The organism is Streptococcus sciuri, from assembly GCF_024814375.1.
In the GTDB taxonomy this organism is placed as follows: Bacteria; Bacillota; Bacilli; order Lactobacillales; family Streptococcaceae; genus Streptococcus; species Streptococcus sciuri.
The window spans coordinates 1-57671 of sequence record NZ_JANUXX010000009.1 but is presented as its reverse complement, the minus strand read 5'-3'; the positions used below and the strand labels follow the sequence as shown (position 1 = coordinate 57671).

The following is a 57671-nucleotide window of genomic DNA, read 5'->3' as shown; positions in this document are numbered from 1 at the left end:
AAAGGGCGCTTGATACTGTCAAGCTTTTTAATAGTCGTTTTTTTGTCATTTATTTTCTCCCAAATAGTGTGATATAAAAGATTTATCAATAGTATTTTACCCCCCCCGATTTTGTCAAGTGATTTTAAGCTTTTTTTATCTTTTTATGGCAAAAGAATAGGATAAGATAAGTAGTCTGAACGTGGTATTGCTATTTGAAAATGTTAGTTGAGATTATACCTCAAGAAGACTAGGACGCAACTCTATATTAACCACCCAACCATATTATCTTGAATTGAAGTCAGAAAAACACCTGCAAGCCGACTTTCGTAAACGGTCTGCCAACAACTTTTTATTCTATTATCAAACTTAAAAAGGAAGGGGATAATTCCACCTCCTTTTTTTGTATTTTCGCAAGCTGAGATTTATAATTGTTACTTTAGATTTTTTAAGTAAACCTCTTCGCTAAAACCGCGATTTTTCAAGCCTTCTTCAGCCATTTGAATCAAGTGAGCGCTTGCCACTTCTAGTTCTTTTTTATCCTCCTTAGAAATGGTCGTTCCCGCAAAAAGACGGCGCATCTTTCTATAGTCATGATTATATTTTTGATATAAAGAAAAGTTATCAAGGTAATCTCCTAATTTTTCGAGATTATTAAATAAACCGACATGAAATGCAACGGGAACAAAGTTTTTATCTAGAGATTGAGTACAAGTGCTTCTAAATTCAACCGTCCCCCTTGTTGTCAGGTCTTCGTAGTTATAGCTACGATGGTAATAAAAATCCTCCTCTCTAGGTGTTATGTTGATTTTATCACCTTGTAAATCGTAAGCTTCGATAATACTTTTTGAGAAATAATCTTTAGCTCTAATAGGAGAAAAATAGACCATTTTACCATCCCGCATGGTCGTGAAAAGACTAGTCCGATCCAGATAATTAATGAAATCATCAATTCCTGTGAAACGGCGAGTATAAAGCCCTGTATTTTCCATATGTTTGCCATGCATGGACTCTTCCCAAAAAATATCACGCGAGAGACGAGTATTCCAACCACTACCCCAAAATGTAGAATTAGCAAATAGATAAGCTTTGATAGGTTCTAGTTGATTAAAACGGTTGAGCGTTGGGATAAGCGTTTGCTTTGAAATATCAAGTTGCACTTGATTGCCACAGATAAAAGCACCGTAGTTTGGATAAGAATGAAACACACCTGTTTGTTCCTTATCTGATAAAGCGAGATAGGAAAGCAACATTTGGTAGCGAGGTAGGGCAACTGGACGATTATCATTGATAGCCCAATGCGGATGAACGCCCCAACCTTGCAATTCATGAGAATGATGATGAAGGTAAGGCTGGATGATTGTAAGGTAATTTTTAAAGCGTTTATCAACTTCTTGGATCGTCAAAGATTTTTTAAAGGCAAACTCTAAGATATTATAGGACACCTCAAAGAGGATAGAATCTCCAGAAATGGGCTCCATAATCTGCACATGCGCACCGTCTTCATCTTTCTTCACAGACTGAAAGCCATGTTGCTCTACCAAATAAGCGAGCAGTTCTTTTGAGACGGTAATGTCTGTGGCATTTCCCAACGTGTTGACAATAGGAAACTCGAACTCAACTCCTATATAAGCTTTAGGAGCAGTCTTAATCGGCTTAATGTAGCGATTGTATAACAATTCCTTAGAACGCATCTTGGCAACCTTTCACTTTTTCTTTTCTAAGTATTATACCATACTTCTCTTTATTATCAGAATATTTCGATGGCAAAAAAGCGCCGTAGCGCTTGTGTTTTAATCTAAGCCGACACGCTTAAAAACTTCATCAACACGTCTTGCGTAATAATTTGGATTGAAGAGTTCATCAATTTCATCTTGAGTGAGACGACTAGTAACCTTTTCATCTGCTTCCAAAAGAGGTTTGAAAGGTACTTGATTATCCCAAGAATAAGCGGTTTTCGGCTGTACCAAATCATAAGCTTCTTCACGAGTCATTCCTTTTTCAATCAAAGTCAACATAACACGCTGACTGTAAATCAAACCAAAGGTAGACTGCATATTGCGTAGCATATTTTCAGGGAAAACCGTAAGATTTTTTACAATATTGCCAAAGCGATTAAGCATGTAATCAATGAGAATCGTAGTATCCGGTGCAATGATGCGCTCAGCAGATGAATGAGAGATGTCGCGTTCATGCCAAAGAGCAACATTTTCATAGGCAGTTACCGCATGCCCACGAATAACACGCGCCAGACCAGTCATATTTTCAGAGCCGATAGGATTGCGCTTGTGAGGCATAGCTGAACTCCCTTTTTGTCCTTTAGCAAAAAATTCCTCTACTTCGCGTTGTTCAGACTTTTGCAGACCCCTAATTTCTGTCGCCATACGTTCAATAGAAGTTGCAATCAAGGCGAGTGTTGAAAAATACTCAGCATGAAGGTCACGTGGCAAGACTTGTGTTGAGATTTCTTGGGCACGGATACCAAGTTTATCACAGACATACTGCTCAACAAAAGGCGGAATATTGGCGAAATTACCCACAGCGCCTGAGATTTTACCAGCTTCGATACCTTCTGCTGCACGCTCAAAACGCTCTATATTGCGTTTCATTTCACTGTACCAAGTTGCAAGCTTGAGCCCAAAAGTTGTTGGCTCTGCATGTACACCATGAGTGCGCCCCATCATAATAGTGTACTTATGCTCACGCGCCTTATCTGCGACAATCTCTGTAAAACGTATCAAATCTTTGCGGATAATATTGTTAGCTTGCTTATAGAGATAACCATAGGCCGTATCTACCACATCAGTCGAGGTCAAGCCATAATGCACCCACTTACGCTCTTGACCTAGACTCTCAGAGACTGCACGAGTAAAAGCCACCACATCATGGCGAGTTTCTTGTTCTATTTCTAAGATGCGTTTTATATCAAAAGTAGCTTTCTCACGAATCCGAACGACATCTTCCTTTGGAATTTCTCCCAATTCAGCCCATGCTTCATCCGCTAAAATTTCTACCTCCAACCAAGCACGGTACTTGTTTTCTTCACTCCAAATGTTTGCCATTTCAGGACGTGAATAACGATTAATCATATTATTTATGCTCCTTCATTTAATTATTGTATGCCACTCAATTATTAATCCACAATTCATATCTGTATCATCTGAAAAAAATCAATTTCTCAGAAATCAATGCCTTTACCAAACTCTACCACTTCATCAGGGGCGTCACTAAACAAGGTCACATGTCCCATTTTGCGGTTATGCTTAGTTTCTGTCTTTCCATAAAGATGAAGATGAGCAGATGGGTGTGAACGAACAAATTCCTGAGCTTTCTGTATGTGCTGTCCAAGGACATTAAGCATAACAGCCGATGCATGCAGATGAACAGTGGGAAGTTCCTGTCCCAAAATACCTAAAATATGAGTATCAAACTGAGAAAAGTCGCAGGCTTCAATGCTATAATGTCCAGAATTATGTGGTCGCGGAGCAATTTCATTGACAAGAATATCATCTGCTGTCGCAAACATCTCAACACAAAGGCTACCCGAAAGTTGCAACCGCTCAGCAATTTTAATAGCCATTCGCTTAGCTTTTTCTGCTAATTTTTGTGAAATGCGGGCAGGCACGATAGTTTTAGAGAGAATATTATTCCGATGGATATTTTCTTGCACAGGAAATACAGTCACATCACGCCCATTTCCAGAGATGATGACTGAAATTTCAAGCTCAAAATGAATAAACTCTTCCAAAACACACTCAGATTGAGAAGCCAAGTCTCTAGCAGAAGCCAAATCTTTCTTACCACGAATAACGACTTGACCATGTCCATCATAGCCACCAGTTGCTGTTTTGAGAACATAGTTTTTAGAAAAATCAAGTTCATCTAGGTCTTCTGGAGACTTAATGACCTTGTAAGGAGCAACTCGTACTCCTACTCGATTAGAGAGGAAGTCCTTCTCAAAAATACGATTCTGAGAAATACGCAAAAGTTCTGTGCCTTGTGGCAACTGATCTGGTTTTATAACCTGATCCAAGCCATCAGCATCAACATTTTCAAACTCATAAGTCAGCACATCGCAACGCTCCGCTAGCTCACGTAAAGCTTTTACGTCGTTATAAGGTGCAACAATCATTTCACTAACACGAGATGCAGGACAATCTATTGTAGGATCAAGAGTCACAACCTTATGTCCCATGTAAATAGCAGCAATCGCCATCATCTGTCCTAGTTGACCACCTCCGATAATGCCAATAGTCTTAGATGAGTTCATCAGTTGACACCTCCGCAATTTTTCTTTGTTCTTCTGCAAAATTTGCTAGTTTCTGAGCAAGAGCTACATCTTCGATAGCTAAAATCCGCAAAGCAGTCAGCGCCGCATTGGTTGCACCTGCTTCTCCAATTGCCATCGTTGCGACAGGGACACCACCAGGCATCTGCACAATGGAGTAAAGCGAATCAAGCCCATTTAGAGCACGAGACTTGACCGGTACACCAATGACAGGCAAAGTCGTCTTAGCTGCAACCATACCTGGCAGATGTGCTGCCCCACCTGCACCTGCAATAATCACTTTTATGCCTCGATGGCGTGCCTCCTCAGCATAACGAAACATAAGATCTGGAGTACGATGAGCAGAGACCACCTTTTTTTCATAAGCAACACCGAATTTCTCCAACACTTGAGCTGTTTTCTGCATGGTTGCCCAGTCTGACTTGCTCCCCATAATGATAGAAATGATTGCTGTCATAGTGCTTTACTCCCAATATCTAATCTATAAAATAGTCCTGTTGTTTCTTGCTCTTTTAACTTTTTATATATAATCTCTTGTGCAGTCGCAACATCATCTGCTGTCGTGACTAGCATATAGACACGCCCACCATCTGATAGCAATCTCTTGCTATCTTCTGCAAATTTAGCGCCTGCGTAATAAGTTGTAATGTCTCCTGTTGTCTTTTGAGGTAATTGCACACCTTTTTCATACTGCAACGGATAACCCTCGCTAGCTACGACTACACCGAGAGTCACTCCTTTTTCTGCCCACTTGATGTCTGGAGTTACTCCATCTAAAATATCTGTAATATTCTGCGCAAAATCGCTGGTCAAGCGTGGTAAAATAACCTGAGTCTCAGGATCCCCAAATCGAGAGTTAAACTCAATAACCTTAGGACCATCCGCTGTCAGAATTAGACCTGCATAAAGAACACCTAAGTAGGGACGTCCTTCTGAAATCATCCCTTCAAGCACAGGTTTGATAATCGTGTCAATCGCAGTTTCAACGACAGATGGCGACAAGTGAGTAACAGGTGCATATGCCCCCATACCACCCGTATTTGGTCCTTTATCACCATCAAAAGCACGCTTGTGATCCTGTGCAGTAGGCATAATATAAAATTGTTCACCGTTGACAAAAGCAAATAGCGAAAACTCTTCGCCGTCCAAGAACTCCTCAATAACGACACGCGCACCACTATCACCAAATTTATTGTCCAAAAGCATATCGTGAGCAGCAGTAATTGCTTCGTCTACCGTCATAGCAACTACAACACCCTTGCCAAGCGCCAATCCATCTGCTTTAACAACAATTGGTGCACCTTCTTTTATGATATAAGCTTTAGCTGCCTCAAAGTCTGAGAAAGTTTCATAACGTGCGGTGGGCACACTGTATTTGGTCATAATAGACTTGGCAAAGTCTTTAGACCACTCCAGCTCTGCAGCAACTTTTTTCGGGCCAAAAGCTTTTAAACCAGCCGCCTCAAAATCATCTACAATCCCTGATGCTAAAGCATCATCTGGACCAATAAATGTCCAAGCAATATCTTGCTCCTTGGCAAAATCAATCAGCGCTGAATGTTCGGAAATACCGATATCCACTACATCCAATCCATCCAAAGTCATCCCATCGTTTCCCGGCGCAACAAAAACCTGACTCACTCCTTTTGAATCCAACAGTTTTTTCGCAATAGCGTGCTCACGTCCTCCTGAACCAACAACTAAAAGTTTCACAGTCTCACCAAAACACTTACCTAAAAAGAACTCATAAATGGGTATTATCCTCTTTTTAGGATTATCCTTTCAAATAACGAATTTTACGAGTTTATTATAACACATTTGTTCGTCTAAATCTATTGTAAACCAAAAGACCGAGGATAAATTCTCAGCCTTTAGTCTTTTTTAAAATGGTAATTCCTCCTCTTCCAAAACCAAGTCGACCAAATCAGCACCTGCATTATTTTCACGCATAGCACGCTGGGCACGACTCTCTAAAAGCTGGAAAGATGAAGCGAGTACTTCTGTAATGTAGTGTTTTTTACCATCTTTTTCGTATTTTCGTGTTCTCAGCTCGCCCTCCACCGTTATGAGACTGCCCTTACTTCCATAACTCGCCAAAGTTTCAGCTAAACGTCCCCAGACAACAACATTGATAAAATCCGCCTCACGTTCGCCATCTTGGCGTTTGAAACGACGGTTAACCGCCAGAGTCACACGTGTGACCGATTTATCATTAGATGTTTTGATCATTTCTGGTGTTGCTGTTAAACGTCCGATTAAAATGACTTTATTATACATATTTTTTCCTCCTACCTATCTATTCGGGAAAAATATTCTTATCAGACTTTTATTGCTTTTGAACTACAATTTCCCAAGAGGCGTCGCCAACCTGCTCAAAGCGAGTAACAGGATAACCATTTTCAGCCGCCCAGTTGGGGATACTTTCCGTCGCCTGAGTACAATCAAATCGAATTAAGAGTTCATCACCGATTTCCAACTCTGCCATTTTATTTTTCGCATCAATAAGCGGAAAAGGGCAAACCAAACCACCTGTTTCTAATCTTACTAAAGCCATAATCTCCTCCTATTTTCTACTTGGTTTGACAAAGATAAAGTGAGAAGCTGTCCAAACACCTAAAATGGTGAGCAAAAGAGCAATCCAACCCTTGCTGGAAATAACTGCCGTTGCCGTTAGACCATTTCCGATAGTACAACCGCCTGCCCAAGAGGCTCCAATTCCCATCAGAATACCACCAATAGCACTTCTTTGGACTGTCTTAACATCGGGCAACCGCCAGCGAAATTCCCCCGCCCCCTTAGCTGCCAAGTACGAACCAAGAAGGATTCCCAAGACCAGAAAGACACCCCAGTTGAGCATTTTACTATTCCCTGTTACCAGATAATTGATAATGTGAGCGGATGGCGTCGTGATACCCAGACCTCCGACACGACCGGTTATTTCACTAGCTGGCCAAGCAATCAGGGCAATCAGACCGATAATCAAACCTGCCGTAAACTTGTGGTAAGTCTTTTCAAAAAGATAGTGGCGAAGTCCCGTGTATTTGGAAGGAAGAGTCGCCGCAGCCCGCCTAGGCTTTTTGAGATACCGCACCACTAGAAAGAGGGTTACAGCAGTTAGCACAAGCACAAAGTACCAGACCGAAATGCCAATCTGTCCCGCTAAATCATCACTGATGACCCAATATTGAGTCAAGGTTTTATTAAGAGGATTCAAAGATCCAAACTTCATGACAGCACTGCCCAGCATGTAGAAGAAGAGAGCAATCCAGCTGCCAATCAGCCCCTCTCCTGCTCGGTACCAAGTCCCTGTTGCACAGCCTCCAGCAAGGACAATGCCAATTCCGAAAATATAAGAACCAACAATCGCCCCCAGCACCGAATAATCCTCGTAGGGATTGGACACAACACCCAGCTGAACCAAGCTCAAAACTCCAATACTCTGAACTGTAATGGCAATGAGAAAGGCATAAAAGAGGGTATAATTTTTGGCAATATACATATCACGAAAACCACCCGTCATACAGAACCTCGTCCGTTGCAAAACGAAACCAAAAGCCAAGCCGACCAGACCGCCCGATAAGATTGTAAGAATCATAAATCACCTCCATTTTTTATTGCCTATCTTATCATCTTTTACCACACTTGACTAATACATATTTGCTATTAGGCGATAGAAAATCTTAAAGTTTCTATTTGAATCAAAAACTGATTAATGCTATTAAATTCCGATTTCAAAAAGTATCATTTTTTTACCTAGCACTAATCTAAACCTCATCAGAGTTTTAATTTCCATATTTTATGTTATATTTTATAACATAAAATATGAGGAAAGTATTGAATGATTTTTTAGAATAATATATAATAAATACAAAAATAGACTGAAACGGAGTGCCTTATGAAAAAATACACAACTATTCTAACGAGCAAAAACAAGCGCTATTCCTTTGTAGATATAGAGAAATCTGTGTCAGAGATAGGAGGAGAAATATCTAGGCTTCCGTATTCTATTCGTATACTCTTAGAAAGTCTTCTTCGGAAAGAGGACGGAGTAGATGTCACTAAAAATCACATATTAAATCTGGTTCATTATAATGCTGCCAATCCAAAAGGGGAAATTCCTTTTAAGCCTAGTCGCGTGATTTTACAAGATTTTACAGGAGTTCCGGTTGTGGTTGATTTAGCTAGTATGCGTGATGCAGTTATTGCTAATGGAGGTAGTCCAGACTTGATTAATCCAGAGATTCCAGTTGATTTGGTGATTGACCATAGTGTTCAGGTGGATTTTTATGGTTGCGATACTGCTTTGGAAGATAATATGACAATAGAATTTACCAGAAATAATGAGCGCTATAAATTTTTAAAATGGGCAGAAGGTTCTTTTACTAATTATCGAGCTGTCCCACCAGCAACAGGGATTATCCATCAAATCAATATCGAATTTCTGAGTGATGTTATTATTGAAAAAGAAGGTGAGTTGTATCCAGACAGTATGTTTGGTACAGACAGTCACACCACGATGATTAATGGAATTGGAGTGCTTGGCTGGGGTGTTGGTGGTATTGAAGCAGAAGCAGCTATGCTTGGTGAGGCTTCTTATTTCCCAGTTCCAGAAGTCATAGGTGTACGTTTGGTTGGAAAATTATCCAATATCGCTACATCCACAGATCTCGCCCTAAAGATAACACAAGTTTTGCGACAAGAAAATGTCGTAGGGAAGTTTGTCGAGTATTTCGGTGAGGGTCTCAAGTATCTCAGCTTGGCAGATCGAGCAACAATTGCGAATATGGCGCCAGAATACGGTGCTACTTGTGGCTACTTTCCTATTGATAATGAAACGCTTCGTTATATGCAATTGACCAATCGTTCAGAAAAGCATATTGAACTGGTAAGGGAGTATGCCAAACAAAATCATCTTTTCTACGATGAGATAGTTGAGCCAACCTATACAAAGATTATTGAACTTGATTTGTCAACAATTGTTCCCAGTATTTCTGGTCCTAAAAGACCGCAGGATTTGATTGAATTGACTCAGGCTAAGACGGAATTTCAAGCTAGTTTGGTGAGAGAACTTGGTGTGCGTGGCTTTGGTTTACCACAGGAAGAATTAGAAAAAACGACTGAGGTGAACTTTGGCGACTATAAAGAAACAATTAAAACAGGTCATGTGGCGATTGCTGCTATAACTAGTTGTACCAATACTTCCAACCCCTATGTCTTAATGGCGGCAGGACTGCTAGCTAAAAAGGCGGTAAAAAAAGGCTTAACCGTATCGAAAACGATTAAAACTTCCCTAGCTCCAGGTAGTAAAGTAGTGACAGGTTATTTGAAACAAAGTGGTCTGCAACCTTATTTAGATCAGCTTGGTTTCCAAGTGGTTGGCTATGGTTGTACGACATGTATTGGAAATTCAGGAAGCCTTTCGCCAGAAGTTTCTAAGGCAATTATAGACCGTGATTTATTGGTAAGTGCCGTTCTCTCTGGAAATCGTAATTTTGAAGGACGGATTAACCCGCTTGTTAAGGCCAATTTTTTGGCTGGACCACCGCTTGTCGTAGCTTATGCCCTTGCAGGAAATATCAATATCGACTTGACCAGAGAGCCTTTGGGCTATGATACAGAAGGTCAGCCAGTATATTTGACAGATATCATGCCATCTCATGAAGAAGTAGCAGATTACGTAACTCGCTATGTCACACGAGATTTATTCAAGCAAGAATACGAACAAGTATTTACTAGCAACGAAAAGTGGAATCAAATCGCAACGACACATTCCAAGACCTATCAATGGAATCAATCGTCTACCTATATTCAAAATCCACCCTATTTTGATCATCTTGATGATGTGGTTGTTCGTCCCTTGAATAATTTGGCTGTTTTAGCAAAATTTGGTGATACCATTACAACAGATCATATTTCTCCAGCAGGAAATATTGCAAAGAATAGTCCAGCAGGGCATTATTTAGAGGAAAATGGTGTTCATTACCAAGAGTTTAATTCTTATGGTAGTCGTCGTGGAAACCATGAAGTGATGATGAGGGGAACCTTTGCCAATATCCGTATAAAAAACGAATTGGCTGATGGTAAGATTGGAGGATACACTATCTACAAGGGTAAAGTTGTATCGATTTACGAGGCAGCTATGGCTTACAAAGAAGATGGAATTGGGACAATTGTTTTGGCTGGACGTGATTATGGCATGGGGTCAAGTCGTGACTGGGCTGCTAAAGGTGCTAGTCTGTTGGGAGTTAAGGTTGTTTTAGCCGAAAGTTTTGAGCGGATTCATCGTTCCAACTTGGTGATGATGGGTGTGCTTCCTTTGCAATATCTGGAAGGCGAAAATGCAACCAGCTATGGCTTAACAGGGAAGGAGATATTTGATGTTCAACTACCAGAAGAGCCAGTTGTGGGCCAGTTGATTACGGTGATTGCTCGAACTGAGCAAAAAGAAATCCGTTTTAAGGTAAGACTTCGTTTTGATGCAGATGCAGATATTCGTTATTACAAGCATGGCGGTATTTTACCAATGGTTGTTCGTAAGAAATTAGAGGAGGTAAGATAATGAAGGGAAACGCAGGTCTGAAAGATATGATTGCCTGCGATACACGAATTAGTGAAATCGTAGAGGACACCCTATCGTACGTAGGCTATAATATCTCGGAATTAATGGAACACAATGCGAGTTTTGAAGAAGTTATTTACCTACTTTGGAATTTACATCTCCCCACTCAAATTGAATTAAAGCACTTCGAAGAAGAATTGCGTGCTAATTATGCTATCAGTGATGCAGTAGAGCAATGTATTTTGATACAATCACGAAAGCACCTCCATCCGATGAGTGTCCTACGTTCAACGATTAGTCTTTTAGGAGTTTATAATATTCATGCAGAGGAAACTTCTCTTGAGGCTACCTATCAGCAAAGTATTCAATTGATGGCGAAAATTCCCACGATTATTGCAACATTTGTGAGACTAAGATCAGGATATACTCCAATTGCTCCGAAACAAACCCTCGGTTTTGCTGCTAATTTTTTATACATGCTAAATGGAACAGAAGCTTGCGCGGAAGAAGTGAAGGCTTTTAATCGAGCGCTGGTTCTGCATGCAGATCATGAATTAAATGCATCAACCTTTGCGGCTCGTGTCTGTGCGTCAACTCTTACAGATATTTATTCTTGTGTCACTGCGGCAATTGGTGCTTTAAAAGGTCCTCTTCATGGTGGTGCCAATGAACGTGTTTTTGAAATGCTAAAAGAAATCAAAGAAAAAGGAAGTGTCAAGGAGTATTTAGATGATAAGCTAGCTTCTCATCAGAAAATTATGGGATTTGGGCATAGAGTTTACAAGGAAAAAGACCCAAGAGAAAAATACCTGCGCGAGATGGCTAAGGAATTAACCCAAGGGACAGAAAATGAAATTTGGTATACTCTTTCTGAGGAGATTGAAGATTATATGAAACACACCAAACATTTGATTCCTAATGTTGACTTCTATTCTGCAACACTCTATCATGTATTGGGAATTGACAGTAGTATTTATACCTTAATTTTCGCAATGAGCCGTATCTCAGGTTGGATTGCTCATATCCAAGAGCAACAAAAAAATAATCGTCTCATTCGCCCACGTTCAAATTATATTGGTCCTCGAAATTTGGAATATATTCCCATCGGAAGGAGATAAGATGGCAGAAAAAATTTACTGTGAAAAAGGGAGCTTGATAGTATCTAACACCCCAGTTATTCCTTATATTGAAGGAGATGGAGTTGGTGAGGAAATTTGGAAATACGCTCAAAAAATCTTTGATCAAGCTATTTTCAAAGCTTATGAAGGACACAAAAAAGTCACTTGGAAACCTTTATTGGCCGGTAAGAGAGCCTTTGAACAGGTTGGAGAGTGGTTACCAGATAAAACCTTAGAAGTGCTTAGTAGCCACTTGGTAGCTATCAAGGGACCTTTGGAAACGCCAGTAGGTGGCGGAATTCGTTCCTTAAATGTGGCTTTACGCCAAGAGCTAGATTTATACGCTTGCGTTCGACCCATTCGTTATTTCGCAGGGGTTCCTAGTCCACTTAAACAACCTGAACAGACAGATATGACAATTTTTAGAGAAAATACAGAAGATATTTATGCAGGGATTGAGTGGGAAAGTGAATCGGATGCTGTCAAGAAAGTCATTGCATTTTTACAACAGGAAATGCATGTAAACAAAATCCGATTCCCAGAAACGAGTGCATTAGGTATCAAACCCATTTCTCGTCAAGGAAGTGAACGTTTAATTCGATCAGCTATTCAATATGCATTGAAACAGGGTTTAAAAAATGTAACTTTGGTTCACAAAGGAAATATCCAGAAATTTACAGAGGGCGGTTTCAGAAAATGGGGCTACGAATTGGCAGAAAGAGAGTTTGCAGAAGAATTAGCAACAGGACAGCTTATCCTAACGGATGTGATAGCTGATAATTTCTTACAACAAATCTTAATCAAGCCTGAGAAATTTGATGTAGTCGCCTTGACCAATCTAAATGGAGACTATGCTAGCGATGCTCTAGCAGCTCAAGTCGGAGGGATTGGTATTTCTCCAGGAGCCAATATCAATTACACAACAGGTCATGCAATTTTTGAAGCAACTCATGGAACCGCACCAGATATCGCAGGAAAAAACCAGGTTAATCCTTGCTCAGTCCTCCTATCAGGTTGTATGCTTTTTGACTATATTGGCTGGTCTGAAGTTTCAAATCGCATTATTACTTCTATTGAAAAAGCTCTAAAAAATCAGCAAATGACAGCAGACTTCGCTAATCTTATCGAAGGAGTACCTCCTCTTTCAACCAGTGAATTTGCAAAAACTTTATTGGCTTACCTATGATTTCTAAAAAATAGACCGTACATTTTGTACGATCTATTTTTAAATTTTTGTCCAATGTTTAGCTGGATCAAAGGCTGTGCCAACTACTTCGCTAGCGCTCAACTCAATAATCCCACGTTTTTGAGGAGCATTTGGCAATTGCAATTCACGAGGGCTACACATCATACCAAAACTCTTTTCACCACGGAGTTCACTTGGAAAAATCAAACTACCATTTGGCATCATAGCACCTGGCAGAGCTACGATAGTTTTGAGACCGACCCTAGCATTTGGAGCTCCTGCCACGATTTGAACAGTCTTATCCCCAGCCACTTTAACTTGACAAATGTTTAGGTGATTGCTATCTGGATGAGCAACCATCTCAACAATTTCACCCACAACGAACTTAGAATCACTACTATTAACCAAACGTTCTCCGAAACCTTCAGCTTCAATCTCTTGATTCAGACGAAAAACATCATCATCTGTCAGAAAGACTTGTCCTGACCCATCAATCGTGATAAGACTAGAAAGCTCAAAAATATTCCACGCTACAGTTTCATTGCTATCCTCTAAGAAGATACGCGTCACCTTTCCTCGACGCTCAAAAGAGAGCTTTTGTCCTTTGCTAGCGGTGACAATCACCATCAACACATCTCCTACGTGTTCCTTATTGTAGCTAAAAATCATTCCTGTATCTTCCCTTCTAAGTCAGCTAAAAATGCTATAATCTCAGTTTTTGTTTTACGTACTTTGCTAACAAAACGCCCAAGTTCCCTGCCTTTATTTAGGACAACGAGACTTGGAATTCCATAAACATCCCAAGTCCTTGCCAAGTCAAGAAAATCATCTCTATCAATGCGAATAAATTCAAAGTCTGAAAACATCTTCTCAATCTCTGGCAATTCAGGATAGATAAACTGGCAATCTGGACACCAGTCCGCCGTGAAAAAGAGCACTAAATACTCCTTATTTTTGATAATATCTGCAATTTCTTCATAAGATGTTGGACTAATCATCACACGATCCTTTCGCTATTATGTTTTTTATTTTACCATAAAAGGATTGTTTTTGTCGCATAAACGAGTAAAATAGAATTATAGAATCGAGGTAATTATGACTGAACTTTTTGACAAAATCAAAGCCGTCACAGCATTAGATGGTATCGCTGGACATGAGCATAATGTCCGCAACTATATCCGAAAACATATCACACCGTTAGTAGATAGTGTTGAAACGGATGGCTTAGGAGGTATTTTCGGTATCAAAAAACACAGCGATACATCTGCTCCACGCATCATGGTTGCAGCTCACATGGATGAAGTTGGGTTTATGGTTTCTAATATCCAAAAAGATGGGACATTCCGTGTCGTTAGTATCGGTGGATGGAATCCTCTTGTCATCAGCTCTCAACGCTTTACTCTCTATACACGCACCAATCAAGCGATTCCTGTCATATCAGGATCAGTTCCTCCTCACTTTTTACGTGGGAAAAATGGCAATGTGACACTTCCTGCCGTCTCTGACATTATCTTTGATGGAGGATTTAAGGACAAAATAGAAGCAGAGCAATTTGGTATTGCAGCTGGCGACATCATTGTCCCAAAATCCGATGCTATCCTCACAGCAAACCAAAAAAACATTATCTCAAAAGCTTGGGATAACCGCTATGGAGTCTTGATGGTGCTAGAGCTATTAGAACACCTCAGAGACACACCGCTTGATAACACCCTCATCGCTGGTGCAAATGTCCAAGAAGAAGTTGGGTTACGTGGAGCACATGTCTCAACAAGTCGGTTTGACCCTGATATCTTCTTTGCTGTGGACTGCTCCCCTGCTGGCGATGTCTATGGTGACCAAGGACATATCGGCGATGGTACTTTGATTCGTTTTTACGATCCAGGGCATATCCTACTCAAAGATATGCGTGATTTTCTGTTAACAACCGCTGAAGAGGCAGGTATCAAGTACCAATATTACACAGGCAAAGGAGGGACAGACGCTGGCGCTGCACATTTACAAAACAACGGTATCCCATCTACAACAATCGGTGTCTGTGCACGCTACATTCACTCCCACCAAACACTTTATGCTATGGATGACTTCTTAGAAGCACAGACTTTCCTACAAGTCCTCATCAAAAAGCTCAACCGTAGCACCGTTGATTTACTAAAAGCTTACTAGGAGAACGTATGAAAATCGGATTTATCGGCGTCGGAAAAATGGCTCGTGCTATCATCAAAGGGCTAGAAAAAACAGAACATGAGTTAATCATCTCAGGTTCATCACTACAGCGTAGCCAACAAATCGCAAAAGAGTTACACCTTGCCTATGCGCATTCTCATCAAGAACTCATCGATCAAGTAGATCTTGTCATTTTGGGAATAAAACCGCAACTCATGGAAACCGTGCTGCATTCTCTAACAGTTACTAAGCCCATCCTCTCCATGGCAGCAGGTATTACTATCTCACGCCTATCCCAATTGACTTCAGACACGCTACCTCTCATTCGCATTATGCCAAACATCAACGCCACTATCCTAAAAAGTACAACAGCTATCTGCACTAATCATTTCGTCTCGGAGGCATTATTGACAACTTGCTTAGCACTTTGCAATAGCTTTGGACAGACCTTTGTCATTGCCGAAAAGGATTTTGATACTTTTACTGCTTTAGCAGGATCAAGTCCAGCTTATATCTATCTTTTCATTGAAGCACTTACTAAAGCCGGTGTCAAACATGGTCTCACAAAAGAACAAGCTTTACTTATCGTAACACAAACCGTTTTAGCCAGTAGCCAACACCTCCTAGAAGAGGAAGAACAACCACACACTATGATTGATAAAATTTGTAGCCCTGGAGGAACTACCATTGCTGGATTGCTAGATCTTGAAAAAACAGGTCTAACCGCTAGCGTAGTCTCAAGTATTGACGCTACTATTCAAAAAGCAAAGGAACTTTAAAAAAGCTAGAACAATATGTTCTAGCTTTTATTGCAACATCATGACTGAAAAGGCAAGAGCATTATTTAAGATGTGTAGCAAAAGATTGTATTCAAAGCGCTCTGTCTTGTAGTAAAGAAAAGCCATAACACTTCCCATACCACCATAGATAACCCAAGCACCTAGACTATCTGGGCTATGAACTAAAGCAAAACAAAGCACACCCACGATAAAGCCGATAATTTCGTGGTTTTTAAAGAGAACCTTGGGAATCAGATAACGAAAGAGCAACTCCTCAATAGTTGGCGCTATAAAAACCACAAAAAGTCCCATAAATGCAGGCGATAACAGCGTCAACAACTGCTCAAGAAGAGCTTGATTGCTGGTCGTTGTCGCACCAGACCCCTGTATCAGAGCCATACCTACTTGATTGCAAACGATAATCAAGACATAACCAAGAAGCTCCCACAAAATGAGTGACTTTGGATTGATGGTCTTAAAGTCTAACAGCCCTTTTTTCCGCGCATAAGTCGCAAAACCTGCTAAAATCACAAGGGCAAACAGAAGCCTTAGGGCAAATGCAAGTGAAGTCTGATAAATACTTGTTGCCATCATGACAGCAAGCAATCCTTGGTCAATGACTGCAAAAGCAATAATGAGACCGATAACTTTTAATTTTTCAATAACTGTTTTCATGCTACTTTCTCAAAGTGTAATTGATGGTGACGCAATCCCCAAAAAAGCAAAGCTCCCATTAAAATAAGCCAAAGAACTAAAAACAACAGAGATTTATCTATAAGCTGATAATGCCCTCTATCCAAAAGATAATTGGTCAGTGTTCCCATAAAAGTGAAGTCTATAACCTTTTGGATACTTTTATCCATCATAGCAAATAATGGTAAAAAGGCAACACCCATCATAAACGGAAGACTCAAAATCGTTGCTTGCGTCTGCGTTTTACAAACAATGCCAATAAAGATAAAAAAACCTAAAACGACAAGAGCAGTCAATAGATTGACCAAAGCATAGAGGAGACCCAAACTAGACAGAGAGATACCGAGATAGAGTGGTAGAACAGTGAGATAGACAATCACTATTAGCAGAGGTAGTGCGAAATTAGCCAGTAAGTACTCTACATTTCCCATCCCCGCTAGCTGAAGGCTGACTAGATTATGCTTTTCATTTTCATCTGCTATCAAGTAGGTACTAGTCATTCCTACAAAAGATAATATCATAGCAGGCAACGTCGTCATAATGAATTCAACTGCTTTTTTCTCTGGCAGCTTGCTATACATAAACTGATAAAGTAACGTTAAAATAATAGGAAGAGCAAGTTGTACCACAAGCGTCTTATTAGACAGGATAATCTCCCAACGCAACCACAATAAAGATTTAAATCGTTTAAACATCTAAGCTTCCTCCTGTCAATGCAATGAAAACATTCTCTAAAGTTGGCTCTGTCGAGTGAATGGACTCCACTGTTGTCATATCCAGCTGATTCAATTCAGCATAGGACAGCTCGACGCATCGGTCATCATCATACGTCACTACAACTTTTTATCCGTATGATACTTTTTAATCAAGTCTTTAGGGTGACCTGTCTCAACAAGATTTCCTTTATCAAGGAGTGCCAAATGATCACATAAAAGTGTCGCTTCGTGCATATCATGCGTCGTCAGAAAAATTGCTGTGCCGTTTTCTTTCAACTCTAAAAGCAAACTGTGGATAAGACGAGTCGTCATCGGGTCAAGCCCACTGGTTGGCTCATCTAAGAAAAGCAAATCCGGATTATTAAGAAGCGCACGTGCCAAAAGCATGCGTTGCTTCATTCCATTTGATAATTTTTCAGCGACTTTATTGCGATCATTATAAAGATTAACACGTCTTAAAAGTTCATCGACTCTCTCTTTTGAAGTCCCATATAACTTGGCATAGGCTAACATATTTTTATAGAGGGTCATCTTTTCGTAAAAACCACTAGTATCACTGACAATTCCAATCTTTTCATAGTCATCTCGTTTTAACTCAGAAGGTGCTTTACCAAAGACAAAAGCCTCACCCTTATCAAAGGACAACTGACCTGTCAAAATTTTTATAGTCGTTGTCTTACCAGCACCAGACGGACCTAGAAACCCAAAAATTTCTCCCTTTTGAACAGCAAAGGAAACATCTCCTAACGCTAACTTATCTGCAAATCGTTTTGCTAAATGCTTCACCTCAATCAATGCCATAATGATCTCCTAGTAAACTCTCTCCACAATAAAGCGAACCCCGATAAAGCCGTAAAATATCAAGCCCAAAAAACTATAGAGCAATGTCTCATAACTAATATCAAACGCCAGCAAATGATGACACAGAAGCAAGACAATGACAACTAGCACAAGCAAACTATAGATAATCTTGACGGTCAGCTGTGTCAAGTATTTGTTGCGCTCATCCATTACTTTGATATAACTAGCCTTCAAACTCTTGGCGCTTCTTAGCATGTAGAAACTTCGTATAATACACGAGACAAGCCCTATAATCAATCCTAGAACAAAACCACTGTTGAAGCTATCTAAGGACAGCTTATAAAGTAGAACGACAAAGACCATCACTAAAACGCTCAGCAAGACCATCACTTGCTGTATCGTTTTACGATAGTCTTCCATTGATAGCTTGCCACTTTTCATCGTCATAAAGATCATCAATATCTTTTCCTCCTTCATCCTCATGCACCAAAACATCAGTCCGCCTCTTCATAGATGAAAATATCCTCAATAAATCTGCCAAAAAAACGAGCAATCTTAAAGGCTAACTCCAATGATGCGGTGTAGCGCCCTTTTTCTAGCGAAATAATAGTCTGTCTGGTGACACCTAGTGCAGCCGCCAGCTCAGCTTGACTGAGCTTTTGTGTTTTTCGCAATTCTTGAATGCGTGTTTCCATGTTTCACCTCACATTCATTTAGTAAAGTTTACTTTACATATATAAGTATAGTAAACTTTATATTTTATGTCAAGCTTCCTTTACATTTTTCGTAACAAAAAAACTGTCATAATGACAGTTTTTCTGGTCTTATCATAATATTTGATAACAAAGTTAATTATTTTTAAAAAACTCCACATCACGAGCAATCATGAGCTCTTCATCGGTTGGTATAACTAGAGCCTTCACACGAGAATCTGCAGTCGTAATCTCACCAACATGCCCAAAAACATTTTTCTCTGGGTCAATTTCCATACCAAACCAAGAGAGACCTTGAATAATATCTTGACGCATCATCGGAGCATTTTCTCCCATACCAGCTGTAAAGACAATCGCATCTGCACCATTTAAAACGGCAAAATACTGTCCGATAAACTTCTTCAGACGGTCAATAAAGATATTATAAGCTAGAACGGCATTTGGATCATGGCGTTGAAGTCCAGCCTCAATATCACGCATATCACTAGAAATCCCTGACACACCTAAAAGTCCTGATTGCTTGTTGAGCATATTCACCACATCAGCAGCATCTTTTAACTCTGGATCGTGAGCAATGAGATAAGGGATAATGGCTGGATCAATATCACCTGCACGCGTCCCCATCATTGGTCCTGCAAGAGGGGTGAAGCCCATCGAAGTATCCATAGACTCACCGTGATAGTTAGCAGTGATAGAGACACCATTCCCAACATGAGCTGTGATAAGTTTTAACTCCTCAAGCGGACGCCCTAACATTTTAGCTGCCTCTTTAGCGACATACTGATGACTCGTGCCATGTGCCCCATACTTACGCACCTTATATTTTTGGTAATATTTCTGTGGAATTGGGTAAAGATAAGCATGCCTAGGCATCGTTGTATGAAAAGAGGTATCAAAGACAACAACACTCACAATATCTGGTAAAATTTCACAAAAAGCACGAATACCAGCTATTGCCCCAGGATTATGAAGTGGGGCTAGTACCGACAATTCCTCAATCTTCTCGATTACTTCTTCTGTCACTAAAGCTGACTTCTTAAAATATTCACCACCAGCAACCACACGATGACCAACACCTGTGATTTCATTATAATTTTCAATAATACCATGACGCTTCAAATCTTCTAGCAAAATCTTAACAGCCTGCGTATGATCAGCAATATCCAGTGTTTGTGAATCTGAAACTCCATTAAAGGTGACCGTCGAGCGCGAATTCTTAAGCTTAATACGTTCAATCAACCCTTTAGCCACAACTCTTTCATCTGGCATTTCATATAACTGCCACTTGAGACTTGAGCTTCCAGCATTAATGGCAATCGTCTTTGTCATAAGTCACACCCCATCTAATTTCATTTAAGCGTTTTCAATATATTTTTATTTTATCATAAAAATTTAGGTTTAGCCATTATCTGTTCTCCATTTTTGAAAATTGTCAATCAAATCAAGCATACTTTCTTGACGCTGCAAATCGCCAAGCTGATAAACAAAGGTTTCTTTCGGTACATCATCACGTTTTTTGAAAACAAAGATAGACTTAGCATTTTTTTTATGACCAAAGAGATTTTCTGGAAGAGCAATGACTGCTAAAATACTCACTGCTTGAGTAATCCACCCTTTTAGCAAATCACTTTGTGGACTAGTGAGAAGATTATTGGGAGCTAAAAAAATAGCTAGACCATCTGTTTTAAGATACTTGATTGACTGCTCCATCAGCAAATGATGAGCATAAGTATGTTCGAGATGACTCGCTACTTGGTAGCGTTTTGCTACCTCATCGTTAGGGTAATAGCCAATAGGCAAATCACTAATAATCACATCACTTGGTTTCATCAGTTGCGGACGTACAGCATCTTCTTGAATAAACTGCGCATCAACTTGCATCACATCCGCTATACTCGCAGACAGATCAATTAATAAATCATCCACTTCAATCCCCATATAGTGCAAGTCTTTGGGACTGTTATTTAAAAGCGTGTAAGCAAGATTACCTGTTCCGCTGCCAATCTCAAGTACATCAAGGGGAGCAGATGAGGTTAACTCTTCCAGCAAATATAAGATAATAAAGCCGATACTATCTGGTGTCAATTGATGATTGAGTTGAAGTAACTCCGTTTGCGAAGCTTTTATCAATAAAAACTGAAAAGCACGACGCCACTCTTCAGCAGAGAGAGCTAAGTTTTCAAGGGATTTATTATTATCTACAATAGCAACATCTGTAGCTTCTTTGGTAACATAGAGCACATTTTGCTCAATAAGAGCATCGTAAAAAGTCGTCTTTAGCTGATTTTGAATGAACTGGACATTCTCAAGTAATAAAGCATAAGCTTTTTCAATGGTTTCAAAATTCATGTCTTCCTCCACCTTTTATCATATCAAAAAATAAATAGAAAGAAAAGCTAGGCAAATAGCCCAGCTTTCTATGGAACAGACGCCTCTTGTTCCGTTTTCATTTCAGTCACCGAGGGGGAAAGTATTTCTTCTTGAGTCAAGGAAGATGGAATATCACTTGAAGATTGTGATGAGACATTTTCTTCTAATTCTTGTGTCGTTGGAAAAGTGTAATGATACGTTCCTTTATGAGATAAAGTGACTGTAACCGTTAAGTTGTTGTCCTCTTTATCTACGTGAACCTGTGCCCCTTCAAAGGTCAACTTTGAGTCTTTTTGATTTTTAGCTAAAGTCGCAATGAGATAAGCTTTGCTAGCCTCTTCTTGCGCTAATTGCTGAATTTTGTTTGCTCTAACACGTCCCAAATAAAATTGTAAAAGGAGAGTAAAGATAGCTGCCATTAAAAGAGCATATAGGAGGACACCTGCCTTAACTTTGCGCTTTAAAATCATAGATAAATGTCCTCTCTAATCCATCTTTAAAAGTTAAAGCTACTGTAATAAGGCCTCCTTTTTCACGCACCTGACAATCTGCCAAGCCAAAGAGCATGGGCTGATAACCTTGATTATTAGCATTTGTTTTACGAAAATCGCCTCTTTTTGATAGACCATAAGCCAACTCTTGATTCCCTTTTTTGAGGTATACTTTATCTGAGGTGACACGATCTAGCTGGCACACCTCCCACTCACTTTGTAGTTGCTTAGCAAAGAGCAACCAATTGCTTTGGTGATTACTAGAAAGATAGTAAATATTACTTGAGAGTGTCTGCGTTAGCCCTTGATAAACAAGAGCAGAACCTGATATGATAAGGAGAGCAATCAGACACTCAAGTAAGGTAAAAGCATGTAATTTACTCTTTAAGCGCATGTAAGAGTTCCTCTTTTCCTTGATATATAAAAACCTCATTTGAATGCATTTCTACCGAAACAGACACGCCATTAAGGTGAAGTTCTTTTTTATTTGCCCTAATCGCCATCGTTGCAAGAAGCAAAGCCTCCTGTCTGTTTTGGCTGTCCTGTAACGTTTTTCTTTGCCTATTAAATTCGCCTAATATAAGAGTCGTAATACAAGCCAAAATAGCAAGTGCCACAAGACTTTCAAGGAGAATGTAAGCGGCTAGTTTCTGATTTTTTATAATTACCACTTCCTAGATAGAGTTGATAGGTGACAATTTTGTCCGCTGTTTGAAATTGAATTTTAGTTAGTGACGAGTTGCCACCAGCGCTATCAAAGACAATGTGCTTATGTTCTAAGGGAGTAATGGTCTCTGGCAATGAAACACTGGTATAGCCATTAGAAACTGTCGCTGCGATATCTAAAGCCATTGGACTTTGTTTAGTAGCACTTAGCTTTTGTGTATCTCGATAAACTTGCTCAAATTGTAACCAAAAGAGCGTCTCTTTGACGCTAGTAAAACTCCGCTCCACCGCTCCAGATAAAAGAAGAGTCAGAGAGGAGACAACAAAAAGAGTAAGGAGACTATCAATAAGCGTAAATCCCTTAATTGGCCACAGTAGCAGTTTCTTTAGGATGTTGTGCATAATAATCACTATAAGCCTTTGATTGCTTGCTAGAAATGTCTCCTGATTTAACCAGCTTTGCAAGAGTCGCTGTGTCCTCATGGTTGAGATTATACAGTTCTGCTTGACTCTCAACTACCTTGACAACAGCTGAATTTCCAGTTTGTGTAACCTTTTCTTTTTGTTTTGCTAGATTAGGTACAAAAAGTAAAAGCAAGACACTGATGATGACCAAAACGATTAACATCTCTATTAACGTAAACGCTTTAGCTTTTGTTTTTGTAATAAGATTGACATATTTTTTCATACATTAAACTCCATATTTTGGTACATTGGTAGTAGCATTGCCGCATAAATCATAACAATAACAAGTGCTACAAAGATAAAAATCAAGGGTTGGATGAGTTGAGTTGCTTTTTGTAATCGAAGAAAGAAAGTCTCCCAAGCCTCATCGGCATAGATATCCAATTCCGCTCCAAGTTTAGCTTTAACTTCACCATACTCGATCATAAGTCCCAGCTCTTTTAAAAAGAAAGGATACAATAGCACAGTCTCACAGAAAGTCTGACCTGATAAAAGTTTTTCTTCTAAGTCTCTACCAATCTCATTAAAAAGTTTTGATTTTTGCTTCTGCATCAAGGTGACAATCTGAGATAAGTCAATCCCTTGACCAATAAGATTTCCCCATTCACGAGCATAATAAGCAGTAAGATAGAGCTTGACATAATGACCAACAAAAGGAAACTTACTTAATATAGTAACAGCTCGCATCCGAGACATCTGGCGCATAAAAGCATAACCTATCCCTAAAAGAAATACACAACAAATGAGAATAGAGAAAAAGAGAAGAGGAAATGAAGCGACAAGACGTGTAGCTAGATTACCACCATCGAGCTGAGGAATAAGATAGTTTTTAAGTCCTATCATAATCAAGACTAAAAAACTCAAAAGAATAATGGGATAAGTTGCCACCTCAACTAGCTTTTTCTTGAGGATTGCCATACTGTTCAGATAGCTCTCTATTTTGGTGAGACTTTTTTGAGTATTGCCATGAATATCAGCAAGAGACATCTGTGTAACAATGGTATCTGAAAAACCGACAGCTGCCATCATCGCTGCCATACTTTTACCTTCCAGTAATGAAGATTGCATTTGGTCAGTGTACTTATCGGTAAGCAATTGACTGCGTTTCAAAAAAATAACCATTTCACTCAGTGTAAAACCGCTGATAAACAGGTTATTAAAGAGTTGGATGAGTTTTGCTTGCTGCTTAGCCGATAATCTTTTCGATTTTAGCTTCTTGCAAAGTGATATGTCCGCCTTGAGCCAACTGATCCATTTGGGAATTCCACTGTGCGCAACTGTGTTCTTGGAAGTTTTCTGTAGCAAAATCAATCACACCTCCTCCCCCAACCAAACGTTGATAAACAATCATACGGAGACTATTATTCAACTCTTCTATGCTAACACCAAGCTCTAGTAAACGATCATAAACACCAGAAATACTCTTAGCATGAATTGTAGAAAAGACCATAGCTCCTGTGAGACTAGCACGAATAACCGCACGTGCTGTTTGACTATCTCTAATCTCACCGATAATAAGGATATCAGGGCGATGCCTTAACGATAGCTTGATAAGATTATCATAAGTCATGCCAATTTCCTCATTGAGTTGAAGTTGAAGCATATTTTCCTGTTTGATTTCCACAGGATCTTCAATAGTGATAATCTGTTTATCTCTAAATTGATCCGCAACCAATTGGTGCATAAGTGTGGTTTTACCACTACCAACAGGACCCGAAAAAAGATAAAGACCTCGACCCCCTACTACTGGTTTGAGACGTTCAATCCCATCAAACCAGTAATGTAACTCATGACGCCCAGAGTAAAGCAGGCGAATAACCAAACTCTCAAGTCCACGGTAATCACCCACACTTGATAAACGAAGAGATACTATCTCATCTTCCTCAAAGGTATAATCACATGAACCGAGTTGACTTCGTCTTTTTTCGCCAACATTCATTCCTGCAACAAATTTAAAGTGACCAATAAGACTAGCCATCCGATCATTTCCAAAAACATCTATATGTCGTCTTTCATCACCAACTCTCATGAATACTTCATATTGCTTTGCTTTTGGGATAATATAAATATCCTGAGCATTAATAGCAACAGCTGTCTTGATGAGTTCTTTGGCTAACTCTTGTACCATGTTTACCTCTTTCTAAAAGAGTCATTTCCTAGTGAGCAAGGCATAGCACCACAGCTAAATAGTGTTAAAGTAAAATTTCAAAGAATTAAGGAATAAATAGTTAAGAAAGTTAGCTGTGGTGCTATGCCTTGCTCACTTATTCTATTCGTAAGAAATCACAAAAGAAAAGAAAATAGAACACATTTTTTAAAGAAATAAAAAAAGACATACATCGTATAGCCTTGGTAGTTCTTCAGCCTATTATCCCAAACGACTTGCTGAAAAAGAAAACAGAGTTAGTCTCTAGAATCCCAAAAACTCATTTTAATGGTTATCAAAGACATAACTTTTCTCCTTTCCTGCATTAATCGACAAGATTGCAACATATCATAAAACATCTATAAACCCTCTAACAAAAAATTTTTTGTGATTGATTTAAACATTTATATTTATAATCCTTTTTAATTAGCCTAAAAAGGATTCGACTTTTCACAATTACCACTTGACGAATCTACACAATTAAGATAAAATATTACCTGTTGTGGCGGTATAGCCAAGTGGTAAGGCACGGCTCTGCAAAAGCTTGATCGTCGGTTCAAATCCGTCTACCGCCTTATTTATAGGATTTTATCATGATTTATGTTGCCAAAAAGCCCATTGTACTGGGCTTTTTCTATTTTTTACTTGGATAAATTTTAGACTTGAACTTTTCATAAAGACATGTTTTTATCCATCATTCATCTTGCTATACCCTTAAGGATTATGATAAAATTCAAGGAGTAATAAACCACTGACCGAAGATGATACCAACGCTATCCAAAATATTATTGACCAAAAACAGTATGAAAGCGAAAAAGAGAATGATTACAGGATGTATTGCGGTGCTATGCCTAGTTCCTAGCATAGCTATTAACTACAACACGAAGAAAGTAACAAGCAGCACAGGAGCAAACTGCAAGAGGACAATGGCATGATGAAAAAACTAAAAGAAGGAAGTCACATCCGCATCCTTAGTCCATCCTCATCTATTGAGAGGTTAGGTGGGTTTGAGGCCAATCTATCAGCAAAAGCCAAACTAGAAGAACTTGGTTTTCAGGTTTCCTTTTCAGAGCATTATCTGGAAAATGACTCTCTTTATTCAGCTTCTATTGAGAGTCGTGTTGCTGATTTGCATGCTGCTTTTTACGATCCTAATGTTGATGCGATTTTAGCCACTATTGGTGGCTTCAACTCCAATGAACTATTGTCTTACCTGAATTACGATCTCATCGCAGAACACCCTAAAATTATTTGTGGTTACTCAGACTCAACCGCTTTCTTAAATGCTATCTTTGCTAAATCTCATCTCATGACTTACATGGGACCTAGCTACTCAAGCTTCAAAATGAAAGAAGGACAACCTTATCAGAGTGAGATGTGGCTACAAGCCATGACACAAACGAGTTATGATTTAGTACCTAGTAAGGAATGGTCAAGCGATGCTTGGTATGATCCTAGTCAGTCACGACACTTTTACCCAACAAAGTGGAAAATCTATAACCATGGAAAAGCCCAAGGAACTCTCATTGGGGGTAATCTCGTCACTTTTAACCTCCTTCGTGGAACAGACTACGCTCCACAGGTATCAGACTATGTTTTGGTTATCGAACAATCTGAAGATGATCTCTTTTATGATTTTACTCGCAATTTAGCGGCACTTCTACAAAGTTACCCTCATCCCAAAGCGCTCCTTGTTGGACGCTTTCCAAAAGAAACTAAAATGACAGAATCAATCTTAAGATTTATTCTAGATAAGTACCCTATTCTAAAAACGATCCCTGTTATTTACGATATGGACTTTGCACATACGCAACCTTTACTTACCGTGACTATTGGTGCTCAGATTGCCATCTCAACCAAAGACATGACATTCACTATAAGAGAAGATTAAAAAACGGAGTAGCTAAAGCTACTCCGCTTTTTGTTACCAAATGATGACACGATCTTCTGGTGAACGCCACATACCATCTCCTGGACGGATAGCAAAGGCTTCATGAAAATCTTCAAAGTTTGTCACAGTTACATTTGTACGCCACTTAGCTGGGGCATGGACATCAACACTTGCCATCATCTGCATGAATTCTGGACGTGCTTTCATGCGCCAAATAGTAGCAAAATTGATAAAGAAATCGGTCACAGAGAAGTCGTCATCTTTTTTAGCAGCTTCAAGGGCGCAAGCGACACCACCAAGATCAGCTACATTTTCAGATACAGTCAGCTTACCATTGACCTTAGCACCGTAAGAATCTAGACCATCAAATTGCTTAACAACCTTGTCTGTACGCTCTTTAAAAGCAGCATAATCCTGATCTGTCCACCAGTTGTTGAGACTACCGTTTTCATCAAAAGAAGCTCCATTAGTATCAAAAGCATGCGAAATCTCGTGAGCAATTACAGCGCCAATACCGCCATAGTTCGCAGATGAACTTTGCTCAAGGGAGTAAAATGGTGCTTGCAAAATAGCCGCTGGAAAAACAATTTGGTTTTGCTGTGGTGAATAATAAGCATTGACCATGTGGGCTGGCATATGCCACTCACTACGATCAACTGGTTTGTTCCACTGACTCCAATGATGAGCAATGGAAATTTTTGCAAGTTTTTCAGCATTTTCTACCAGACTCAGGGAAGAATCGATGACTTTCTGAGCATAGGTTTCTGGTAATTTCTCGGGATATCCAATGTGAGGAGTGATGACATTGAGTTTTGTAATCGCTTTTTGACGTGTTGACTCTTCCAACCAGTCCGCACTTTCTAGGCGAGATTTGTAAACATCAATCATGGTTGCAACCTTAGCCTCGACATCTGCTTTAGCCTCTTTGGAGAATTTTTCACCTGCATACCACAAACCAAGTGCCTGTGTATAAGGGGATTGTGCTACATAATAAGCAGCTTTTTTCTTGTCCATAGCTTGCGGTACACCTGAGAGAGCACGGCTATAAGAACCCGAAAGCACACGTATCTCATCTGTTAAATAGCTATTAAAATTGCCTGTAGCAGAAAGTAATAAATCTGCTTTTAGCAAATCCCAATTAGATTCAGAGTAATATTCTGCTGCAAACTCCGTCCAAAAGCGCTCTTCAGGAACAATGACCTTATCAGGTACCTCTCCGCCTAAGATGACTGAAAAAATCTCATCAAGCGGTAACTCTGGTACAAGCTGTTTAAAATCTGTCCAATCATAAGGCTTGTAAAGACTAACATAATCCGAACTCTCCTCACGTGAAAGCACATAGCGAGCAAGCTTTCTATCCAATTCCAAGACACGATCTAAAAGACTTGCCACTTCCTCAGCTGAAAAGCCAAACTTGGGAAGTAACTCTTCATACATATCTCTCCATTTAGCAAGAAGTGCTGGAGCTTGTTCATTCCCTTCTTGGTAGTAGGTGGTATCTGGTAAGATAAGTTCTGGAGCTTCCGCCCAAAGAACATTCAGCTGTGCATCCATAAAGTCAGGTGCAACACTAAAGGATAGAGCATTCGGCTTCCCAGATAGCTCAAAATCTGCCATATGGTCGGTCAGTTCTTTGAAAGATGTGAGCGCTTTAACTTCAGCAATCAAAGGAAGCGCTGGGGCGACCCCGACTTCTTCACGCTTGTCATAATCAGCTACCATACGATGAAAAGCAACAAAATTTTGTAAAACCGCATCATCAGGCACATCTTCTCCAGCCAACCATTTATCAGTAGTGGCCAGCATCAACTCTTCAATCTCATCGGATAAGTCTGTAAAACCACCTGTTGTCGTCTTATCATCAGGGATAACAGCTGTCTTTGCCCAATCACCATTGACAGCTTCGTAAAAATTATCTTTGTAAGTTACCATAAATACTCCTTTTTCTAGGCATAGTTGTAAACAGTTCCATTCTACCAAAAATAAAACAGAAAGTCACATACTGAATCAACGTTTCGCTATCAAATGAACGACAACAAACAAGACGTCATCAGATAAACTCTTTTTGTTTTAGTCTTTCCTCTGACAGCTTTGGGGAAGTACTCTCTTATTTCCTTTGATGAGACTTTTCCTATGCCATTGACTAGGGAGAGGTTTGCCATCTTTCAGGAGGAGAAGGGAGTGGTATTGTTGTAAATACTCATTACATTCTTCGCACCATCTCTCGTCATCTTGATTCCAAAAAACTGTCAGAAAATCTTGATGGCTATCATAGTAATTATAATTCTTACAGCCTTTTTGCCACTCTTTTTCATAATAGTTTGCTGCTGACTCAAAGGTGCAAAACATTTTTTGTGAAACAATATCATTTGTCCAACCGTCTAAAAACCACCACGGTTCCCAATCACCATACATCTTAATTACTTGATACATAATATTCATTCCTTTGGTTTATTATAACCCAAAGCATTCTATTTTTACATTATTTTGTTTCTCAATTCAAAAAAGATCCAAAACTCCTGCATTTCTGCTAGACTTTTGGCTCTTTTATGTTATTAGATATGACTCCAGACGCTCTCTAAAATATTAGTTTGATCACGATCTGGACCAACAGAAAACGTTGAGATACGTACGCCAACAAGCTCACTGACACGTCGCACATAATTACGAGCGTTTTCAGGAAGCTCATCAAGACTACGACAACCTGTGATGTCCTCAGACCAACCTGGCAGTTCCTCATAAATTGGTTGACAACGTTTAAGTGCCTCAAGACTAGCTGGATAATAATCGATTCGCTCACCATCAAGATCATAAGCGACACAAATTTTAACCGTATCGAGTCCAGAAAGAACGTCAATCGAGTTGAGACAAAGGTTGGTCACACCAGAAACACGACGACTATGGCGCATCACGACAGAGTCAAACCAACCAACACGGCGTGGACGTCCAGTTGTTGTACCGTATTCATGACCAATCTCACGGATACGATCTCCCACCTCGTCAAAAAGCTCAGTCGGAAATGGTCCATCTCCGACACGACTAGTGTAAGCCTTACAAACCCCAACAACCTTGTTGATTTTGCTTGGCCCAACACCACTACCAATCGTCACACCACCAGCAACTGGGTTTGATGATGTGACAAATGGGTAGGTACCTTGATCAATATCAAGCATGACACCCTGTGCACCCTCAAAGAGTACACGTTTACCACTATCTAGAGCATCATTTAAAATAACAGAAGTATCTGTGACATATTTCTTGATTTCTTGCCCATAGGCATAGTATTCTTCGAAAATATCGTCAAAGAGAATAGGAGTCGCTTCATACATTTTCTCAAAAAGTCGGTTTTTATCTGCTAGGTTACGTTTGAGACGTTTTTCAAAAATCTCACGATCCAATAAGTCAGCAATACGAATACCGACACGCGCCGCCTTATCCATATAAGCTGGTCCAATCCCTTTGATAGTTGTTCCAATTTTATTGTCGCCCTTAGCCTCTTCTTGGAGACGATCTAAGTGGATATGATAAGGAAGAATGACATGCGCACGATCTGAAATACGCAAGTTCTCTGTTGTTACACCTTCATCATGAAGATAATGAAGTTCTTTGACTAAGGACTTGGGATTTACTACCATCCCATTTCCGATAACAGAAATCTTTTCAGGAAAGAAAATTCCTGATGGAATCAAGTGTAGTTTGAATTTTTTACCATCGATGACAATGGTATGTCCTGCATTGTCACCACCTTGATAACGTGCAATCACCTCGGCATCTGCAGAAAGAAAATCTGTAATCTTACCTTTTCCTTCGTCACCCCACTGGGTACCTACCACTACTACTGAAGTCATATCGTAAACACTGAGCCTCTTGCTCAATCCTTTCTTAGAAAACCACGGCAGGAATCTCACCTGCAAGTTTATCTTACACTCTATTATAAGAAAATTCCTACTTTTTTTCAAGAAATCGTAGCAAAACTCTGCCTTTTTTCCGAACGATAGGGTAAACTATAGCTAAAGACAGTATTTTTTGAAAATAATGACAATGAAGGAGACCTTAAAAGGACCATCAACCAGCTACTGCAAAAACTAGATCCGAATTTCCCGCTTTTAGAGGGAACCTTTGGCATTGAGCGTGAATCCTTGCGTATCCAAAAAGACTCAAGTAAACTCGCTACAAGTCCTCATCCAAAGGCACTTGGCGCACGCAGCTATCACCCTTATATCCAGACAGACTTTAGCAAGTCACAGCTGGAGCTCATCACACCTGTCACACGCTCAACAAAAGAAGCGCTTAGATGGCTAGGCGCTATCACAGATGTCGCTGAGCAAACACTGACCGATGAATACCTGTGACCTCTATCCATGTCGCCTAAAATAGCCGAGGAGGAGATTGCTATTGCTCAGCTGGAGGATAGCTTTGAGCGTGACTATCGAGACTATTTAGCTAGCACCTACGGCAAGACCTTACAGACCATGTCCGGCATTCATGCCAATATGGCGCTTAGCAGCTCTATTATTCAAGCGCTCTTTGAGGTAAGTAGCTACGAGGATAAAGCCAAGTTTCAAAGTGATCTTTATCTCAAAATCGCACAAAATTTCCTGCGCTTCCGTTGGCTACTAACCTATCTCTACGGATCTGTCCCATTGCTGAAAAAGGCTTTTTGAAAGAAGACCTGACTCATCCTGTGCGCTCCATTCGCTCCAGTCAGCTTGGCTATGTCAACCACGAGGACATTGTCATCTCCTATGCGTCGCTTGACGACTACATCACTAGTCTAGAGACGGCAGTGGCTAATAAGCAGCTCATCGCTGAAAAAGAACATTACTCTGCGGTGCGCTTGCGTGGGCAAAAGGCTTGTCGTGGCTATCTCGATCAGCCCATCAGCTATCTCGAGCTGCGCTGTTTTGACCTCAATCCTTTCACTCCTCTTGGTATCACGCAGGAGACTGTGGACAGTGTGCACCTCTTTTTCCTAGCGCTCCTCTGGCTGGATGATGTGGAAAATGTCGATATTGCTATCGCACAAGCAAATGCACTCAACAATACCATTGCTCTTAGCCATCCACTAGAAAAGCTGCCAAGTGCAGCGCCTACATCCGACATCCTAGACGCTATGGAAAGTGTCATCAAGCACTTCCATCTACCTGACCACTACAGGGACTTGCTTGAGGCAATAAAAGAGCAAGTCGCAGACCCAAGCTTGACCTTATCTGGACAGTCGCTAGCGCATATAACAAGCCAGTCGCTAGAAGCCTTTGGGCAAAAAGAAGGAGAAACTCATCACGACTACGCTTGGAGTGCCTTTTACGCCTTGAAAGACTTTGAAAACATGGAGCTCTCCACACAAATGCTCATGTTTGACGCCATTCAAAAGGGGGTTCGAATTGAGATTTTAGATGAGGAGAACCAGTTTTTGCGCCTGAGCTACAAGGGGCATGTCGAGCTGGTCAAAAATGGCAACATGACATCAAAGGATAACTACGTGGTACCACTAGCCATGGCAAATAAAGTCGTCACCAAAAAACTCCTGCAAGAACACGGCTTTCCAACGCCTGCCGGCAGGGAATTTCCCGATAAAGCAAGCGCCAAAGCCTACTATCACCACATCAAGAAAAAAGCTATCGTCGTCAAGTCAAAGTCCACTAACTTTGGACTGGGGATTTCTATTTTTAAAGAGGGGGCTAGTCTTGAGGCTTACCAAAAAGCGCTTGACATTGCATTTGCGGAGGATAGCAGTGTGCTGGTGGAGGACTGTGTGGCAGGCACCGAGTACCGCTTTTTCATCCTAGATGGAGAGTGTCTCGCTGTGCTCCTTCGGGTCACTGCCAATGTCGTGGGTGATGGCAAGCACACTATTAGAGAACTCATTGAGCTAAAAATCAAAATCCCTTGCGAGGGCATGACCACAGGTCACCTCTTGAAATCATTGAACTTGGAGAGATTGAGCGACTCATGCTGACGCAACAAGGCTACAGCCCCGACAGCGTCCTAGAGGCAGGTGTCAGGGTGGAGCTGCGTCGCAACTCCAATATCTCAACAGGTGGCGACTCGATTGATGTGACCGAGAGCATGGAGGACAGTTATAAACAGTTAGCCAGCCAAATGGCAAGCACACTAGGCGCTTGGGTATGTGGTGTGGACTTGATTATCCCTGATATGACGAAAAAGGCAAGTAAGGAAAAGCCACACTGCACCTGCATTGAGCTTAACTTTAACCCGTCTATGTACATGCACACCTACTGCCAAGAAGGACCTGGGCAAATCATCACGCTAAAAATCTTAGAAGGGCTCTTTCCAGAAATAAGACAACAATAAACAATTGTCTATTCGCTTATTTTAAGCTACAATAAAGGTATATTGACAAAGAAGTAGGTAGTTTTATGGCGAGACGTTCCAAATCAAAAAGCTCTAGCGAGGCACTCATGACCATTATTGTTGTTCTCATTGCAGTTTACGTGCTGGTGCATGTGCTTTTGCCCTTAGCTGTGGTTGTAGGCATTGGCTACGGGTTTTATCGTCTCATTCGCTATATGTATATGCGTCAAAAGAAAAGACAAGAGCAGTTGACCAACCCTACAGCAGATATCGAAAGGCTGCAAGGGGACATTCGCCAAGCAGACTACCAGTTAAAAAAACTGGACACACTCTGGGAGGACGAGGACTTTGACGCTTACAGGCAGCTGGCTGATAAGCTATTGCCTAGTATCCAGCATATCGAGTCTGAGCTTAACCAGCTAAAAGAGCACATCAATGCGACAACCTACCAGCGAGTCAAAGCGCATGCCAAAGCTTCCTACGATGAGGTCAAAGATCGCCTGTCTAGCCTTGTCACTAAGGAAGAGGATAAGCGTGAACTGACTATCGAGGAGAGAGTCGCCACTTACGCTCCAGAGCTTAAGACGACTTATGACAACATCATGCGTGACTACGAGACCATTTTAGAGAAAATCAAAAAAGCAGACAATAAAGAAGAACTGCTCGCCCTGCACCAAGCCAGCATGAATCGCTTTGAGGATGTGCTTACTGGTTACCTCAAAATCAAGCAATCGCCAAAAGACTACTACAAAGCAGACGAGCGCCTAGAGACAGCAAGGCTTGTGCTCGTGCAGTTTGATGAGGATCTGGACGAGACCCTACGTCAGCTCAATGAGAGCGACATGAAAGACTTTGACATCAGCCTGCGCTTGATGAAGGACAAACTGGAGAACGACTAAAGGAGAGAGATTATGGCAGACACCTTTAATTTTGATATTGATAAAATCGCTGAAAATGCTATCACAACAACGGATAAAACCACTGACATCATCACAAGCACTGACACCAGTGAGACTGGGCAAATCAGCTTTTTTGATAAGCTCACACCTGAACAACAAACGGCTATCACCAAAAAAGCGCCAGCCCTTGTCGATAGCTTTCTAGCAGACCAAAACGCCCTCCTTGACTTTGGTCAGTCAGCGGTTGAGGCGGTCAATAACACGGTCAATCATATCCTTTCTGAGCAAAAGAAACTGCAAATCCCGCAGGTTGATGAATTGCTTTTAAACGCCAACCGTGAGCTCAACGGCTTTATCGCCAAATACAAGGAAGCTACCCCTGCTGAGCTGGACAAGAAACCCAATTTTCTCCAAAAGCTCTTTAGACAGAGTAAAAATAGCCTGCAAGAGTTTTACTTTGACGCCCAGAGCATTGAGCAAAAAATGGACTCCATGGCAGCCAGTGTGGTTAAGCAGGAGGATTCGCTCGCTCGCAACATCGTCTCAGCGGAGCTCTTGATCGAGGACAATACCAAGTCGATTGAAAACTTGGTTGGGGTCATCGCCTTTTTAGAAGCGACTCAAAAAGAAGCTGCAAACCGTGCCAAAGATTTGCAAGAAAGTCTAGAGAGTCTTGATAGTGCTACGCCAGATTATCAAATCATAAGCAATGAGCTCGCCCACCTCACCGAGGTCATCAACACCATGGAGCAGCAACACACCGAGTACATGAACCGCCTCTACGTGGCTTGGGCGACAACGCCTCAAATGCGCAATCTGGTCAAGGTCTCCTCGGACATGCGCCAAAAGCTAGGCATGCTCAGACGCAACACCATCCCAACCATGAAGCTCTCTATCGCACAGCTGGGTATGATGCAGCAGTCGGTCAAGTCTGGCGTGACAGCGGACGCTATTGTCCATGCCAATAACGCTGCGCTTGAAATGCTGGCTGAAACCAGCAAAGAAGCCATTCCTATGCTAGAAAAAACAGCGCAAAGCCCTACGCTCTCAACCAAGTCTGTCACAGCGCTGGCTGAAAGCCTTGTCGCACAAAACCAAGGTATCATCAAAGCCATTGACGATGGGCGAAAAAAACGGGCTGAGCTGGAGACTGCTATCATCAGGTCCGCCGAAACCATCAACGACTCCGTCAAACTCCGAGACGAAAAAATCGTCCAAGCCCTCCTCAACGACAGCAAAGATATCCAAGAACAAGTCGAATCAAAGGATGAGTAAAGATAGAAAAAAGGAAACTTGCTTTGCAGTTTCCTTTTAAGCTAGGCTAAGCTGTACTTTCCTGGCTGAAAATGCCTTCCATAGCATACTGAGTAAAGTAAACCCAAGCAGCCAAGCGATGAGGACAAGGTAGCCCTGTGTGGCACTCATCTGCCAGTTGTTCAGCTGATGTTGTAAAAGCCCTGTTGCCACCTCAAAGCTCTTGATGTAGCCTGTTGGTAGCCATTGCACATAGGGTACTAGTGGCACGACAACCAAGGGCAAAACTACCGCTCCTAAAAGGACAACGAGAGCGACAAAAAGAGTGGCGACTTTATTTTTGACCAGCTGGGCGATGAGGTAAATGGCAACGCTCATCACAAGTAGCGACAGCACTTGCAATAAAAGACTAGCAGCACGCTGTCCTTTATGGCTAAAAAGTAGAGTGTCTTATCAGACAGATGATAATGCAATATGGGATAATCCCACTCCCCCACACCAAAAAAGAGAGCAACCACCAGAAAAACTGGCAGGACAGACAGGATGAGGAGGTCAAGACTGACCACAAAACCAACTGCTATGTCCTTTAGTACTAAGCACCAAGCACTCTCTGGCAAGAGTCGTGTCTTATCAATGGTCTTTGAAGCAAAAGTACTGGTGTAGAGATTGGACAGGATAAAGATAAGAGCAATAGGCAAAAGCGTTGGAAAGAGATAGTTGGTCAAAGACAGGACAAAAGGAAGCGCTTGGGTGGGAAAATAGGGACCTTCGTAGGCAAAGTTTTCTTTAGCGAGTGCCTGATACATGAGCAGGTCACGATTAAGCACACTTTTCATCGTGGCATCAATCGTATTGTCCTCAGCGGTTTGTCTGACCTTCTCTAGATAAGCGATCTGTTTTTGATAAACGTTCTCCCAGTCGCCCTTTTGATAGGCGGCTAAAAAAGCACTATCGCTTTTAATGGTCGCCTCTTCCTCGCTGATATTTTTTTGCACATAGGGGTACTCGACGCTGTCTTTTGACAAAGTCTTTAAGCGTTCTTTTTCGTCCGCTACTGCTTTTTGCGTTTGCTGGAGGCTCTCGCTAATCTGCACACCAAGATTGTTGTTTTTACTAGCCTTGGCATTTAGAAAAAGCGTGACAAGGCTAGCTGCGACAATGAGGAGCAAGGGCACATAGGTCAAGCGACTTTTTAAGAGATGCTTGAGTTGAAAGCATAGGTAGGTCATAGAGCACTCACCTCCATCTTTTCATCCCTCAAAGTCAAAAGATAATCACAGTAAGCCTCGATGTCCTCCTTGTAGTGAGAAGATAGGATGACGAGCTTTCCCACTTCTTTGAAACCTTTTAAAATCGAAAAGAATATCTGACGACTCTCCTCGTCTAAACCATTGGTCATCTCATCCATGAGGAGACACTGACTATCACTGACCATATACATGGCAATCAAGAGCCGCTACTTCATCCCAAGGGAGTACTTACGAATAGGCAGACGGATGTAGTCCTCCATCTTCCAAGTCGCAATGACATCTGTAAGTGCGACCTGCGAGCGCCATTCTTTTTGGACAAAGCGGAGATAGTCAAGCCCAGAGAGGTCACTATCTAGCCAGTTGCTAGTCTCATAATAAAAAGCTGAGCCACTCTCTAGCTCAACCTTTCCCTATAGGATAGGGAGTAGACCCATAATAGAGCGGAAAAAGGTCGTCTTGTCAGAACCATTTGTCGCTACAATGCCGTAGAGATTTCCCTCCTTGAAATCATAGGAAAAATCCGTCAAAATCGGATGTCTCGTCCGTATCGTCAAGTGCTGGATGTTAAGCATGGACTCACCTACTTTCTCTCACTTTTCTACTTTTAGTATAGCAAAAGAAAGCGCTTTTATCCATCCTTTACCTAGCTTTCTTACGACCATTCTCTAATCCCCATCCCATGCAAAATCAAGACTTTGTGGTATAATAACAGTTATGGATAAAATCATTAAATCAATTGCAACAAATGGCGCTTTCAGGGCTTATGTACTAGATTGCACCGAGACTGTTAAAGTGGCCAAAGAAAAGCATCAGACACTCTCAAGCTCCACTGTAGCGCTTGGTCGTGGACTCATTGCCAATCATATCCTTGCCGCCAATCAAAAAGGCACTAGCAAGGTGACGCTCAAGATTATTGGCGATAGCTCTTTTGGTCATATCATCTCAGTAGCCGACACACAGGGTAATGTTAAAGGCTATATTCAAAACACTGGTGTGGACATCAAAAAAACAGCTACCGGTGAAGTGCTAGTTGGTCCTTTTATGGGGCAAGGACAGTTTGTCGTCATCACAGATTACGGTATGGGAAAACCCTACACCTCAACAACCCCTATCATCTCAGGAGAAATCGGTGAAGACTTTGCCTACTATTTGACTGAAAGTGAACAAACCCCTTCAGCTGTCGGACTCAACGTCCTCCTTGATGATAAAGATGAGGTCATAGTCGCTGGTGGTTTTATGCTCCAAGCTTTGCCGAGTGCTTCTGATGAGGATATCAAACGCTATGAGAATCGCATCCAAAACATGCCTGCTGTCTCTCGTCTTTTGACTTCTAGCAACCACATTGAAGCATTACTTGACGCTATATATGGTGACGATGACTACAAACGCCTATCTGAGGACAGTCTTCGATTTTATTGCGACTGCTCAAGAGAACGCTTTAAACTTGCACTTTTATCACTTGCAAAAAACGAACTCACTTCTATGAAGAGCGAAGACCATGGCGCAGAAATCACTTGCCAGTTTTGCAATGAACACTATCACTTTTCAGAAGAAGACCTTGAGGAGATAATCAATGACAAAACTGAATCTGAGTAGTTCATTTTATATTGGAACAGTTGAAATCCCTCACCGCACAGTCTTAGCACCCATGGCTGGTGTTACCAACTCCGCTTTTCGTACCATTGCTAAAGAATTTGGTGCAGGACTTGTCGTTATGGAGATGGTATCTGATAAGGGAATTCAGTACAATAACGAAAAAACACTACACATGTTGCATATTGACGAGGGGGAGCATCCTGTCTCTATCCAGCTCTTTGGAAATGACGCCGACAGTCTGGCTCGCGCTGCTGAGTTCATCCAAAAAAATACCAAGGCTGACCTTGTCGATATCAACATGGGTTGTCCTGTCAATAAAATCGTCAAAAACGAAGCAGGTGCTATGTGGCTTAAAAACCCTGAAAAGATTTATCAAGTGGTGAATACCGTCAAATCAGTTCTTGACATTCCCCTTACAGTCAAAATGCGTACAGGCTGGTCTGATAGCTCTCTGGCTGTTGAAAATGCCCTAGCCGCTGAGTCGGCTGGTGTGGACGCTCTTGCTATGCACGGACGCACGCGCGAACAGATGTATACAGGTACTTGTGACCACAAAACTCTAGCTAAGGTCGCAAAAGCTATTACAGCAATCCCTTTTATTGCAAATGGAGATATCCGCACTGTGCAAGATGCCAAATTTATGATTGAAACTATTGGCGCTGATGCGGTTATGATTGGACGTGGTGCACGCAGTAACCCTTATATCTTTACCCAAATCAATCACTACTTTGAAACAGGTGAGGAACTAGATGATCTACCATTTGATAAAATGCTAGACATTGCAGAAGAACACCTGATGCGCCTTAGCCAACTAAAAGGTGAAGCCATCGCTGTCAGAGAATTTCGAGGCTTAGCTCCACACTATTTACGAGGTACTTCAGGCGCCGCTAAAATCCGTGGTGCTGTCTCTCGTGCGCAAACCGTCGATGAAGTGCACAAGCTCTTTGCTAGTTTGCGTTCTCAATATTAAAAACCCTTTATGCTAAGCATAAAAGGTTTTTTATCTATTGTTAGCTTTCTTTTTTTGGCATTCTGGACAAAGCCCATACGCTAAAAGCTGTAACTTCGTAATTTTAAATTGAGTTTGTTCATAAGCTTCCTGAGAAATATCCAGTAGCTCAACGTCCATAAAATCAACAATCCTTCCACACAACTCACAAACAATGTTAATATGGTCATGCCCCATAAAATCATAGTAAGTGGTACTGTCATTGCTAATCTTTATCTCCTCCACAAAGCCCTCATCTACCAGAACCTTTAGGTTATTGTAAACTGTCGCAAGGCTCATACTTGGGTAAAGTGGAAGGAGATCTCTATAAATCTTCTCAGCACTAGGATGCTCTTTGCTATCAACCATATAAGCAATAATCGCCCTGCGTGTTTCTGTCATTCGGATACGCTTTGCACGCAGATGATCTAGGACATGTGCATAAGCTCTCGTTGAACGTGGTGATACCTGACTCTCCATAACCTCCTCCTTTCTCTTGTCGCCTCTATTATAACAAAAAAGCAATTATCTGCCCACATTAGAGTTTTATTCTCAACCTTATATCAATGCGTTCAAAAAAAGAGAAGTACTCTTATGCTTCTCTTTTTAATGCTTGATATTCAAGTTTTAAACATTTATTCATAACAATGGATTGGACTCCATTCTCACGTAAGATAGCTTCTGCTTCTTGACTTTCAAGTCCAAGCTGCGCCCAAAAAATACCAGCCTTAGCCTCAACAAAATCTTTTGCTACATCCGGTAAAAAGGCACTACGTCGAAAGACATCGACAATATCAATCGGTTGCTCTACATCTTGCAAACGAGCATAAACGGTCTCTCCTAAAAGTGTCTCTCCAACAAGATTTGGATTGATAGGGATAATGGTATAACCTGCATCTTGCATGACTTTTGCTACATTGTAAGCTGCACTTTCTGTACGATTGGACAATCCAACAACTGCGATTGTTTTACTAGATGTGATATAGTCAGTGATTGTTTTTTGATCTGGATTTTGAAAATGATAGGTCATAAAATCTCCTCTAGTTTATTTTGCATCATACCAAGTCTTGCCATCACTCTCATCAGCAATCAAAGGAACAGACAAGCACAAGGCGGACTCCATCGTCTCAGTTACTAAACGTTTAATGTCGCTTAACTCATCTTTTGGTACCTCAAGGACAATTTCATCATGTACTTGTAGCAACATCTTAGCTTTGTAGTTCCCTTTCTCTAATGCCTTGTCCAAGTTGATCATTGCAATCTTTAAAATATCAGCAGCTGAACCCTGAATAGGAGAGTTGATAGCTGTACGCTCTGCAAAATGACGCACATTAAAGTTGCGAGAGTTGATATCTGGTAACTCACGACGCCGATTAAACAATGTCTCAACGTATCCCTTATCTCTAGCCTCACGTACTACACGCTTCATGTAATCCTTAATACCTGGATAACGATCGAAATAAGTCTCAATATAGCGCTTGGCTGTCTTTCGTGGAATACCGAGGTTATTAGCTAAACCAAAATCTGAAATGCCATAGACAATTCCAAAGTTCACTGCTTTAGCATTTCTGCGGTCATTTGCCGTCACATCCTCTGCTTTTGTAATCCCAAAAACACGCATAGCTGTTGAGGTATGAATATCAGCTCCCTCATTAAAAGCTTGTATCAAATGTTCATCCCCAGAGATATGGGCTAAAACACGCAATTCAATTTGCGAATAATCTGAGCTTAGCAGAACTTCATTCTCCCCAGATGGGACAAAAGCCTTGCGGATGAGACGTCCAGCCTCCAGACGAATTGGGATGTTTTGCAGATTTGGATCAGCACTTGAGAGACGTCCGGTCTGTGTCAAATCTTGGATATAACGTGTATGAATCTTGCCATCCTCTAAAATAGCATCCTGAAGCCCCACAATATAGGTGGACTGAAGTTTGGTAATCTGACGGTACTCCAAAATCTTGGTGACAAGTGGCGAGATAGGTGCCAAACGTTCAAGCACATCCACGGCTGTTGAATATCCTGTCTTTGTTTTCTTAGTCATCTCCACAGGCAAGCCTAGCTTTTCAAAAAGTAGGATGCCTAACTGTTTAGGTGAGTTGATGTTAAACTCCTCACCAGCCAATTCGTAGATTTCCTTGGTTAATTGATCAATAACCCCTTGATTCTCACGTTCCATTTCTCGCAAAGTATCTCTTCGAACAGTTATCCCTGCGATTTCCATCTTGGCGAGAACCTTAGCTAAAGGTTGCTCCATCTCAAATAGAAGTGCTTTTTGTTGATGACAATCAAGCTTATCTAGCATGGTCTGTTCCGAAGCTTGCAAAACCTTGACTTTCTTAGCTAGATGAGCCAATAAAGTCTCCTTAGCAGGCACAGCACGCTTAACCCCCTTGCCATAGACCACCTCATCTGATGCTAAAGTATAGTTTGTATAAAGCCTAGCAATGGTGGCTACCGTATTATCCTCGACAGTTGAGAGGAGATATTTAGCCAGACGACTATCAAAAGAAACATCCTCCAAGGCAATCGTTAAACGATTAAGCAACACTTTGGTACGCTTAAAATCGTAAGTCTTTATCGGACTGCTCAAGGCTTGTCTAAAGAGTGGACTGGTAAGTACATCAAGATTGTTAGAAGCGTAAATCTGCTTAGCATCACCCCAAGAAAAGCCGACAATATTTTCTACGTGGTAGTTATCGCCCAATATTTCAAAGTAATAAAATGTCTCCTCTGAGAACATAGCCTCAGACAAGTCACTCGCATCATCAATTACTTGATAAGCAACCTCAAAATCCTCTCGTGGTTCATCTGTAACAAGATTTGCTTTGAACTGTTTAAAGTTCATCTCATCGTAAAAAGCAGACAAAGTTTTTACGTTAGAACCCTTATAGACAATATCCTCAAGCCCAACAGTAATCGGTGCTTTGGTATTAATAGTCGCTAAGGTCTTTGAGAGAAAGGCTTTTTCCTTTTCGTTGATGAGATTTTCTTTCATCTTGGATGCTTTCATCTCATCAATATGCTCATAAACTCCCTCTAAACTGCCATAATCTAGCAAAAGCTTAAGTGCCGTTTTTTGACCAATCTTACTAACGCCTGGAATATTATCTGACTTATCACCCATAAGTGCTTTGAGATCAATAAATTGGCTCGGTGTAATGCCCATTTTTTCCTCGAGATAGTCTGGTGTATATCTCTCAAACTCAGCTACACCTTTTTTAGAGATCTCAACGACCGTATTCTTATCCGTCAGCTGAATAAGGTCTTTATCCCCTGAAACAATCGTCACATCATAATTTTTTGCATCTTCAGCCAGTTTATCAACCGTTCCAATGATGTCATCTGCCTCATACTGTGCTAAATCATAGTAACAAATACCTAAATGTGTCAATAACTCACGAATGTAAGGCAATTGCTCCCGAAACTCTTCTGGTGTCTTAGCCCGCCCTGCCTTGTAAGCACTGTACATATCCGTTCTAAAAGTAGTCTTGCCCGCATCAAAAGCCACCAAAACATGCGTCGGCTCTATACGATCTAGCAAGTGGTTTAACATCAAGTGAAAACCATAAATAGCATTCGTATGCAGACCATTTTGGGTTTTAAAATGCTCAATCTGTTTGGATAGTGCAAAAAATGCACGATAAGCCACAGATGAACCGTCAATCAACAATAATTTTTTCTTGTCTACCATGCTTTTAGTATAACGTTTTTAGACTATTTTGTCACTTTAGAGCTTTGATGTAACAACCAAAAACGGCTTGCAAAAAGCAAGCCGTCTCTTACATCTCATCCTCCCAAATAGTTTTAGCTCGATTGAAAGCTGACCAAGCTTTTGGCCAACCGATATAAAAAGCTACATGGGTAATAATCTCTGCTATCTCTTCTTTGGTGACACCATTTTGCTTCGCTGTTGTCAAATGATACTCCAGCTGCTCAAAACTGCCTTGTGTCATAAGAGCTGTAACCGTTACAATAGAGCGTAATTTGGGAGACAACTCTTGCTCACGTGACCAGACCTGACCAAAGAGAACATCGTCATTGAGTTCTGCAAATATGGGCGCAAAATCTCCTAGCTGATCACGCCCTGCTGTCTGTTTTACCATAATATTTCTTTCCTCCAACTCAGTGTAGTGAAGCTAATCTTTTTACCGTCTCTGGATCAACATGTGATAAAAATTGGCTTTCTCGTTGATCTAACTGGAGAATCGCCACCATATCTTCCTCACTCAGTGTGAAGTCAAAAATAGCCATATTTTGTACCATGCGCTCTTTATGAACTGTCTTAGGAATCGCTACGATTCCCTGTTGAATCAAGTAACGCAGAGCCACCTGTGCGGCTGATTTATTATATTTTTTACCTATGGCAAGCAAGACGTCATTGGTAAAGAGATTATTTTTCCCTTCTGCAAAGGGTCCCCACGATTCTATCTGAACACCATACTCAGCCATCGTCTTTTGTGCCTCTATCTGCTGATGAAAAACATGAGTCTCTACTTGATTAACCATCGGAGTAATCTCCTCGAAAATAGCCAAATCTGCCAAACGGTCTGGGCTGAAATTACTCACACCAATAGCTTTTATTTTCCCAGCCTTATAGTATTCCTCCAGAGCTCGGTAAGCACCGTAATAGTCGTTAAAAGGCTGATGTAAGAGCATGAGATCAATATAATCCGTTTTCAGATTATCAAGGCTTTTTTCAATAGATGCTTTAGCTTTTTCATAGCCGAAATTGCTAATCCATATTTTACTGGTAAGGAAAAATTCTTCTCGTTTGACCTGTGAATGTTGGATAGCCTTACCAACTGCTTCTTCATTTCCATAAGCTTGAGCAGTATCAATCAAGCGATAACCAGTATCAATAGCATCTCTAACCACACGTTCACACTCTTTTAAATCTGGTATTTGATAGACGCCAAATCCTAAAATAGGCATTTTGAGACCGTTTGATAAAGTAACGTAGTCCATTTTTCCTCCTTAATTGATAGTTTAGTCCTTCAAAGTCAGATAAGCTTCATCGGAGACTTCTTCTAGCCAGATATTTTCAGTATCTTCACCAGGAACACCAAGGGCAATATGACTAAACCACGAGTCACTCTTGGCTCCATGCCAATGCTTGACGTTAGCTGGTATGATAACGACCGTTCCTTCTTTAAGCGACATAGCAGGTTTTCCTTCTTCCTGATACCAACCCTCACCAGCGGTACATATCAAGATTTGCCCACCACCACGACTCGCCTTGTGAATATGCCAGTTGTTGCGACAACCAGGTTCAAAGGTCACATTAGTAAGTGCAATCTCCTGATTACTTGTCGCACCCAGTGCCTTTAAATAAGATTGTCCAATAAAATAACTAGAATAAGCATCGTTACTCTCTCCTTGTCCAAAGTAATTGAACTGATCGAATGTTGCTTTATCCTGATATTTCATCACTTTTACCTCATTTCCACAATCATTTCAATAGCAAAGATTTTACTATAGATTTATTGCTCTTGACTTATTCTAAACTTGCTTTTTATGTTAGCGTGTCTCTTGGGCGACTATTTCTTCTGCTAGAGCTTCCTCAGCTGATTCTTCTTCATTGATTGCCAAAGGTTCAATATTGCGGTAGCGTGCCATACCAGTACCTGCTGGGATGGTTTTACCAATGATGACATTTTCTTTAAGACCAAGGAGGTGATCTTTCTTACCTCGGATAGCTGCGTCTGTAAGCACACGTGTTGTTTCTTGGAAAGAAGCAGCAGATAAGAATGAGTTTGTTTCAAGTGAGGCTTTGGTAATTCCCATAAGAACTGGGCGAGCTGTCGCAGGGATACCTCCGGAGATGAGTATATCCTTATTGGCATCTGTGAAGTCTGAAATGTCCATCAATGTTCCTGGGAGAAGTTCTGTATCGCCTGGATCCATAACACGAACTTTTCGAAGCATCTGACGTACCATGACCTCAATGTGCTTATCACCAATTTCCACCCCTTGGCTACGGTAAACTTTTTGCACTTCGGCAAGGAGATAAGTTTCAACAGACAAAGTATCACGCACTTCGAGAAGGCGTTTAGGTTGTATAGAACCTTCTGTAAGTGGTGTCCCTCGATGCACTTTATCACCAACTTCAACTTTCATACGAGCGGTAAACGGCACAACGTACTCTCCCTCGCCTGTTTTGCCTTTAACAAATACTTTCTTTGTACGAGTTGCTGCATCTTCTTCAATAGCAGTCACTTCACCTTTGACCTCTGTGATAACTGCTTCCCCTTTAGGGTTACGTGCTTCAAAAATTTCTTGGATACGAGGAAGACCTTGCGTGATGTCTGTATTCGATGCCACACCACCCGTGTGGAAAGTACGCATGGTAAGCTGTGTACCAGGTTCACCGATAGATTGGGCTGCGACAGTACCAACTGCTTCACCAACTTCAACCGCATCTCCTGTTGCTAGGTTGATACCATAGCAATGACGACAAACACCATGACGAGTATTACATGTAAAGACGGAGCGGATAGTCACTTTCTCAACACCAGCAGCCACAATCTTCGCTGCCAAATCCTCGGTAATCAAGGTATCGGAACCAACAATCACCTCACCGGTTTCAGGGTGCTTAACTGTTTTCTTGGTATAGCGACCATTAAGACGCTCTTCCAGTGTTTCAGTGACTTCCTTGCCATCTGTAATAGCAGTAATTGTAAGACCACGATCAGTACCACAGTCGTCCTCACGAATGATAACGTCTTGAGCAACATCTACCAAACGACGTGTCAGATAACCTGAGTCGGCAGTCTTGAGGGCTGTATCTGTCATACCTTTACGGGCACCGTGAGTTGAGAAGAACATTTCAAGGACTGACAAACCTTCACGGAAGTTAGATAGAATAGGCAATTCCATGATACGACCGTTTGGCGCCGCCATCAAACCACGCATACCAGCAAGTTGGGAGAAGTTGGAAATGTTACCACGAGCTCCTGAGTCCATCATCATAACGATAGGGTTCTTAGGATCTTGTGTTTCAATCAGACGTTGTTCAAGCTCTTCTTTAGCTTCACGCCATGTTGTTGTAACGGCAACATAACGATCATCATCAGTCATCAAACCACGACGGAAAGCTTTATTGATTTGTTCGACTTTGCTGTGAGCATTATCGATAATTTCTTGCTTATTATCAATAACTGGGATGTCTGCAATCCCAACAGTCAAACCAGCGAGCGTTGAATGATAGTAACCAAGGTCTTTCAAACGGTCAAGAAAGGCTGATGTTTCTGTTGTACGAAAACGTTTGAAGGTTTCAGCAATGATATTTCCAAGATTTTTCTTCTTAAACGGTGTATTAAGTTCTAAACTATCAATCACCGCTTGTATATCTTGACCTGGCTCTAAGAAATACTTATCAGGTGTCTTTTCCGTCAAATTAGCATTAGTTGGCTCGATAAGGTAAGGCAAATCATCAGGCATAATGTCGTTAAAGAGAATTTTTCCGACAGTTGTCACCATGATTTTATGTTGTTGCTCAGGTGTCCAAGGTTTATTTGGCATAGAATCAACCGCTATCCCTACACGTGTATGCAAGTGAACATAACCATTACGGTAAGCCATAACGGCTTCGTCACGGTCTTTAAAGACCATGCCTTCTCCCTCACGACCCGTATCTTCCATAGTGAGGTAGTAGTTACCAAGTACCATGTCTTGAGATGGAGTAACAACTGGCTTACCATCTTTTGGATTAAGGATATGTTCAGCAGCAAGCATAAGAAGACGAGCTTCAGCTTGTGCTTCTTCAGATAGGGGCACGTGAATCGCCATTTGGTCCCCGTCAAAGTCAGCGTTGTAGGCTTCACAGACAAGTGGATGGAGACGAAGTGCCTTACCATCAATAAGAACTGGCTCAAAAGCTTGAATCCCAAGGCGGTGAAGAGTAGGTGCACGGTTAAGAAGGACTGGATGTTCTTTGATGACCTCCTCTAAAATATCCCAAATGCGTTCATCACCACGCTCAACCATACGTTTGGCTGCTTTGACATTTCCTGCTAAGCCATTAGCGACAATTTCACGCATAACAAACGGCTTGAAAAGCTCAATTGCCATCTCCCGTGGCACACCACATTGATACATTTTAAGAGTCGGACCAACAGCGATAACGGAACGTCCTGAGAAGTCAACACGTTTACCGAGCAAATTTTGACGAAAGCGACCTTGTTTCCCTTTTAGCATGTGGCTAAGAGACTTGAGGGGGCGACTACCTGGTCCTGTAATAGGACGACCACGGCGACCATTGTCAATCAAGGCATCCACAGCTTCTTGGAGCATCCGTTTTTCATTTTGCACAATGATACCAGGCGCATGCAACTCCAAAAGACGAGCAAGACGATTGTTACGATTGATAACACGACGATAGAGATCATTCAAGTCACTGGCTGCAAAACGTCCGCCATCAAGTTGTACCATTGGGCGAAGGTCTGGTGGGATAACAGGTAGAATGTTCAGTACCATCCATTCTGGTTTATTACCAGATTTCTTGAAAGCATCTAAAACATCTAAGCGACGAACTGCTTTAACACGCTTTTGACCTGTCGCTGTTTTGAGTTCTTCTTTAAGTTCAGCAATTTCAGCATCTAAATCGACACGCTTTAAGAGATCTTGGATAGCTTCCGCACCCATTTTGGCAACAAAAGATCCATAGCCATATTCTTGTAATTTTTCACGATACTCACGCTCAGTAAGTAGCGACTTAGGCTCAAGCGGTGTCTCTTTGGGATCAATCACTACATAAGCTGCAAAATAGATGACCTCCTCAAGCGCACGTGGACTCATATCAAGAGTAAGTCCCATACGACTCGGAATCCCTTTGAAATACCAAATGTGTGACACTGGAGCTTTAAGCTCTATATGTCCCATGCGTTCGCGACGAACCTTGGCACGCGTTACTTCGACACCACAACGGTCACAGATAATCCCTTTGTAGCGGATACGCTTGTACTTACCACACGCACATTCCCAGTCTTTTGTAGGGCCAAAGATAACTTCATCAAAAAGCCCTTCACGCTCTGGTTTTAGCGTACGGTAGTTGATTGTTTCAGGTTTTTTAACTTCACCATAAGACCATGAACGAACCTTACTTGGTGAGGCTAATGTGATTTGCATACTTTTAAAACGATTTACGTCAACCACTAGTTTTACCTTTCTGTCAATTTATCTCAATCTAGCTAGAGCAGTCTAAGCTAGTTTTAGTCATTAGTCATTTGAGGCAGTCTCTGTCTCTTTCTGTGCTTCCACTTCTGCTTTGGCTTCTTGTTCTTTTCTTGCCTTTTCAAGCTCATCAACATGTAGCACATCGTCATCTTCACCCTCATCAAGGTCACGTAATTCCACTTCATTGTCATCCTCGTCAAGGACACGCATATCAAGACCAAGTGACTGCAATTCTTTAACAAGCACTCGGAAAGACTCGGGCACACCTGGTTTTGGAATTTGTTTGCCTTTGGTAATCGCTTCATAGGCTTTCAGACGTCCTGCAACATCATCTGACTTGTAAGTCAAGATTTCTTGAAGAACATTTGATGCACCATAGGCTTCCAAAGCCCAAACTTCCATCTCACCAAAACGTTGTCCACCAAACTGTGCTTTACCACCAAGAGGTTGTTGTGTAACAAGTGAGTAAGGACCAACTGAACGAGCGTGAAGTTTATCATCAACCATGTGGTGAAGTTTGATCATGTACATGATACCGACAGAGACACGATTATCAAATGGTTCACCTGTACGACCGTCATAAAGAACTGTCTTAGCGTCGCTATCCATACCAGCTTCACGGACAGTATCCCAAAGATCTTCGGAAGTTGCTCCGTCAAAGACTGGAGTTGCAATGTGAATACCGAGGTTGCGAGCTGCCATACCGAGGTGAAGCTCCATAACTTGTCCGATATTCATACGAGATGGCACACCAAGAGGGTTCAACATGATATCAACTGGAGTTCCATCTGGAAGATATGGCATATCCTCAACTGGTACGATACGAGAAACAACCCCTTTGTTTCCGTGACGACCAGCCATCTTATCTCCGACTTTAATCTTACGTTTTTGTGCGATGTAGACACGAACCATCATGTTAACACCTGATTGAAGCTCATCACCATTTGCACGAGTAAAGATTTTAACATCACGAACAACACCATCTCCACCGTGTGGCACACGAAGTGATGTATCACGGACTTCACGCGATTTATCACCGAAGATAGCATGGAGCAGTCGTTCTTCAGCAGAAAGGTCTTTTTCTCCCTTAGGTGTTACTTTGCCGACCAAAATATCACCCTCTTTGACCTCTGCACCGATACGGATAATTCCCATCTCATCAAGCTCTTTTAGAGCTTCCTCACCAACGTTAGGAATTTCACGTGTAATTTCTTCAGGACCTAGCTTTGTATCGCGTGTTTCAGACTCAAATTCTTCGAGGTGGACAGAAGTATACACATCTTCTTTGACCAGACGCTCACTCATGATAACCGCATCCTCAAAGTTATACCCTTCCCAAGTCATATAAGCAACGATAGGATTTTGACCAAGTGCCATTTCACCTTTTTCCATAGAAGGTCCATCAGCGATAAAGTCACCTTTTTCAACCAAATCACCAACTTTAACAAGCGTCCGTTGATTGTATGCTGTACCTGAGTTGGAACGGCGGAATTTCGTGATATGGTAAACATCAAGCGAGCCATCTTCACGACGAACTTCAACTTTTTCGGCGTCTGAGAAGACTACACGTCCATCGTGTTTAGCGATAACGGCAGCACCAGAGTCGTGAGCGGCTTGATATTCCATACCAGTACCAACATACGGTGCATGTGGATTAATCAATGGCACTGCTTGACGTTGCATGTTGGCACCCATGAGGGCACGGTTTGAGTCATCATTTTCAAGGAAAGGAATACATGCGGTCGCTACCGCAACCACCTGCTTGGGTGAGACATCAACATAGTCAACGATACTTGCTGGAAATTCTTGGTTATTACCTTGATGACGTCCCATGACGATTTCATTAGCAAAAGTTCCGTCAGGATTAAGTTTAGAGTTTGCTTGAGCAACAGTATATTCATCTTCTTCATCTGCTGTCAACCATTCCACTTCGTTTGTGACAACACCAGTCTTACGGTCAACTTTACGATATGGTGTTTGGATGAAACCATATTTATTAAGGTGCCCGTATGTGGACAAGTTATTAATCAATCCGATGTTAGGGCCTTCAGGAGTTTCAATTGGGCACATACGTCCATAGTGAGTATAATGCACGTCACGCACTTCATAACCAGCACGGTCACGAGTCAAACCTCCAGGTCCTAAGGCTGACAAACGACGTTTGTGAGACAATTCAGAAAGTGGGTTGTGTTGATCCATAAACTGTGACAATTGAGAAGAGCCAAAGAACTCTTTGACAGCTGCAGTTACAGGACGAATGTTGATAATTTGTTGTGGCGTCAATACTTCATTGTCTTGAACGGACATACGTTCACGCACGTTACGCTCCATACGAGCAAGACCAATACGGAATTGGTTAGCAAGCAATTCACCAACGGCACGAATACGACGGTTCCCAAGGTGGTCGATATCGTCAACTTTACCAAGATCTTCAACAAGGTTAAGGAAGTATGATATTTCAGCCAAGATATCTGCTGGTGTAAGCGTACGTGTTTTATCGTCTGGATTGGCATTACCAACAATCGTCACAACACGGTCTGGATCAACTGGTGACACAACTTTGAATTTTTGAAGAATAACAGGTTCAGTGACAACAGCATAATCATTTGGTGTGTAAACAAATTTGTTGAGGTCACCATCTAATTGTTCAGCAATTGAATCAATCACATCACGTGTCATGACTGTACCAGCTTCAACAAGGATTTCACCAGTTTCAGCATCAACCAAATTTTCAGCAATAGTTTGATTCAAGAGACGAGTCTTGACGTTAAGTTTTTTGTTGATTTTGTAGCGACCAACCGCAGCTAGATCGTAACGACGCGGATCAAAGAAACGAGCTGTCAAAAGACTACGAGAGCTATCAGCTGTTTTAGGCTCACCGGGACGCAAACGTTCATAGATTTCCTTGAGAGCTTCATCTGTACGTGAATCTGCTGGATTTTTGTGAATATCTTTTTCGATAGTATTGCGAACGAGATCGCTATCACCAAAGATATCCAAAATTTCATCATCACCAGAAAAACCAAGGGCACGTACAAGCGTTGTAAATGTAATCTTACGAGTGCGGTCAATGCGAGTATAACCGATGTCTTTTGAGTCCATTTCAAGCTCCAGCCAAGCCCCACGGTTAGGAATAACGGTAGAGCCATAGCCGACCTTACCATTTTTATCCACTTTATCATTAAAATAAACACCAGGAGAACGAACCAACTGAGAGACGATAATACGCTCACCGCCATTGATGATAAAAGTACCCATCTCTGTCATGAGAGGGAAATCACCAAAGAAAACTTCTTGTGTCTTAATCTCGCCTGTTTCTTTGTTGATGAGACGAAAAGTGACAAAGATAGGTGCAGAGTAAGAAGCATCATGAATACGCGCTTCTTCTAGGGTATATTTTGGCTCTTTGAACTCATACCCTACAAATTCAAGCTCCATAGTATCTGTAAAGTTTGAGATGGGGAGCACATCTTCAAAGACTTCTTTTAGTCCATTTTCTAAAAAGTCTTTGAACGAATCTGTCTGAATTTCAATCAAATTAGGTAAATCAAGAACCTCTTTAATTCTTGAAAAACTACGACGTGTACGGTGTTTACCGTATTGAACTTCATGTCCTGCCAAGATTTTACTCCTTTTATTAAGATGTGAGGCACAATGTAGCCTTTAGGAAAACTATCTCAAAGCTTGCTTTTAAAGGCTTGCCAGAGTAGCGCAATAACCCAGCCGTCTAGCCCATTTTAGGAAAGGAAAAATGTGAATTATTAGAACCTTTAAATATAGATTACATTTGTCTTTTTATCTAAAAATAGGCACAAAAAGAGCAGCTAAACCCGACTGAAACGTTTGATTTAACTGCTGTAAGCCCTCTTGGACAATATTTCAAGAAAGCAGACGACAAATAATTTACCTTATTATATCTTATTTCTTGATAAATAGCAAGTTATTTTTTCAAAATACTTGCCCATGCTTTTTGGTAATCACTGTCTGTTCCGCCAATGGCAAATTTGTAAGTTGTCTTACCTGGTCCTGTTTTTGCCCAATAGCTAGTCGTCATATCTCCAGTAAGATTCACATCTTTACCATCAACAGAAACAGTAGCAGGCAAAAGCCCAGTCGACTTGAGGACATTTGCCTTGATAACACTGGAGTCAAGAGCAAACTTAGAAGATCCAAAAACAGTACTATCTGCTTGGTTAATCGCATTGATCAGATTTGCCATATACCGTGAGTTTTTAGAGTAACCTGTCAGATTGCCAAGCGAACTATTGTCATCGTGACCAATCCAGCCACCTAGAGTCACATTTGGCGTTGCTAGCATAAGCCAAGCATCTGAGTAATTGTTTGTTGTTCCTGTTTTTCCAATCCAATCAGCACTGGCAAGCCCTGCATTGATCGATTGCAAGTCTTTTTTGAAAGTCGTTGTCAAACCTGACTCAATCGGTCCATGCAATAAGCTCTGCATAATAGTAGCTGTTGCTTTTGAAAAGACCTGTATTGCTTTAGACTCATGCTTGTAGATGACCTTGCCAGTATTATCTGTGATGGTATCAATCATATACCTTTCCTGATAAGCACCGTTATTTGCTAGCATCTGATAGAGATTAGTCTGATCCGCAACTGATACCTCAATCCCACCACCAAGTGGCAAACTTTCGATATTGTAGTTAGCAATCGTGTAGTGCATCTTGTCCATATAACCCTTGACATCAACGCCTTTATTGAGCAACATCTGATAAGTCCAATAGGCTGGTATGTTCCAAGACTTGTTAAGTGCTTCTTGTAAGTCCATCATGCCAGTTCCTTCCTCAGTGTCGTGCATGATTTTCTGACCATTTGAGAAGGTCGTTGGGTAATTGGATAAGATACTAGCACTGCCCATGAGCCCTTGGTCAATGGCAATACCATAGGGGATAATCGGCTTGATGCTGGAACCTGTCGAGCGCTTCGTGTCAAAGGCATGGTTGTTTTGGTTGACACTGTAATCCCGTCCGCCGACAAAGCCTAAAATAGCACCTGTTTTGTTGTCCATGAGGACATTGCCCATCTGCACCGTACCCGTCCCATCATCAAGGAGACTGCCATACTGTGCTGCAGCATTTTGCATAGCTGTGTAAATACTTTGATTAATCGTAGTTTTGATCGTGTAGCCACCCTGTTGCAATTCCTCAAGAGCACGTTTTTGATAGGCTTGCTTGGTGGCATCATTTTTAAGGTCCTGCTCTGATACATTATCACGCTTGATGAGGTAGTCATACATCAGTTGCTGCGCCTCGCTCATAACAGTATAATACAAATAATCATGCGTACTGGTATGCTGCGTTTCAGGGGCGATAAAGTCCTGCTTAATGTCATAAGCTTTATAGGTCTCATACTCGCTCTTTGTCAGACTACCTGTGCGATACATATTGTAGAGGACATCTTGTTGGCGGTTGATACCGTACTGAAGATTTTTATCAGACTTGATCTGAGCATCTGCGGTATAAGGAGAGTAGACGATAGGGCTTTGAGGAAGCCCTGCGATATAAGCTGCTTGTGGAATGGTTAGGTCTTTGGCACTCACACCAAAGATACCTTGCGCAGCTTCTTCGACACCTGCAATATTTTGTCCCCTGTTATTGCGCCCAAATGGTGAAACATTGAGATAGGCGGTTAAGATAGCATCCTTGGTCATATAACGCTCCAAAGCCAGTGCATAGATAATCTCACGAGACTTGCGCTTAAAGGAAGGATCCGCACCCAGTACTTGCTGTTTGAGCAACTGTTGTGTGAGGGTCGAACCACCGCTAGACTCTCCCAAGCCTAAGAGAGAACCTACAACCGCACGAAAAACTGCCTTTGGCACGACACCGTGGTGAATCTTGAAGTTATCATCCTCAGTGGCAATGATGGCTTTTTTGATATTCTCTGAAATCTCACTACTCTCAACAGGTGTCCGCAAGAGATCAGAGTCAATCGCAGCGATAGACACTTGGTTGGAGTAAGTCATCTGCGACACTTGCGACACGGAGGTCACTTCCTTGATGAGAGTTGCTTTATCAGGGACTTTGACACTATCAATCTGGCTGGCGAGATAACCAAGCGCCATACCTCCGCCTAACATCCCCAACAGTAGGAGAATAATATAAGCAAAGTCAGATAATAACTTTAAAGTTCTGAGAAAAACAGCCCCTATCTCACTGACGCTCATCGGCTGATGTTCTCTTTGCGAACCTTTCTTTTGGTTTTTTGTTTTTTTTAACATGACAATACCTCGATTCCCATTATATCAAATTTAGTAGGGCTTGCATATCCTCAAGAATTTTGATATAGTTGGCATGATATACTAGCTGATATAGGAGAAGATTATGACCATTTTAGAAGAACTCAAAGAACGTGGGCTTGTCTTTCAGACAACGGACGAAAAGGCGCTTGAGGAGGCGCTTGAGGATGGACAAGTATCCTACTACACAGGTTATGACCCAACAGCAGACAGTCTGCACCTTGGACACTTGGTTGCCATTTTGACGTCACGCCGCTTGCAGTTGGCAGGACACAAGCCTTACGCTCTTGTGGGGGGAGCGACAGGGCTTATCGGCGATCCTTCCTTTAAGGATGCTGAGCGCAGTCTTCAGACAAAGGAAACGGTTGAAGGGTGGGTGAGCAAAATCCAAGGGCAGCTCTCTCGTTTTCTTGACTTTGAAAATGGCGATAATAAGGCTGTCATGGTCAACAACTACGACTGGTTTAGTGGGGTGAGCTTTATTGATTTCTTGCGTGATGTGGGTAAATACTTCACCGTCAACTACATGATGAGTAAAGAGTCTGTCAAAAAACGAATCGAGACAGGGATTTCCTACACGGAGTTTGCTTATCAAATCATGCAAGGCTACGACTTTTACGAGCTAAATGACAAGTACAATGTCACTCTCCAAATCGGAGGGAGTGACCAATGGGGTAACATGACCGCTGGAACAGAGTTGCTTCGTCGTAAGGCGGACAAGATAGGTCATGTCATGACAGTACCTCTTATCACCGATGCTACTGGCAAGAAATTCGGCAAATCCGAGGGCAATGCTATCTGGCTCGACGCTAGTAAGACCAGCCCTTATGAGATGTACCAGTTCTGGCTCAATGTCATGGATGAGGACGCGATTCGTTTCTTGAAAATCTTTACTTTCCTCTCGCTTAAGGAAATTGAGGCGATTCGTGTTCAGTTTGAGCAAGAACCGCACAAGCGTCTTGCGCAAAAGACACTGGCTCGTGAGGTTGTGACCCTTGTACACGGTGAGAAAGCTTATCAAGAAGCCCTCAACATCACAGAACAGCTCTTTGCCGGCAATATCAAGGGGCTATCTGTCGCAGAACTCAAGCAAGGGCTACGTGGCGTGCCAAACTACGCTGTCAAAGCTGAGGACAGTCTCAATATCGTTGACCTCCTTGTCACAGCTCGCGTGGTCAACTCCAAACGTCAAGCACGTGAGGACGTCCAAAACGGCGCTATCTACCTCAATGGAGATCGAATAAAAGACCTCGACTACACACTCACTGACACTGACAAACTCGAAGGTGAGCTGACCGTTATCCGCCGTGGTAAGAAAAAATACTTCGTCTTGACTTACTAAAAAATAACCCATCACACATCATCGTGTGATGGGTTTTATTTCTCCTCTCACATAAAAAACTTATCTTTCCCCTCTTTAAACAAACCCCAACTCAACACGTATCGTACCAAACACCCTACAAGCTCTATATTTTTCAGCTTGCGTTCTCGCCATTTTCTATCTTTTCCTTGTTTTGAGTAGTCTTTAAAAACTTGATTTTAATATCTGTCATGCTATAACTATTTCTAACAAAAAGCTTTGCATTTTTGAAATAAAAAATACAAGCAGTCATCACCATAACTAAAAACTAAATCAGACAAAAAAGCACCCTCCTAAAAGGGTACTAATCACCATTTCACTATTGTCGGACTAATCTTCCTCGGCAACATAAGTTTTTTTAAAAATCGATATCATTCCTAAAAGAACTTCATCAGCGAAACATTCTAACTTTGGAACCGACTCAATTAAATATTTTTTTAATAGAGTATATTCGAGCTCATCATTTTCCGATAATAACCTATTCAACAACATTATTATCTTTCCTCTATCATCAATCGTCAATCCATGTTCCAAACAAAACAAACTTGCAGAAATAGGTTTTTTCGATGAGTCTCCTAATAGCTCTGCTAACTCTCTAACTGCACTTTCCAACAACCATAATCTCTCAAAAAAATATTCACCTGAAAAATCTTTATAGTGTCGTTCATCTAAAGTACCCAACTTAGCACCTCCTTAATTGCATGAGCTATCTGAGTTGCAGTACTACTTGAAACACCTGAATTGACTAACCCTCTATACACAACATCATGTACTGCTTGTGCAGGAATTTCACTCCAACTTAACAAAGGAGAGAGTGAACTAGCAATAGTTGTAAAATATCGATCAACTTGGTTTGCAATTGTCTTACCAAAAACAGATTTTACCGCATTTACAACAGCAACTCTATTTTTTATTGCTGTCCTAATAGCAGCCTTACCAACTTTTGTCCAAATACTCCTTTCTTCTCTCAAATATTGATAATCAGATTCTTTAGGAGCTTGATAAATAACATCAGAACTACTATCAGCTAAAACTTTAACAGATGGCAAAACACTCCCAGACAAAACAACAGCCAGCAATAATAAAGTCATACACTTCATTATTTTTTTCATAAAATTCTCCTCCCTTAAATCATTAATTTTGATCTATTATACAAGAAAAATCACATTTATAAAAACGCAAACATTAAAGTATGCTAAAAATCATTTTGTCACATCAAATCTAAACATCTAATTCATCAAAAATCCAATCTTTTACTTGATAAAATAATTCTTTCTCTCCCAATTCCAAAATGCCACAATCTCACGATTTGTACTTTCAGAATTTTCTTCTGCTCCAATCTGCCTTTTTCGGTATAAACCTTGACTCAAATCATCCGTCATTCTATCTTTCTGAAATTCAGAATAAATGTCAACCCCCTTTTTTAAAAAACCCACCAAGCGAAAGTCGCTGGTGGGCACTAAAAGGTCAAGAGTTTTTCTCTAAAATACTCATACTGCTTCTGTCTTTGTTCAATTTCTTTTGGTAAGCCCTGTGATAAATTGGAAGTCAG

The 57671-nt window shown here is 41.2% G+C and carries 54 protein-coding genes, 1 tRNA gene and 4 pseudogenes (1 of these 59 running past the window's edge); 15 read left to right on the top strand and 44 right to left on the bottom strand.

Annotated elements, in window-relative coordinates; translation table 11 throughout:
• The 9 genes from NXS10_RS07650 to NXS10_RS07610 form a co-directional block, all read right to left on the bottom strand.
• The coding region annotated (locus NXS10_RS07650; protein ID WP_259139226.1) for an SEC10/PgrA surface exclusion domain-containing protein crosses the window boundary (this coding region is incomplete at its 3' end): on the bottom strand, positions 1 to 49 show 49 of its 2837 nt. 2788 nt of the annotated region lie to the left of the window's left edge.
• A gap of 364 nt (positions 50 to 413) precedes the next feature.
• Complete coding sequence (locus NXS10_RS07645) at positions 414 to 1673, bottom strand: glutamate-cysteine ligase family protein (protein ID WP_259139224.1); 1260 nt, start codon at positions 1671 to 1673, stop codon at positions 414 to 416.
• A gap of 99 nt (positions 1674 to 1772) precedes the next feature.
• Positions 1773 to 3068, bottom strand: coding sequence for an adenylosuccinate lyase (gene purB, locus NXS10_RS07640; RefSeq protein ID WP_259139223.1), 1296 nt, complete (start codon positions 3066 to 3068; stop codon positions 1773 to 1775).
• A gap of 89 nt (positions 3069 to 3157) precedes the next feature.
• Positions 3158 to 4249: a 5-(carboxyamino)imidazole ribonucleotide synthase gene (gene purK / locus NXS10_RS07635; protein WP_259139222.1), complete on the bottom strand. Its 1092-nt coding sequence runs from the start codon at positions 4247 to 4249 to the stop codon at positions 3158 to 3160.
• On the bottom strand, positions 4236 to 4724 hold the full coding sequence (purE, locus tag NXS10_RS07630) for a 5-(carboxyamino)imidazole ribonucleotide mutase (RefSeq protein ID WP_259139221.1): 489 nt from the start codon (positions 4722 to 4724) through the stop codon (positions 4236 to 4238). The genes purK and purE overlap by 14 nt, the downstream gene beginning before the upstream one ends.
• Positions 4721 to 5980: a phosphoribosylamine--glycine ligase gene (purD, locus tag NXS10_RS07625; RefSeq protein WP_259139220.1), complete on the bottom strand. Its 1260-nt coding sequence runs from the start codon at positions 5978 to 5980 to the stop codon at positions 4721 to 4723. Before purD ends, purE begins: the two co-directional genes overlap by 4 nt.
• Before the next feature lie 168 nt (positions 5981 to 6148).
• Complete coding sequence (locus NXS10_RS07620) at positions 6149 to 6544, bottom strand: single-stranded DNA-binding protein (RefSeq protein WP_259139218.1); 396 nt, start codon at positions 6542 to 6544, stop codon at positions 6149 to 6151.
• A gap of 49 nt (positions 6545 to 6593) precedes the next feature.
• Positions 6594 to 6821, bottom strand: a complete 228-nt coding sequence (locus NXS10_RS07615) for a sulfurtransferase TusA family protein (protein ID WP_259139217.1) — start codon at positions 6819 to 6821, stop codon at positions 6594 to 6596.
• Between the two features lie 9 nt (positions 6822 to 6830).
• Positions 6831 to 7862: a YeeE/YedE family protein gene (locus tag NXS10_RS07610; protein WP_259139216.1), complete on the bottom strand. Its 1032-nt coding sequence runs from the start codon at positions 7860 to 7862 to the stop codon at positions 6831 to 6833.
• 300 nt (positions 7863 to 8162) lie between these two features.
• Here NXS10_RS07610 and acnA point away from each other — a divergent pair, with 300 nt between their 5' ends.
• The 3 genes from acnA to icd are packed head-to-tail and all read left to right on the top strand — an operon-like array spanning position 8163 to position 13130.
• Entirely contained in the window at positions 8163 to 10826 is a 2664-nt protein-coding gene (gene acnA, locus NXS10_RS07605; RefSeq protein WP_259139215.1) for an aconitate hydratase AcnA, read from the top strand.
• A complete protein-coding gene (locus NXS10_RS07600) occupies positions 10826 to 11944 on the top strand; it encodes a citrate synthase (protein WP_259139214.1) in 1119 nt (372 codons plus the stop codon). Before acnA ends, NXS10_RS07600 begins: the two co-directional genes overlap by 1 nt.
• A 1-nt stretch (position 11945) precedes the next feature.
• Entirely contained in the window at positions 11946 to 13130 is a 1185-nt protein-coding gene (icd, locus tag NXS10_RS07595; RefSeq protein WP_259139213.1) for an NADP-dependent isocitrate dehydrogenase, read from the top strand.
• Positions 13131 to 13169: 39 nt separating this feature from the next.
• Here icd and ytpR read toward each other — a convergent pair whose 3' ends face one another.
• Entirely contained in the window at positions 13170 to 13799 is a 630-nt protein-coding gene (gene ytpR / locus NXS10_RS07590; protein ID WP_259139212.1) for a YtpR family tRNA-binding protein, read from the bottom strand.
• Entirely contained in the window at positions 13796 to 14128 is a 333-nt protein-coding gene (locus NXS10_RS07585; RefSeq protein ID WP_259139211.1) for a thioredoxin family protein, read from the bottom strand. The genes ytpR and NXS10_RS07585 overlap by 4 nt, the downstream gene beginning before the upstream one ends.
• 97 nt (positions 14129 to 14225) lie before the next feature.
• On the opposite strand from NXS10_RS07585, the gene pepA reads away from it, so the two are divergent.
• Together pepA and proC are read left to right on the top strand one after the other, a co-directional pair.
• Positions 14226 to 15293, top strand: a complete 1068-nt coding sequence (gene pepA / locus NXS10_RS07580; protein WP_259139210.1) for a glutamyl aminopeptidase — start codon at positions 14226 to 14228, stop codon at positions 15291 to 15293.
• Positions 15294 to 15301: 8 nt separating this feature from the next.
• Positions 15302 to 16072, top strand: coding sequence for a pyrroline-5-carboxylate reductase (gene proC, locus NXS10_RS07575; RefSeq protein ID WP_259139209.1), 771 nt, complete (start codon positions 15302 to 15304; stop codon positions 16070 to 16072).
• A gap of 27 nt (positions 16073 to 16099) precedes the next feature.
• Here proC and NXS10_RS07570 read toward each other — a convergent pair whose 3' ends face one another.
• From NXS10_RS07570 to comGA, 14 genes and pseudogenes are all read right to left on the bottom strand, one after another.
• Positions 16100 to 16747, bottom strand: a complete 648-nt coding sequence (locus tag NXS10_RS07570; RefSeq protein WP_259139208.1) for a CPBP family intramembrane glutamic endopeptidase — start codon at positions 16745 to 16747, stop codon at positions 16100 to 16102.
• Complete coding sequence (locus tag NXS10_RS07565) at positions 16744 to 17460, bottom strand: ABC transporter permease (protein WP_259139207.1); 717 nt, start codon at positions 17458 to 17460, stop codon at positions 16744 to 16746. Before NXS10_RS07565 ends, NXS10_RS07570 begins: the two co-directional genes overlap by 4 nt.
• Positions 17453 to 18282, bottom strand: a pseudogene (locus tag NXS10_RS07560) (ABC transporter ATP-binding protein). Before NXS10_RS07560 ends, NXS10_RS07565 begins: the two are co-directional and overlap by 8 nt.
• A gap of 9 nt (positions 18283 to 18291) precedes the next feature.
• Positions 18292 to 18741, bottom strand: coding sequence for a hypothetical protein (locus NXS10_RS07555; RefSeq protein WP_259139206.1), 450 nt, complete (start codon positions 18739 to 18741; stop codon positions 18292 to 18294).
• Positions 18742 to 18776: 35 nt separating this feature from the next.
• A complete protein-coding gene (locus NXS10_RS07550; RefSeq protein ID WP_259139205.1) occupies positions 18777 to 18977 on the bottom strand; it encodes a helix-turn-helix transcriptional regulator in 201 nt (66 codons plus the stop codon).
• A 153-nt stretch (positions 18978 to 19130) separates the two neighbouring features.
• Positions 19131 to 20324, bottom strand: a complete 1194-nt coding sequence (locus NXS10_RS07545) for an acetate kinase (protein ID WP_259139204.1) — start codon at positions 20322 to 20324, stop codon at positions 19131 to 19133.
• A gap of 69 nt (positions 20325 to 20393) precedes the next feature.
• The gene (locus NXS10_RS07540; protein WP_259139203.1) at positions 20394 to 21344 is read right to left on the bottom strand and encodes a class I SAM-dependent methyltransferase; all 951 of its coding nucleotides are present in this window, start codon (positions 21342 to 21344) and stop codon (positions 20394 to 20396) included.
• A 68-nt stretch (positions 21345 to 21412) separates the two neighbouring features.
• Entirely contained in the window at positions 21413 to 21835 is a 423-nt protein-coding gene (gene comGG, locus NXS10_RS07535; RefSeq protein ID WP_306345024.1) for a competence type IV pilus minor pilin ComGG, read from the bottom strand.
• Positions 21813 to 22250, bottom strand: a complete 438-nt coding sequence (gene comGF, locus NXS10_RS07530; RefSeq protein ID WP_259139202.1) for a competence type IV pilus minor pilin ComGF — start codon at positions 22248 to 22250, stop codon at positions 21813 to 21815. The genes comGG and comGF overlap by 23 nt, the downstream gene beginning before the upstream one ends.
• Positions 22234 to 22527, bottom strand: coding sequence for a competence type IV pilus minor pilin ComGE (gene comGE, locus NXS10_RS07525; RefSeq protein WP_259139201.1), 294 nt, complete (start codon positions 22525 to 22527; stop codon positions 22234 to 22236). The genes comGF and comGE overlap by 17 nt, the downstream gene beginning before the upstream one ends.
• Positions 22481 to 22924, bottom strand: coding sequence for a competence type IV pilus minor pilin ComGD (comGD, locus tag NXS10_RS07520; RefSeq protein ID WP_259139199.1), 444 nt, complete (start codon positions 22922 to 22924; stop codon positions 22481 to 22483). The genes comGE and comGD overlap by 47 nt, the downstream gene beginning before the upstream one ends.
• A complete protein-coding gene (gene comGC / locus NXS10_RS07515) occupies positions 22884 to 23210 on the bottom strand; it encodes a competence type IV pilus major pilin ComGC (RefSeq protein WP_259139198.1) in 327 nt (108 codons plus the stop codon). Before comGC ends, comGD begins: the two co-directional genes overlap by 41 nt.
• Positions 23207 to 24292, bottom strand: coding sequence for a competence type IV pilus assembly protein ComGB (gene comGB / locus NXS10_RS07510; RefSeq protein WP_259139197.1), 1086 nt, complete (start codon positions 24290 to 24292; stop codon positions 23207 to 23209). The genes comGC and comGB overlap by 4 nt, the downstream gene beginning before the upstream one ends.
• Positions 24174 to 25115: a competence type IV pilus ATPase ComGA gene (comGA, locus tag NXS10_RS07505; RefSeq protein ID WP_259139195.1), complete on the bottom strand. Its 942-nt coding sequence runs from the start codon at positions 25113 to 25115 to the stop codon at positions 24174 to 24176. The genes comGB and comGA overlap by 119 nt, the downstream gene beginning before the upstream one ends.
• A 522-nt stretch (positions 25116 to 25637) precedes the next feature.
• Between comGA and NXS10_RS07500 the strand changes: the two genes are divergently transcribed.
• Together NXS10_RS07500 and NXS10_RS07495 are read left to right on the top strand one after the other, a co-directional pair.
• Positions 25638 to 25708 (top strand) — tRNA-Cys (locus NXS10_RS07500).
• Between the two features lie 359 nt (positions 25709 to 26067).
• Positions 26068 to 27024 carry a S66 family peptidase gene (locus NXS10_RS07495; protein ID WP_259139232.1) on the top strand — a complete coding sequence of 319 codons (957 nt, stop codon included), beginning with the start codon at positions 26068 to 26070 and terminating at the stop codon, positions 27022 to 27024.
• 33 nt (positions 27025 to 27057) lie between these two features.
• On the opposite strand, the gene NXS10_RS07490 is transcribed toward NXS10_RS07495, so the two are convergent.
• From NXS10_RS07490 to NXS10_RS07480, 3 genes are all read right to left on the bottom strand, one after another.
• Positions 27058 to 28956, bottom strand: coding sequence for a M13 family metallopeptidase (locus NXS10_RS07490; protein ID WP_259139194.1), 1899 nt, complete (start codon positions 28954 to 28956; stop codon positions 27058 to 27060).
• A 138-nt stretch (positions 28957 to 29094) separates the two neighbouring features.
• A complete protein-coding gene (locus NXS10_RS07485) occupies positions 29095 to 29457 on the bottom strand; it encodes a DUF1033 family protein (RefSeq protein WP_259139193.1) in 363 nt (120 codons plus the stop codon).
• A 122-nt stretch (positions 29458 to 29579) separates the two neighbouring features.
• Positions 29580 to 30872 (bottom strand): adenylosuccinate synthase, encoded by a 1293-nt coding sequence (locus tag NXS10_RS07480; protein ID WP_259139192.1) that lies wholly within the window; start codon positions 30870 to 30872, stop codon positions 29580 to 29582.
• A 291-nt stretch (positions 30873 to 31163) separates the two neighbouring features.
• On the opposite strand from NXS10_RS07480, the pseudogene NXS10_RS07475 reads away from it, so the two are divergent.
• The 5 genes and pseudogenes from NXS10_RS07475 (at position 31164) to NXS10_RS07455 (ending at position 35513) form a co-directional block, all read left to right on the top strand.
• Positions 31164 to 31688 (top strand): annotated as a pseudogene (locus tag NXS10_RS07475) (hypothetical protein).
• The gene (gene gshAB, locus NXS10_RS07470) at positions 31685 to 32983 is read left to right on the top strand and encodes a bifunctional glutamate--cysteine ligase GshA/glutathione synthetase GshB (RefSeq protein WP_259139190.1); all 1299 of its coding nucleotides are present in this window, start codon (positions 31685 to 31687) and stop codon (positions 32981 to 32983) included. Before NXS10_RS07475 ends, gshAB begins: the two are co-directional and overlap by 4 nt.
• Complete coding sequence (locus tag NXS10_RS07465; RefSeq protein WP_259139189.1) at positions 32977 to 33339, top strand: hypothetical protein; 363 nt, start codon at positions 32977 to 32979, stop codon at positions 33337 to 33339. The genes gshAB and NXS10_RS07465 overlap by 7 nt, the downstream gene beginning before the upstream one ends.
• 65 nt (positions 33340 to 33404) lie before the next feature.
• Positions 33405 to 34238, top strand: coding sequence for a hypothetical protein (locus NXS10_RS07460; protein ID WP_259139188.1), 834 nt, complete (start codon positions 33405 to 33407; stop codon positions 34236 to 34238).
• 12 nt (positions 34239 to 34250) lie between these two features.
• Positions 34251 to 35513: a toxic anion resistance protein gene (locus NXS10_RS07455; protein WP_259139187.1), complete on the top strand. Its 1263-nt coding sequence runs from the start codon at positions 34251 to 34253 to the stop codon at positions 35511 to 35513.
• Between the two features lie 36 nt (positions 35514 to 35549).
• On the opposite strand, the gene NXS10_RS07450 is transcribed toward NXS10_RS07455, so the two are convergent.
• The 3 genes and pseudogenes from NXS10_RS07450 to NXS10_RS07440 form a co-directional block, all read right to left on the bottom strand.
• On the bottom strand, positions 35550 to 35870 hold the full coding sequence (locus tag NXS10_RS07450) for a hypothetical protein (RefSeq protein ID WP_259139186.1): 321 nt from the start codon (positions 35868 to 35870) through the stop codon (positions 35550 to 35552).
• On the bottom strand, positions 35870 to 36721 hold the full coding sequence (locus NXS10_RS07445; RefSeq protein WP_259139185.1) for a hypothetical protein: 852 nt from the start codon (positions 36719 to 36721) through the stop codon (positions 35870 to 35872). The genes NXS10_RS07450 and NXS10_RS07445 overlap by 1 nt, the downstream gene beginning before the upstream one ends.
• Positions 36718 to 37314 (bottom strand): annotated as a pseudogene (locus tag NXS10_RS07440) (ABC transporter ATP-binding protein). The gene NXS10_RS07445 and the pseudogene NXS10_RS07440 overlap by 4 nt, the downstream one beginning before the upstream one ends.
• 142 nt (positions 37315 to 37456) lie before the next feature.
• Here NXS10_RS07440 and hslO point away from each other — a divergent pair.
• Complete coding sequence (gene hslO / locus NXS10_RS07435) at positions 37457 to 38338, top strand: Hsp33 family molecular chaperone HslO (protein WP_259139184.1); 882 nt, start codon at positions 37457 to 37459, stop codon at positions 38336 to 38338.
• On the top strand, positions 38316 to 39308 hold the full coding sequence (gene dusB, locus NXS10_RS07430; protein ID WP_259139183.1) for a tRNA dihydrouridine synthase DusB: 993 nt from the start codon (positions 38316 to 38318) through the stop codon (positions 39306 to 39308). The genes hslO and dusB overlap by 23 nt, the downstream gene beginning before the upstream one ends.
• 30 nt (positions 39309 to 39338) lie before the next feature.
• On the opposite strand, the gene NXS10_RS07425 is transcribed toward dusB, so the two are convergent.
• From NXS10_RS07425 to pbp1b, 9 genes are all read right to left on the bottom strand, one after another.
• Complete coding sequence (locus tag NXS10_RS07425) at positions 39339 to 39806, bottom strand: Fur family transcriptional regulator (protein WP_259139182.1); 468 nt, start codon at positions 39804 to 39806, stop codon at positions 39339 to 39341.
• Between the two features lie 112 nt (positions 39807 to 39918).
• Complete coding sequence (locus tag NXS10_RS07420) at positions 39919 to 40356, bottom strand: CoA-binding protein (RefSeq protein WP_259139181.1); 438 nt, start codon at positions 40354 to 40356, stop codon at positions 39919 to 39921.
• A 15-nt stretch (positions 40357 to 40371) separates the two neighbouring features.
• On the bottom strand, positions 40372 to 43017 hold the full coding sequence (gene polA / locus NXS10_RS07415) for a DNA polymerase I (RefSeq protein WP_259139179.1): 2646 nt from the start codon (positions 43015 to 43017) through the stop codon (positions 40372 to 40374).
• Positions 43018 to 43105: 88 nt separating this feature from the next.
• The gene (locus NXS10_RS07410) at positions 43106 to 43432 is read right to left on the bottom strand and encodes a carboxymuconolactone decarboxylase family protein (protein ID WP_259139230.1); all 327 of its coding nucleotides are present in this window, start codon (positions 43430 to 43432) and stop codon (positions 43106 to 43108) included.
• A 16-nt stretch (positions 43433 to 43448) separates the two neighbouring features.
• A complete protein-coding gene (locus NXS10_RS07405) occupies positions 43449 to 44291 on the bottom strand; it encodes an aldo/keto reductase (RefSeq protein ID WP_259139178.1) in 843 nt (280 codons plus the stop codon).
• Positions 44292 to 44312: 21 nt separating this feature from the next.
• Positions 44313 to 44753 (bottom strand): cupin domain-containing protein, encoded by a 441-nt coding sequence (locus NXS10_RS07400; protein ID WP_259139228.1) that lies wholly within the window; start codon positions 44751 to 44753, stop codon positions 44313 to 44315.
• 90 nt (positions 44754 to 44843) lie between these two features.
• Positions 44844 to 48479: a DNA-directed RNA polymerase subunit beta' gene (rpoC, locus tag NXS10_RS07395; protein WP_259139176.1), complete on the bottom strand. Its 3636-nt coding sequence runs from the start codon at positions 48477 to 48479 to the stop codon at positions 44844 to 44846.
• A 63-nt stretch (positions 48480 to 48542) separates the two neighbouring features.
• Entirely contained in the window at positions 48543 to 52121 is a 3579-nt protein-coding gene (gene rpoB / locus NXS10_RS07390) for a DNA-directed RNA polymerase subunit beta (RefSeq protein WP_259139175.1), read from the bottom strand.
• 319 nt (positions 52122 to 52440) lie between these two features.
• Entirely contained in the window at positions 52441 to 54687 is a 2247-nt protein-coding gene (gene pbp1b / locus NXS10_RS07385) for a penicillin-binding protein PBP1B (protein ID WP_373318056.1), read from the bottom strand.
• A gap of 157 nt (positions 54688 to 54844) precedes the next feature.
• Here pbp1b and tyrS point away from each other — a divergent pair, with 157 nt between their 5' ends.
• Positions 54845 to 56101, top strand: coding sequence for a tyrosine--tRNA ligase (tyrS, locus tag NXS10_RS07380; protein ID WP_259139173.1), 1257 nt, complete (start codon positions 54845 to 54847; stop codon positions 56099 to 56101).
• A gap of 348 nt (positions 56102 to 56449) precedes the next feature.
• On the opposite strand, the gene NXS10_RS07375 is transcribed toward tyrS, so the two are convergent.
• The 4 genes and pseudogenes from NXS10_RS07375 to NXS10_RS07360 form a co-directional block, all read right to left on the bottom strand.
• A complete protein-coding gene (locus NXS10_RS07375) occupies positions 56450 to 56800 on the bottom strand; it encodes a hypothetical protein (RefSeq protein WP_259139172.1) in 351 nt (116 codons plus the stop codon).
• Positions 56788 to 57231, bottom strand: coding sequence for a YqxI family protein (locus tag NXS10_RS07370; RefSeq protein WP_259139171.1), 444 nt, complete (start codon positions 57229 to 57231; stop codon positions 56788 to 56790). Before NXS10_RS07370 ends, NXS10_RS07375 begins: the two co-directional genes overlap by 13 nt.
• A 141-nt stretch (positions 57232 to 57372) precedes the next feature.
• Entirely contained in the window at positions 57373 to 57501 is a 129-nt protein-coding gene (locus tag NXS10_RS07365; protein WP_259139170.1) for a hypothetical protein, read from the bottom strand.
• 77 nt (positions 57502 to 57578) lie between these two features.
• Positions 57579 to 57671, bottom strand: a pseudogene (locus NXS10_RS07360) (restriction endonuclease subunit S); the annotation flags it as partial.

What these genes read in the sequence shown, in the direction of transcription:
- NXS10_RS07645 (WP_259139224.1), bottom strand. Translation starts at nt 1,673, where the DNA reads ATGCGTTCTAAGGAATTGTTATACAATCGCTACATTAAGCCGATTAAG.
- purB (WP_259139223.1), bottom strand. Translation starts at nt 3,068, where the DNA reads ATGATTAATCGTTATTCACGTCCTGAAATGGCAAACATTTGGAGTGAA.
- purK (WP_259139222.1), bottom strand. Translation starts at nt 4,249, where the DNA reads ATGAACTCATCTAAGACTATTGGCATTATCGGAGGTGGTCAACTAGGA.
- purE (WP_259139221.1), bottom strand. Translation starts at nt 4,724, where the DNA reads ATGACAGCAATCATTTCTATCATTATGGGGAGCAAGTCAGACTGGGCA.
- NXS10_RS07620 (WP_259139218.1), bottom strand. Translation starts at nt 6,544, where the DNA reads ATGTATAATAAAGTCATTTTAATCGGACGTTTAACAGCAACACCAGAA.
- NXS10_RS07615 (WP_259139217.1), bottom strand. Translation starts at nt 6,821, where the DNA reads ATGGCTTTAGTAAGATTAGAAACAGGTGGTTTGGTTTGCCCTTTTCCG.
- NXS10_RS07610 (WP_259139216.1), bottom strand. Translation starts at nt 7,862, where the DNA reads ATGATTCTTACAATCTTATCGGGCGGTCTGGTCGGCTTGGCTTTTGGT.
- acnA (WP_259139215.1), top strand. Translation starts at nt 8,163, where the DNA reads ATGAAAAAATACACAACTATTCTAACGAGCAAAAACAAGCGCTATTCC.
- NXS10_RS07600 (WP_259139214.1), top strand. Translation starts at nt 10,826, where the DNA reads ATGAAGGGAAACGCAGGTCTGAAAGATATGATTGCCTGCGATACACGA.
- icd (WP_259139213.1), top strand. Translation starts at nt 11,946, where the DNA reads ATGGCAGAAAAAATTTACTGTGAAAAAGGGAGCTTGATAGTATCTAAC.
- ytpR (WP_259139212.1), bottom strand. Translation starts at nt 13,799, where the DNA reads ATGATTTTTAGCTACAATAAGGAACACGTAGGAGATGTGTTGATGGTG.
- NXS10_RS07585 (WP_259139211.1), bottom strand. Translation starts at nt 14,128, where the DNA reads ATGATTAGTCCAACATCTTATGAAGAAATTGCAGATATTATCAAAAAT.
- pepA (WP_259139210.1), top strand. Translation starts at nt 14,226, where the DNA reads ATGACTGAACTTTTTGACAAAATCAAAGCCGTCACAGCATTAGATGGT.
- proC (WP_259139209.1), top strand. Translation starts at nt 15,302, where the DNA reads ATGAAAATCGGATTTATCGGCGTCGGAAAAATGGCTCGTGCTATCATC.
- NXS10_RS07570 (WP_259139208.1), bottom strand. Translation starts at nt 16,747, where the DNA reads ATGAAAACAGTTATTGAAAAATTAAAAGTTATCGGTCTCATTATTGCT.
- NXS10_RS07565 (WP_259139207.1), bottom strand. Translation starts at nt 17,460, where the DNA reads ATGTTTAAACGATTTAAATCTTTATTGTGGTTGCGTTGGGAGATTATC.
- NXS10_RS07550 (WP_259139205.1), bottom strand. Translation starts at nt 18,977, where the DNA reads ATGGAAACACGCATTCAAGAATTGCGAAAAACACAAAAGCTCAGTCAA.
- NXS10_RS07545 (WP_259139204.1), bottom strand. Translation starts at nt 20,324, where the DNA reads ATGACAAAGACGATTGCCATTAATGCTGGAAGCTCAAGTCTCAAGTGG.
- NXS10_RS07540 (WP_259139203.1), bottom strand. Translation starts at nt 21,344, where the DNA reads ATGAATTTTGAAACCATTGAAAAAGCTTATGCTTTATTACTTGAGAAT.
- comGG (WP_306345024.1), bottom strand. Translation starts at nt 21,835, where the DNA reads ATGATTTTAAAGCGCAAAGTTAAGGCAGGTGTCCTCCTATATGCTCTT.
- comGF (WP_259139202.1), bottom strand. Translation starts at nt 22,250, where the DNA reads ATGCGCTTAAAGAGTAAATTACATGCTTTTACCTTACTTGAGTGTCTG.
- comGD (WP_259139199.1), bottom strand. Translation starts at nt 22,924, where the DNA reads ATGCACAACATCCTAAAGAAACTGCTACTGTGGCCAATTAAGGGATTT.
- comGC (WP_259139198.1), bottom strand. Translation starts at nt 23,210, where the DNA reads ATGAAAAAATATGTCAATCTTATTACAAAAACAAAAGCTAAAGCGTTT.
- comGA (WP_259139195.1), bottom strand. Translation starts at nt 25,115, where the DNA reads ATGGTACAAGAGTTAGCCAAAGAACTCATCAAGACAGCTGTTGCTATT.
- NXS10_RS07495 (WP_259139232.1), top strand. Translation starts at nt 26,068, where the DNA reads ATGAAAAAACTAAAAGAAGGAAGTCACATCCGCATCCTTAGTCCATCC.
- NXS10_RS07490 (WP_259139194.1), bottom strand. Translation starts at nt 28,956, where the DNA reads ATGGTAACTTACAAAGATAATTTTTACGAAGCTGTCAATGGTGATTGG.
- NXS10_RS07485 (WP_259139193.1), bottom strand. Translation starts at nt 29,457, where the DNA reads ATGTATCAAGTAATTAAGATGTATGGTGATTGGGAACCGTGGTGGTTT.
- NXS10_RS07480 (WP_259139192.1), bottom strand. Translation starts at nt 30,872, where the DNA reads ATGACTTCAGTAGTAGTGGTAGGTACCCAGTGGGGTGACGAAGGAAAA.
- NXS10_RS07465 (WP_259139189.1), top strand. Translation starts at nt 32,977, where the DNA reads ATGCTGACGCAACAAGGCTACAGCCCCGACAGCGTCCTAGAGGCAGGT.
- NXS10_RS07460 (WP_259139188.1), top strand. Translation starts at nt 33,405, where the DNA reads ATGGCGAGACGTTCCAAATCAAAAAGCTCTAGCGAGGCACTCATGACC.
- NXS10_RS07455 (WP_259139187.1), top strand. Translation starts at nt 34,251, where the DNA reads ATGGCAGACACCTTTAATTTTGATATTGATAAAATCGCTGAAAATGCT.
- NXS10_RS07450 (WP_259139186.1), bottom strand. Translation starts at nt 35,870, where the DNA reads ATGAGCGTTGCCATTTACCTCATCGCCCAGCTGGTCAAAAATAAAGTC.
- NXS10_RS07445 (WP_259139185.1), bottom strand. Translation starts at nt 36,721, where the DNA reads ATGACCTACCTATGCTTTCAACTCAAGCATCTCTTAAAAAGTCGCTTG.
- hslO (WP_259139184.1), top strand. Translation starts at nt 37,457, where the DNA reads ATGGATAAAATCATTAAATCAATTGCAACAAATGGCGCTTTCAGGGCT.
- dusB (WP_259139183.1), top strand. Translation starts at nt 38,316, where the DNA reads ATGACAAAACTGAATCTGAGTAGTTCATTTTATATTGGAACAGTTGAA.
- NXS10_RS07425 (WP_259139182.1), bottom strand. Translation starts at nt 39,806, where the DNA reads ATGGAGAGTCAGGTATCACCACGTTCAACGAGAGCTTATGCACATGTC.
- NXS10_RS07420 (WP_259139181.1), bottom strand. Translation starts at nt 40,356, where the DNA reads ATGACCTATCATTTTCAAAATCCAGATCAAAAAACAATCACTGACTAT.
- polA (WP_259139179.1), bottom strand. Translation starts at nt 43,017, where the DNA reads ATGGTAGACAAGAAAAAATTATTGTTGATTGACGGTTCATCTGTGGCT.
- NXS10_RS07405 (WP_259139178.1), bottom strand. Translation starts at nt 44,291, where the DNA reads ATGGACTACGTTACTTTATCAAACGGTCTCAAAATGCCTATTTTAGGA.
- NXS10_RS07400 (WP_259139228.1), bottom strand. Translation starts at nt 44,753, where the DNA reads ATGAAATATCAGGATAAAGCAACATTCGATCAGTTCAATTACTTTGGA.
- pbp1b (WP_373318056.1), bottom strand. Translation starts at nt 54,687, where the DNA reads ATGAGCGTCAGTGAGATAGGGGCTGTTTTTCTCAGAACTTTAAAGTTA.
- tyrS (WP_259139173.1), top strand. Translation starts at nt 54,845, where the DNA reads ATGACCATTTTAGAAGAACTCAAAGAACGTGGGCTTGTCTTTCAGACA.
- NXS10_RS07370 (WP_259139171.1), bottom strand. Translation starts at nt 57,231, where the DNA reads ATGAAAAAAATAATGAAGTGTATGACTTTATTATTGCTGGCTGTTGTT.
- NXS10_RS07365 (WP_259139170.1), bottom strand. Translation starts at nt 57,501, where the DNA reads ATGACGGATGATTTGAGTCAAGGTTTATACCGAAAAAGGCAGATTGGA.